Source organism: Paenibacillus gyeongsangnamensis (assembly GCF_027533625.1).
Classification (GTDB): Bacteria; Bacillota; Bacilli; order Paenibacillales; family NBRC-103111; genus Paenibacillus_G; species Paenibacillus_G gyeongsangnamensis.
In genome coordinates this window covers 173015-230685 of the sequence record NZ_JAQAGZ010000012.1, presented here as the reverse complement: position 1 = coordinate 230685, position 57671 = coordinate 173015, and the positions used below count along the sequence as shown (strand labels likewise).

The window sequence follows — 57671 nt, the reverse complement described above, 5'->3', positions numbered from 1 at the left end:
CGGAGCTCTTTTACGCTATGCTGGGTCGGCTTCGTCTTCACTTCGCCTGCGGCCTTCAAATAAGGGATCAGGGTGACATGAATGTACATCACGTTCTCGCGGCCGATATCGCTCTTGATCTGCCGAATCGCTTCAAGGAACGGCAGACTCTCGATATCTCCGACCGTACCTCCGATTTCCGTGATTACGACATCGGAATGCGCCTCGCGCCCCGCACGGAATACCCGCTCCTTAATTTCGTTCGTAATATGAGGAATAACCTGTACCGTTCCGCCCAAATATTCGCCGCGGCGCTCCTTGGCAATGACGGACGAATAAATTTTGCCGGTCGTGACGTTGCTGTTCTTGGACAGATTAATATCGATAAAACGCTCGTAGTGCCCGAGGTCCAAATCCGTCTCGGCACCGTCGTCGGTTACGAACACTTCCCCATGCTGATACGGGCTCATCGTTCCCGGATCCACGTTGATATAAGGGTCGAACTTCTGGATCGTGACCTTCAGTCCCCGGTTCTTCAGGAGCCTTCCCAGCGATGCGGCCGTGATCCCTTTGCCCAGCGAGGAAACGACGCCCCCGGTCACGAATATATACTTTGTCATTATGTAATACCTCCCAAGTTTGACTTGCCGTCCGAATGTACCGGGCCCCAACGCTCGTGAAGCGCAAGGCACCATGGTTTGTTAAACGATATAATCCCCATGTTCATCTGCACACTATCCGTACCTGCCGCTAAAAAAAGAAAAAGTCCCCCGCGGCAACGGGGCACTTTATCCGAAGGACCTCTTCGGTCCGTACGTTCGATTCCAAAGCCCAGAAAATAGTTTACTCTGAACGGTCTAGGCTGTCAAGAGAAGCTTCAACCCTTTATTTGTCATCCTCGTCTTCGTCGTCCGCGCCTTCTTCGTCTTCCTCGAGGTCCTCATCGAGCTCTCCGTCTTCATCAAGCCCCTCTTCGTTGATCTCCTCTTCTTCGATCTCTTCCTCCTCGAAGAATTCGGCCTCTTCCTCCACCTCTTCCTCCGCATCGAACTCGTCGCGCGGCGAATCGAAGGAATCGTAATCTTCCTCCTCGGCGAAGCTATCCTCTTCCTCGGCGAACAGTTCGTCGTCGTCCAGGTCGTCGTCCTCGTCGTTGATAATGCGCGGGCGCTTGCCGCTACCTACGGCGTCTTCGGATTTCTCCACCGGATACCAGCGCTTGAGGCCCCAGAGGTTGGTGCCTACGCAGGCAAACCGGCCGTCGATATTGATCTCCGTATATAGTTGAGCGATGACCTGCATGACTTCATCGTCCGTAAGACCTTTAATCTTAGCGATTTCACTCATTAAATCCCGGTAATAGAACGGCGTATTCGCCGCTTTGAGCAACTCGAACGCGAGGTCCACCATCGGTATTTCCTTGGCTTGCTCGTCGCTGATCTTCAGTGTGTACTGAGCACTCATTTGGGGGCACATCCCTTCCGACGTAAATGATACGTTACCACAACTACAATATCCATTATCTTCATTTAGTAAACCTTATTTCATGTAAAAAAGCAACTGTCTATCCATGGGAATGTACAACTCCGGAGCCCGTCAAACAACTTATTTCTTCCGGATGCGGGCCATGCGCTCATACGGAAGGACACGGCCTTTCATACGATACACAAAGGTACTTCACGAACATCCCAAGCGACCGTTTGCCGCCGAAAGACCGGGTGCCGTCTGCCAAGCTTCACCGGCGCCGCATTCGCATGAGGAAACCCGGATCGCGCACGATTTTTTCATGATGGGGGGGAATCGATTGTGGATCCATCGACATTCGTGGAATGGCTGCATGAGGCAATGCAAGGATCCGACCGCGCCGATCGCCGCCATATTATCCGTTTTGGCACCGAGCGAGATTTTGCCCTATTCACGAGGCTGCTCGGAAAGGGAGGCCCTGCAATATCCCGCTCGGGCTTTTACCCGGTTCAGCCGCTCCACAACATCCGGGCGATCTCCGTACCGCTGCGTTCGCCCGCCAAGCTGGCTTCCCTGCCTTTCGTTCATTCGATCGAGCCGGATATCCGGATTCGCGTTCATCACGCCCTCCCCCGCAAACGTTCGGTAACGCAGAATGCCGGCATCGTCAAACAAGCTCCCCGCATTCCGTGGGGGATCAAGCATATCCGGGCTCCGCTGGCCTGGCGCAAGTCGCAGGGAGACCGCATCCGCATCGGCGTCATCGATACCGGAGCGGATTATTCGCATCCGGATCTTCGGCACTGCCTGTCCAGAGGGGTCAACGTGCTGAACCGCCAGCTGCTGCCGATCGACGACAATGGGCACGGCACCCACATCGCGGGCACCATCGCCGCCTTCACGCTGCAGAAGGGCATTATCGGCGTTGCCCCCCAGGCGATCATCCATCCCGTCAAGGCGTTCGACCATCAAGGCGGGGCGTTCGTCTCCGATATTATCAGCGGCATCGATTGGTGCGTCCGCAACGGAGTGGACATCATCAACATGAGCTTCGGCATGAAAACCTACAGTAAGGCGCTTGAGGATGCCGTTTTAAACGCTTACCGGGAAGGCGTCATTATCGTAGCTTCCTCCGGCAACGAAGGCAAGCAAGCCGATGTAGACTATCCCGCCCGCTTCAAACAAGTCATTGCCGTCGGTGCGACCACCCGCAAGGGACGCATCGCCCCCTTCAGCAATTCCGGCAAAAAAATCGATATCTATGCGCCCGGCGAGAAAATCGTATCCACCTGGCTGCGGGGCCAGTACCATGAGCTCAGCGGCACGTCGATGGCCACCTCGCATGTCAGCGGAGTCATCGCGCTGATGCTGGCCCGGCGGCCGGACCTCCGCCCCCGGCAGGTCAAAACCATTCTCAGCCGCCACGCGCGCATGATCCTGAAGCCGGGCAAGCGGATGGGCGGCGCGAAAGAAATTCATGCCCTGAGAGCCGTCTCGGCCGTCATGGCCAAGTCTTAATAAGGACACTCCGCTTTCAGTATGTTGCGGAAGCGGCCGGCAGGTTGTCCACCCACCGTCAGCCGGTAGTTCCACCGCACCGTTAACGCCACCTTCTCCGCCGTCCAATCGCCGCTCACTTCCACGGATTCGGTCTGCGTTTCCAGCTCCAGCCGGCCCTGCGGAACATTCAAGTAACCGATATGCTTCCTGCCGGGATCGAAGGTCTGTTCCGTCTTCACATCCCCGTGCCTGACCACACGCAGCTGGCCGGGCTCCACCCGGATCGTGGTGATGGTCCTCCCCATCTTGGCGTCCTCCGGCTCCGCATAACGAAGATAATATTGCCGGCCCTTAGGGAACATCTCCCCTTCCGCCTGCTGTTTGACATAGCCGTTGTCTCCGTCGCTTTCAATCGTGACAAGCACTTTCCGGTTGCCTCCATCCAAGCCGCCGCTCTGCGTCATGCCGTTCCTCCTCCATGAAGTCCATCTTTCATATGGAAATCATTATAGCATATCGGCTGCATAACAAAATCGGCCCCATGCTCCATGAGGCCGATCGCCGTTTTCCTAGATTCGAATAATGGCTGCGCCGTTCGGCTCCAGCTTAAGCACGTCCTGCACCTTAACGCCGCGGATTAGCTCCGGGTGCTCGCCCGCGGGCAGACGAATCTCCGCCGTTTCCTGCAGATGGTTCAGCACAAAGACGTACCTATTGCCATCCTTCGCCCGGACCGTCACTTCGACGCCCGGCGGCGCCTGAAGCGGCGCTTTGAGTCCGACTTCTTCCGCAATCGAACCCAGAAGCCTTGCCGTGAACGCTTCCTCCGGCTGCGTTCCCACATAATAGGCGCAGCCTTGACCGAACCGGTGACGCGTAACGGCGGGCGATCCCGCGAAGAAGTCGCCGGTAAACGACGCCAGCGCTTCCGCCCCTTCCAGACGAATGACATCGGCCCACAGATCGCAGCGGTAGACGCCGCCCGCTCCGCTGTTCTCTGCTGCGGTTAGGCCGTTCGTTTGCCCGGGGAGCATCGGATCGAACTCCTCGACGGTCAGGCCTAGGAGAGAACGGAACGGCGCAGGGTAGCCGCCCAGGTGTATGCGGTCGTTCTCGTCCACGATGCCGCTGAAGAAGGTAAGCAGCAGGGTGCCGCCCTGACGTACATACGTTTCCAGATTGTCGGCTTCGCCGGGCTTCACCATATACAGCGCCGGCGCAATGACCAGCTTGTACTTGCTGAGATCGGCTGAAGGCGGTACAAAATCAACGCCGATATTCGCCTCGAACAGCGGTTTATAATACTGCTTCACTTGCTCGATGTAATGCACGTCACGGCTAGGCTTCGAGTCCAGCTCGAGCGCCCACCAGTTGTGCCAGTCGAAGACGATGGCCGCCTCCGCTTCCACCCGGGAATCCACGATGGCGTCCAGCCGCTTCAGCTCATTCCCGAGCTGCCGTACCTCGCGGTAAACCCGGCTGTTCTCGTCGCCCGTATGCGAGACCATGGCGCCATGGAATTTCTCTGCGCCGGCCCGCGATTGACGCCACTGGAAGAACATGACGCCGTCGCCTCCGCGCGCCACGGCCTGATAGCTCCAGAGCCGCATGATACCCGGACGCTTCACCGGATTCTGCAGGCGCCAGTTCACTTGGCTCGTCACCTGCTCCATAAGAATAAAAGGGTCTCCGCCCTTCAGGCTACGCATCAGGTCGTGCTGCATCGCGGCAAGCACCGGAATGCCCGCGGTCGGCTCCGGATAGCTGTCCCACGTGACGACGTCCATATGCTTCGCCCATTCAAATTCGTCAAGGGGCTTGAACGCTCCCATCAGGTTCGTCATGATCGGAAGGTTCGGCGTAATCTCCCTAAGAACACGGTACTCTCCAAGATAAGCATCCAGCAGGCTGTCCGACATGAAGCGCGAATAATCCAGCTGCTGGCCGGGGTTGGCGTAAGTCGGCGTCTTGCCCGGGAGCCCGATCTCGGACCAGTCGTAATATTTCTGGCTCCAGAAGTTCGTACCCCAGCGGCTGTTCAGCTCCTCAATGGTGCCGTACCGGCGCTGGAGCCATTCGCGGAATTTCTCCGTGCAGGCCTCACAGTAGCAGCGGGAAATATGGCAGCCATACTCATTGTTGATATGCCACATCGCAAGCGCGGGGTGGTCCTTGTAGCGCTCCGCGAGCTTGCGGACAAGCGCCTGGCCGTACTCGCGGAAGGCGGCGCTGTTCGGGCAGTAATGCTGCCGGGAGCCCTGCATGTAGCGGGCGCCGTTCTCATCGACCGGCAGCGACTCAGGGTGCAGCTTGGCCAGCCAAGCCGGCGGCGAAGCGGTTGCGGTCGCGAGGTCGGCATAAATGCCGTTCTCGGCGAGCAGGTCCATGAGACGGTCCATCCAGGCAAAATCATACGCTTCCGGACTCGGCTGCAGGAGCGACCAGCTGAAGATGCCGACGCTGACAATGTTTACACCCGCTTGCTTCATGAGGCGCATATCCTCGTGCCATACTTCCTCCGGCCACTGTTCGGGGTTATAGTCGCCTCCGTAGAACAGATGCGGCAGCTTGACGTTTTTGCTTACGGCCATTCGATACATCCTCCTCGATTTGCATGTTTCTAGGAGTAGGATAAGGGAAGGGTGCGTACATTTTCAATCCGAGCTTTTTCTTGTTAATATAAGAATATGAAGATCAAGCCGGAGGATCTGGCGATGAATAAGAACATCTTTAGGGTCATTACCGAGATGGACCGCCGACTCCCCGTTTATTTAACAAGTGCGGGAGGCTGGCTCAATCAGGAGCCGATGGACCGGGAAACGGGTTTTCCCGACTACCAGTGGATTCAAACCCTGGACGGGGCGGGCCGCCTGGAGGCCGGGGGGCGGGAATATACGATGGCCAGAGGCCAAGGCATGCTGCTTTACCCCGACGAGCGCCACCGGTACTACCCGGTCCAGGAGCCTTGGACGGTTCGCTGGGTCGCTTTTAACGGGACTCATGTAAGGGAATGGCTGCGTTCGATGCAGCTGGAGGGCTCCTCCTCCCTTTATTTGGCCAATCCGGATACCGTTCTGAACAAAATGCATGCTCTCCAATCGCTGTTGGACAGCAAAGATCCCGCCGGCGCGGTGGAATGCTCGTCCCTGCTGTACCAGCTTCTGCTCGACCTGTTCCTGTATGCGTCCCGGGCGGAGGTACGGTCGAAGCAGCAGCATTATGAGCAGCTCGCGCCGGTTTTCTCCTATATCGCCTCGCATTACGCCGGGCCCGTGTCGCTGCAGGATTTGGCCGGCCAGCTTCAGGTGACCCCGCAGCATACTTGCCTGTTATTCCAACAGACGGTGGGCATGCGCCCGATTGCTTATTTGACGAGATACCGGCTTCGCAAAGCGAAGGAGCTGCTGCTGGAGGACGCGGAGCTGGAGGTGCGGGACATTGCCCGCCGCGTAGGCTACGAGGACAGCAGCTATTTCATCAAGCTGTTCAAGCAGCAGGAGGGACTGACGCCGAGCAGCTTCCGAAAAATACACCGGTTGCGATAGATTCGGCTGCGGGCGGGACAGGAGCGGAGGTCAAGGAGCCATATGACATCAGGCAGAATCGAAACAAGCGAGGAGCTGACGCGGAGAGCTTTCCTCAAAAAGGCCGGGCTCGCGGCAGTTGCGGCTGCCGGCGCAGCCGCCGCGGGAGGCGGCTACGCTCGGTGGGTCGAGCCCCGCTGGCTGGAGCTGACGCAGGTCACCGTCCATATGGCGCGGCTCCCTCTGGCGATGGACGGCGCGAGGGTCGTGCAGTTCAGCGATCTGCATCTCGGCTTCCACTACGATGCGGCCGATTTGCTGAAGCTGACGCGGGTGATTAATTCGCTCCGGCCCGATGCGCTCTGCTTCACAGGCGATCTGGTGGATTACAGCGTGGGCCCGGACGGAACGGCCGCCGCGGAAGCGCTCGGGGCGATGCAGGCAAGGCTCGGTAAATTCGCTGTCCTCGGCAACCACGATTATTACGGGAAAGCCGGCGAGGTGGCGGAGCTGCTCGGGAAGGGCGGGTTCCGCGTGCTGCGCAACGAGTCCGCCCGTCTGGAATACGGCGGCAGCCGTGTCTGGCTGGCCGGCGTGGAGGACCAATGGGAGGGGAAGCCCGACCTGAAGCAGGCGCTTAAAGCGGTACCCCGGGAAGACTGCACGGTACTGCTGTCGCACTGCCCGGATTATGCCGACATCGCGGCGGAGCATTCCGTCGATCTGCAGCTGTCTGGCCACAGCCACGGCGGGCAGGTGAGAGTGCCGTTCTACGGCCACGTATTTACTCCGCTGTATGCCCGGAAGTATGTGATGGGCTTGTACGATCTCGGCGGCCGGCTGCAGCTGTACGTGAACCGGGGCATCGGCGTGTCCATACACCCGATCCGCTTCTGGTGCCGGCCGGAGCTGACCGTATTCACACTGAAGCGGAAGCGATAGAAGCCCGCTGCTTCATTGCCGGACTTCTAGGTCTGCGCGCCTCAAGACTCCGAAGTCTCTCCTTCACCGTTTTCCCGAACTCCCTTCTTGCCCCCTTTCAAACAAAAAAGCCGACCCTCCCCCGGAAATCGGGAACAGGATCGACTAATTTTCGTTCAGCTTACTTCACAAGGCCAAGAAGAATTTCGCGCATCAGCTTGCTGGCGACGATCTGCGTTTGCTCCGTCGGATCGTAAGCCGGGGCCACTTCCACGATATCGGCTCCGACGAAGTTCAGCTCGGATGCGGCCATCGCGTGAATGGCGGCCAACAGCTCCTTCGACGTGATGCCGCCCGCTTCCGCGGTGCCGGTACCCGGCGCGCAGGAAGGATCAAGCACGTCGATGTCGATCGTAAGGTAAACCGGACGTCCGGCAAGCTCCGGCAGCACCTTCTTCAAAGGCTCCAACACGTCGAACGGATAGAAATTGATGTTCTCGCGCCCGAATTGGAACTCCTCGCGGGAGCCCGAACGGATGCCGAACTGGTAAATGTTCTTGCCGCCCATCAGCGTCGCCGCCTTACGGACCGGCGTGGAATGGGAGAGCGGCTCCCCTTCGTACTGCTCACGCAGGTCGGCGTGCGCATCGATATGAATCAGCGCAAGATCAGGGTACTTCGCGTACACCTGCTGAATGACCGGCCAGGAGACGAGATGCTCGCCGCCGAGTCCGAACGGGAATTTGCCGTCGCCCAGCAGGCCCTTCACATACTCGCCGATCACCTCGAGGCTTCGTCCGGCATTGCCGAACGGCAGGAGCAGGTCGCCCGCGTCGAAGTAGGTGATGTCTTCCAGGCTTTTATCGAGATAAGGGCTGTACTCCTCCAGGCCGATCGACACTTCGCGAATCCGCGCAGGACCGAACCGGGAGCCCGGACGGAAGCTGACGGTATAGTCCATCGGCATGCCGTAAATGACGGCGCGCGACGCCGCGTAATCGTCGGAGCTCAGGATGAAGACGTTGCCGGAATATTTTTGATCGAGTTTCATGAAAGTTGGTCTCCTCGGGCCCGCTTACTTCGTCAGGTCTTCCACGAATTTCGGAAGCACGAATGCGGCTTTGTGCAGCCGCGGCGAGTAGTATTTGGTGTCGATCTCAGGGATCTTGGTCTCGTCGACCGCCAGCGGGTCATGCTTTTTGGAGCCCATGGTGAACGTCCACAGTCCGCTTGGATAAGTAGGAATGTTCGCGCAGTACACCCGTACGATCGGGAAAATCTCCTTCACGTCGCGGTTTACATTCTGGATCAGATCCGCCTTGAACCAAGGGTTGTCCGTTTGCGCCACGAAAATGCCGTCTTCCTTCAGCGCATCGTAGATGCCTTTATAGAAGCCTTGGGTAAACAGGTTCACCGCCGGGCCTACCGGCTCCGTGGAGTCGACCATAATGACGTCATATGTATTCTTATGGTCATGAATGTGCATGTAACCGTCGTTCACGATCACTTCCACGCGCGGGTTGTCGAGCTCGCCTGCGATGGAAGGCAGGAACTTCTTGGAGTATTCGATCACCTTGCCGTCGATATCGACGAGGACCGCCTTCTCCACTTCCGGATGCTTCATGACTTCGCGGATCACGCCGCCGTCGCCGCCGCCGACTACGAGCACATGCTTCGGATTCGGGTGCGTATACAGCGCCGGATGCGCCACCATTTCATGGTAAACGAACTCGTCCTTCACCGTCGTCATGACCATGCCGTCCAGAACGAGCATCGTGCCCCATTCCTCGGTCTCGATCATCGCCAGATCTTGAAAGTCCGTTTGCTCTCTTACATGCGTTTCGCGAATTTTCGCGGTAATCCCAAAGTTATCGGTTTGCTTCTCCGTATACCACAAGTCCATTGTATTTGATCACCTTTCTTCACGCGGGTTCCGGATGCTTATCCGGACGCGCTTATTTGGTACTTTCGGCCGCAGGTTTCGCGTCAAATTGTATTATAGTGTATCTCCCTGAAAATGCAAATAAAAACAGGCCGCGCCCTGCCGTTTTCAAAAAAAATTAACGTTTGGCGGGGGCCGGGGTGAATAGGGGCTTCTATCTTTTTCCATAATGGATAAGGAGAGCACTTTATTCTATTCATCCGGTCAAAAAAAGGGGGCGCAGCGCATGTCCGACGCACGGAAAAGATCGGCCGAAGAACCCGTCCATCCCGCGGTCCGCTGGGCCCGCCGGATCAAGAAAGGCTTCAGCTTCGCCTTCACCAGCCTGATTCTGCTGTCCGCCGTCACGATCGTAATGCTTCTCTTCATGCGTTCGCAGACGCTGCCGGTCTCCAAAATGACGGAGGCTTCCGAAATCTACGACATCCACGGCGACCTGATCGAGACGTACGGCAGCGTCAAAAACCGCCAGCCGGTCGCGCTGAAGGATATTTCCCCGATGCTGGTTGAAGCGACCTTGGCGGTAGAGGACCGTAACTTCTATAACCATTACGGCTTCGATCCCAAAGCGATCGCCCGGGCGGCCTGGGTGAATCTGCAGCATTTCTCCAAGGTGCAGGGCGGCGGCACGATTACGCAGCAGCTCGCGCGCAACCTGTATTTGTCCCATGACCGGACCTGGACGCGCAAGCTCCAGGAAACGTACTATGCCGTCGAGATGGAGCTGCAGCAAAGCAAGGATCAAATTCTGGAGCAATATTTGAACCAAATTTATTATGGCCACTCGACCTACGGGATCGAGGCGGCTTCCAAGCTGTTTTTCGGGAAAGACGCAAGCGACCTGACGCTGGCGGAAAGCGCCCTGCTCGCCGGCATCCCGAAGGGACCCCGCTTTTATTCGCCGTACTATGACATGAAGAATGCGCTTGCCCGTCAAAAGACCGTGCTTCAAACGATGGTCGACGCCGGCTACATCAAGCAGCAGCAGGCGGATGAGGCTGGTCGCGAGAAGCTGAACATTCTTCCGCTGGAGAGCAAGAAGGCCGCCCCGGCGCCGTACTTCCGCGATTACGTGCGGGGCAAAGCGATCGAGCTGCTCGGTATCGAGGAGGACCAGTTCGAGGAGAGCGGCCTGCGCATCTATACGACGCTTGACCTGAATGCGCAGAAGGTTGCGGAGGATACGATCAAGGAGCAGCTAAAGGATACGCCGGACATTCAGGCGGCGCTTGTGGCGATCGACCCGCGCAGCGGCTATGTCAAGGCGATGGTCGGCGGACGCGACTACTCGCAGAACCAGTACAACCGCGTATTCGCGACGACGCGCCAGCCGGGGTCCTCCTTCAAACCGATCGTTTATTTGACGGCGCTCAAGGAGAAGCAGTTCACCCCGCTCACCAAGTTCAAGAGCGAGCCGACGACCTTCACCTACGATAAAGGACGTCAAAGCTATACGCCGAGCAATTTCGGCAACATCTTCTACGACTGGATCGATATGCGGACGGCGATTTCCAAGTCGGACAATATCTACGCGGTGAATTCGATCATGGAAGTCGGACCGGAGCGCGTCATCGAGATGGCCCGCCATATGGGCATTACGAGCCCGATGCAGCCGGTGCCTTCCCTGGCGCTCGGTACGTTCCCGGTCAGCCCGTACGAGATGGCGTCCGCGTTCGGCACGATTGCCAATCAGGGTGTGCGCGTGGAGCCGACCTCCATCGTGCGGATCGAAGACCGCCGCGGCCGCATGCTGTACTCCGCTCAGCCGAGGACGGTGACTGTGATCGAGCCATCCTATACCTACGTGCTGACGCAGCTGATGGAGAGCGTCTTCGATCTGGGAGGCACGGGCAACCGCGTATCCGCCACGCTGAAGCGTCCGGTAGCCGGAAAGACGGGCACGACGGATACGGACGCCTGGCTCGTCGGGTATACGCCGGAGCTGTCGACCGCTGTGTGGGTCGGCTACGACAAGGGCCGTCAGGTCAATTCGGTGGAGTCCCACTTGGCCGCGCCGATCTTCGCCGAATTCACGGAGAAGACGCTGGAATCGGTCCCTCCGAAGCTGTTCCCGATTCCGGACGACGTCGTGAACGTGTATATCGACCCGGCTACCGGCAAGCTCGCGAACGACGGCTGCCCGAACTCGCGCATGGAAGCGTTCATTGCGGGGACTGAGCCGACCGAATACTGCACGCCGCAGCCGGCGAAGGAATCGGTCAAGCCGGGCAAAGGAAAGCCGAACGGCTCGTGGTTGGAGGATTTGAAGCGTTGGTGGAGCAGCTAGAATGAGGCTTTTCTTGAAGCGTCTTTCGACTTAAGACGAATAAACGCCGTGACGCGTACTGCGTTCACGGCGTTGTCATTTTTACCCCCCGGACATCCTGGGAAAGAAGCTCCTTATCAGCTTATATCGGGATAGTCTATTATGGGGCTGCTCTAACCTTTTACCATTTCATAGGGTGCTGAGATTTACAACTTCCTTGATATGCAGATGTCGTTCCCGGCTCAGGTCTACATAATCCGAGTCGATCTGCACCAATGCATTGGCGTCATCGTACGGGTGGATATAAACCACCTTTCCCTGTCTTCCATCCGTAAGGATCACTTCACTGCCCACCAGCTGGCGGGTCATATTGTTCATGAACAGGGATACGATGTTCGGATCGAATGCGCCGAAGGTGCCTCCCCGCATCTGGCTCATGATCTGGTGGAACGCTATCGGTTCACGATAAGGCCTGCTCGAGGACATCGCGTGAAAGGTATCGGCAACGGCTACAATCTTGCTGAGGAGATCGATCTTGTCGCTCTTCAGCTTCAGCGGATAGCCGCTCCCATCCTCGCGTTCATGATGCTGAAGCGCCACAAGTGCCACCCGGTGCTGAAGCCCCACTGTTTCCCTCAGCATTTCATAGCCGAGAATCGTATGCTTCTGCATCAGCTTGAACTCTTCTTCCGTCAGCTTGCCCGGCTTGTTCAGAATCTCATCCGGAACCTTGATCATCCCTATATCATGTAGCGTGGCCGCCAGCGTCAAGCAAGTCAGGTCGGCTTCGTTCAGCCCCATCCATTTGCCAATCAGCGTGGAAATGATTCCGACGCCGATATGATGCTGATGGATATAGTCGTCCTTCGCCTTTACGGCCTCGAGCAGCTCAAATAATTCCGAATGCTCGGCCGCCTGCTTTACTAGCGGAGTAATCTCCTGACGGATTTCCAGCAGCGGAATTTTACCGGTTTTGCGAATCGACTGGAACAGCTCCTTCGTATGTCCGACCGTCTTATCGACCAAATCGCTGCAGGCGGCCGTCTTGACAGGAGTCTCCTTGGAGACCGATATTGCAAACGGATTCACGCGATGGCGCAGCAAAAGCTCCAGATGCTCCTGCTCGATAACCGTTTCCGCCGGAACGATGACCAGCCCGGCATCGTTACTGACATCATATTTTACCTTCTGACCCAATAGTTCTTTCATCAGGGTTCCGCTCCCTCCACCGTTTACCATGTCGAAGTACCATTATGCAGGACCGTCGTCCGATCTGAGCACCGGACTTTCTGTCCTAAGGAGCATATCAATTCTATATTATAGGCCCAAAATAGGCCGTTAACGAATCACCCAAAAGAACTATTTCTTCCTTAATTTCATCAATTTTCTGTAAAATGGTCCACGGATTTCGGGATTGCCTCCAGAGTAGCTCAGATTTAGTATAATAGTAACCAGCAAAAGGAGGGGCTGCTCATCGCAACGCGCAAAGCTCCTTATGTCGGTTTGGTTTGCTATCCTATCGTGATCGTGCTCGATTCCTTCATAATCGTAAGCACCCCTTATACCTTCGTCAGGGTGCTCAACCTCATTGTGGTGATCGTCGTATCCACGATTTTGGGGGCTTTCCTGAGAGAGTTGAGCTTGCAAAGGGGAACAAGCAAGAAAAAGCCTTTATTCCGGGAGGAGGAATAAGACCATTGATTAGACTCGAACCTTTTACTGCAGCCGATTTCGACGAACTCATCGCCTGGTCGGGGGACGCCGCCTTCCTGCTTCAATGGGCCGGACCATCCTTCCGCCACCCGCTGACCGAGGACCAGCTGGCTCTTTATATGAAAGGATCAGGCGACCCGCAAACCTCGGATAGGCTGATTTATAAGGTTGTTCTGGAGAGGACCGGACGGTCTGTCGGGCATATCTCCCTAGGCTCCATCGACCGCGATAACCGTTCCGGGCGGGTCGGCAAGGTGCTGCTGGGAGACGCTTCCGTCCGCGGGCAGGGCATCGGCGAGCTGATGATGAGAGCGATTGTACGCATCGGCTTCGAGGAATTGAACCTCCACCGCATCAGCTTGGGCGTATTCGATTTCAACCGTTCGGCTATCGCCTGCTATGAGAAGGCGGGCTTCCGGCAGGAGGGCGTGCTGCGTGATGCCAGGCGGTTCGGAGACACCTTCTGGAATTTGGTGGAGATGAGCATACTGAAGCCGGAGTGGAGCGGCAAAGCCTCCGAGGGAACGGCGCAAGGCTGAGAAGACGCTATCATGCACAAAAGGGCAGACCCGGAGGTCTGCCCTTTTGCTGTCCTAGTATATGATGCATATACTGTCGTATAGTATACATGGTTCTATCAGGTCGTACAACGAAATTCACATAATGTACAAAATATTTCAGCCGAGCGCTTCCTTCAATTCATGCTCCGAACGCTCCCACATTCCCGCATCCGTATCGATCAGCAACCGTTTAAGCAGCGCTTTCTCGCGAGGCCCCAAATTATCCACCATGATTCGGCGTTTGAGCGCGTAATCCATCCGGTTCACGTGATCGGCAAGGATTTTCCAGCCTTTCTTCGCTTCCGGATCGACGAGCATCTCGCAGGAGGTGACGCCGGCGTAATATTTGCCCTCCTCCTTGAAATCGACCGCTACCCAAACGATCCAGCAAGTCCGGCCGTTCGGCACCTCGTCTTTATTCACGGAGAATTTGATTCCCTTCTCCACCCGGCTCTTCGCGTGCAGCGCCCCGAGGTCGAGATAGGCCTCGTCTCCATCCAGAATGATGCTGGACAGCTGGCTGAGGTCAATCGCTCCCTGGCCGAAGCCCTTATGCTTCGTTTCCTTCTTATTGACAATGCTGAACGTCGGAAGCTTCTTCCCTGCCGCGCCTTCCGCCGGTTGCTGCGGGGTTTGATCTTTTATATCCATAGGACACCATCCTGTTCTATTCGCTGTATAGCCGAAGTAATGGAAATAAGCATACTTCTTCTATTGTAGCGAAAAGTGCCGGGTCATTTCCAGTGGACCGATGAAATTTTTCGCAAGACGTTCACATCCAGATCCGAGAGCATAAGCGGGTCGGTATCCTATTTTGTATGAATATGGTATTATTGCATTTGGACTGTATGATGAATACACCGCCCGAAGCCGGCCTGGATTGCATTCATTCCCGAATAAGCGATCTGCAAAACGCACGAACAAAATTCGTATGGCGGCGGACGCAGCCTCATACCTGACTTATTAAGGAGTAGTTGACATTGACCGAGAAATGGGTAGAACGCATTGACGCCGTTTTTTTGCCGGTGCATGACCTGGAAGAATCGCTTGCGTGGTATATGGATATTTTCGGCTTCCCGCTTCGCTGGAGGAACAGCCGGATGGCGGGCTTGTCGATCGCGCCGAACTGCGGGTTTCATTTGGTAAAGGTGGAGGATTATGTGCCGCTGAAAGGGTACACTCCCCTGAACTTCGTCGTAAAGGATGTAGCCGCCGCACGGGAAAAGCTCCTAGAACGCCGAGTGACCGTATCGGAGATCCGGGAGGATGACACTCCTGTGCGGTTTGATTTCATCGATCCGAGCGGCAACGCGATCAGCGTCATTCGCGGGTAAGTTGAGGGACGTTTACACCCGTACCGCGCAGGCTGACCGACCGAACCCCTTCGGCCCCTATCCAGTCGTATATCCATTTGCCGCAGATGCGGAGCAGTGATCCGAAGTATGGAGTTGACGAACGACCGGATCAATTCGGCTCAGACCAGGATAAACGGCTACGCCGTGCTTATCTTACAAGGACCAGCGCGTTTACCAAGGTTGATGCGAAGCTATAAGCTACGAAAACTTATAAATTCTTATCAACCCAGGATAAACGGCTACGCCGTCCTCGTCTTACAAGGACCAGCGCGTTTACCAAGGTTGATGCGAAGCTATAGGCTAAGAAAACTTATAAATTCTTATCAACAGAAATAGCCCCGGGCTTACGCCCGGGGCTATTCGGCCGTTCGCGGGCGCCCGTCCAATTCTTTTTGTCCCGCCAGAAATATTCCTTGTAGGACAGACATATACATGCTGTAGATGCTTGTCAACGGGGTGAATAATTGGGATGAAAAAACGACTCAGCCAACGATCCATAGCCTGGGGATGCGTTCTGACCCTGCTGTGCGGCACCACACTGCTAACGAATACCCTGCTGGGAAGCGGTTTCCTTCCGGGCACCGCTTATGCGGGCTGGATGCTCCCTGCTTCCTCCGACGCCGCCTATCCGCGGCCCGGCGTGAGTGAGCCCGTGAGTCCGCTGCTGCTGAAGCCGGTAGGCTCCGCCACCGGACGGGAGGCCGTGGAGGCTCCAGGCTGGCCTTATGTCAAGGGAGCGGCCGACGGGTCATCGAAGGGCATCTTCCTGCCGGGCGATGGCGCCAGCCCGGTCATGGCCCGGCTGGACGAACCCTCCCCTCCGCCTCCCGCGCCGCCCAGCCTGCCGGCCAGGCCCATCGAGAAGCCCGCCCCTCAGCCGCTCAGCGTCCGCATCGTGGAATACCACCTGAACGCCGAGCTCGATACGGAAGGAAAGCTCATTCGCGCCACCTCCTCGCTAACCTGGAAAAACCCGGGGACCGTGCCGGTGCATGAGCTGTACTTCCACCTGTACCCGAATGCGTTCGAATCGAAGAAAACGACCTTCATGAAGGAGTCCGGCGGCAAGCTGAGAGAGGATGCGAGCAAGGATAACAACGTGGGGAGCATGCAGATCGGTACAATCAAGACGGAGGACGGCATCGACCTGACTTCCCGCATCGCCTACGTGCAGCCGGATGACGGCAATACCGACGATCATACGCTGCTCAAGGTGCCGCTCGCCAAGGCCGTCGGCCCCGGCGAGAAGGTTACGCTGAATACCGATTATACGGTGAAGCTGCCGCAGGTTTTTGCAAGGATGGGGTATGCGGGGGATTTCGTCATGGCCGGTCAATGGTTCCCGAAGGTGGCCGTATATGAAACGAAGGGTACCCGCGGACGCGCGGAGGAAGGCTGGAATTTGCATCAATACCATGGCAATTCCGAATTTTACGCCGATTTCGGCATATTCGACGTACGCATCAAGGTGCCTTCCAGCTATAAGGTCGCCGCAACGGGATTCCCAATCCGGCCGGCCCAGGATGACGGCAAGACGAAGACGTACGCCTTCTATGCCGATGACGTGCATGATTTTGCCTGGGCGGCCTCGCCGCACTTCATCTATTACGAGGAGCCTTACGCCACCCCTCAGCTGCCCGGCGTCCGCATCAAGCTGTACCTGGATCCGAAGCATGAGAAACTGAAGGCTCGCTACATTGCCGCCGCCAAAAAAGCGCTCGCCCGCTACTCGCAGTGGTACGGCAGCTATCCGTACTCCACCCTTTCCATCGTCGTGCCCCCGGCCGACGGCAACGGAGCGGGCGGAATGGAATATCCGACCCTGATTACGGCTTGGGGGGCCGGCGAGGACAATCCGAACCTGGAGCTCGAACGGGTCGTGGTCCATGAGATCGGACACCAGTTCTTCTACGGCATGGCCGCAAGCAACGAATTCGAGGAAGCCTGGCTGGATGAAGGCTTCACCTCCTACGCCGAGGACCGGCTGATGGAGACCGAATACGGCGTCCGTCCGAACCTGCTCGTCGAAGCCAGCTATATCACGGCTCCGGCCCCCCTGCGGCTGAACTCCTGGAGCTACAAGGACCATCATCATTACGCGGAGAACGTGTACACCCGGGCCAAGCTGGTGCTGAAGGAGATGGAACGGCGAGTGGGTGCAGATACGATGAACAAGATCATGCGCACCTATTTCCAGCGTTGGAAGTTCAAGCATCCGACGTCCGCCGACTTCCAGCAGGCGGTAGAAGACGTGACGAAGACGAGCTGGAAGGAGTTCTTCGACCAATACGTGTACAACGGAATGATGGTCGATTACGCGGTGACCACGATCCAGACGAACAGGATAACGGAGAACGGGCAGACGTTCTACGAAAACAAGGTGCAGATCCAACGACATGGCGGGACGTATCCGAATGTGCCGATCCGGTTCCACTTTGCCGACGGCACGCAGGTGGATAAGACCTGGGAGGGAGCGGACAGCGAAGTCATTATGAAGCTGAACCATTCCGCCCCGATCGATTGGGTGGCCTTGGACCCGCAGCACGCCATCGTGCTGGAGAACAAACGCATTAACAGCTTCATGAAAACGAATGTCGATCCGAAGCTGTCGGTACGACTGAATCTGGGCGCGGTCAAGCTGCTGGAAACGGTGCTCGGCTGGATCGCCTGGTAAGGGGGGAATGAGCATGTGGAATACGATCAAGCAAGGCTGGTCCCTGGCCTACCGGCAGCCGTTTGCCGTGTGCGCCCTGTTCGTCTATAACCTGGCTTGGGGCATGGTGATCTATAAGCTGCTGCAGTCGGTCATTCTCCCCCTGCTCCACCGCTATCCCGTCCAGGAGCTGGGCAAGGAGACGGCCCAGCTGTTCTGGGTCGAAGGACAGTTCCAGCTCCTCAAGACCGACCTGATCGTCCCGTATCTATGGTGGGCGGCCTGCCTGCTCGGGCTGCGGATGCTGCTTCACCCGATGCTGAACGCCGGGGTCTTCTACTCGCTTCACCATACGGAGCTGAACGCAGGCTACCGCTTCGTGGAGGGGATCCGCAAGCTCAGCCTCCCGTACTTCGGCATTTACGGGGCCCAGACGCTGCTATCCTTCGCTCCCTTGTATTGGCTTCTTCCTTTCGCCGTAGAGCAGTACGGAAAACAAGCCTCTTACCCAGGGCTCGCCAAAGCGCTTCTGCCGGCCCTCGGCGCCTATGCCGCGTTCTTGTTCCTGCTGCAGCTCGGCTTCCTGATCCTGCAGATCGGCAAGCTGGACGGCCGCTCCTTCCTGTACTCGCTGCTGTTCTTCCTGAGGCATCTGATCCCGATCGGCTTGACGGCGCTGGCCGTGCTGGCCATAGGGCTCACGCTGACGGCCGCCGTCCTTGCTTCGGCCTACGTCTGGGCGGGTTTCGCCGCCCTGGCCGGCATCCAGGCCTACCGGCTGGTGCAGATGTTCTGCAAGGTGTGGGCGATTGGCACGCAGTACGCCTATTGGACCGAGAAGGCGTAACGCCTCCCCCGGCCTAAGCAAACCCCGACTGGAGAAGACTCCGGTCGGTTTTTTTATGCCGTAAAGTGGAAGCTTCATCCTTACAGCCTGCTGACAGTACCGGCGCCATCATGCAAGAAGATATTTCTTGACAAGGGTCCGCCTAGTCCTTAAACTGTTTTGTTGATAATGATTATCATTACTAATATGAAACGATTCTGGCAGCCGGCTCTTGCTTCCATCTTCGTTTCTATTACATAGGAGGTTTATCATAGTGAATTTATTCTCTCGTTCGGACCATGCTTCAGTATCCTCTTCTCGCCCCGCTCGCACCCGGTGGATGGCCGCCGCGGTCGCCGGGCTGCTCTCGCTGACCGCGCTTCTGGCCGGCTGCGGCTCCCCCTCTCCGAGCGCCGCTCCGACCGCCAGCAAAGATACGGCCGGTGCGCAAGCTTACACGATCAAGCATGCCATGGGAGAGACGAAAATCGCCGGAACCCCTAAGCGGGTCGTCATTCTGACCAACGAGGGTACGGAAGCGCTGTTCGCCTTGGGCGTAAAACCGGTGGGCGCGGTCAAATCGTGGTCCGGCAATCCTTGGTACGAGCACCTCACCAAACGTATGGAAGGCGTGGAAATGGTCGGCGACGAGAACCAGCCTAACCTCGAGGCGATCGCCAAGCTGAAGCCGGATTTGATTCTCGGCAACAAGCTTCGCCAGGAGAAAGTGTACCCGCAGCTGTCTGCCATAGCTCCGACCGTATTCACCGAACGGCTGCAGTCCGATTGGCAAAAAAACTTCAAGGTCTACGCCGAGGCGCTCGGGCTGAAGGCCGAGGGCGACAAGCTGCTGGCGCAGTATGACCAGCGGATCGCCGATATGAAAGCGAAGGCGGGCGACAGCCTGAAGACGAAGGTATCGCTCGTGCGATTCATCCCCGGCAAAACCAGATTATATATGAAGGATACGTTCGCCGGCTTTGCCTTGGACCGCATCGGCTTCGCCCGGCCGGACGCCCAGAACCGCAACGAGTTCATGCAGGAGATCACGAAAGAACGCATTCCGGATATGGACGGAGACGTAATCTTTTATTTCACTTGGGATAATGACAAGAAGGAAGCGAGCGCGGCCGAGAAGGAATGGACAACGGACCCGCTATGGACGAATTTGAATGCGGTGAAAAAGGGCAAGGCGTTCCGCGTCAGCGACGACATCTGGAATTCGTCCGGAGGCATTATCGCCGCGAACCTGATGCTGGACGACGTGCAGAAGTATTTACTCAAGCCCTAATGGAATGGGTACGGGCTATTCGGGAGACGGAGACGGTTCATTCGGACCGGCTCCGTCTTTTTGCCTATAAGGAACGTCCATACGACACGTTTCGCCATTGATGCTCCGGGCAGCGCGGACGGAAGACCTACCCGTTATTTCAGCACAATCCAGCAACCACGCCATAGAAAACGGTTACACCAGACTAAGTCTTTAACCAAAAGGTTTCAGGATAAAACCGTTCAAATGTGACCATTTTGTGACAAAAGGAGGAAAACCTCGTTTTTACGCGAATATAGGTAACGTTCAAAAAAATATGAAAATATTGCCGAATTTCCGTTCGCGGAAAACGGGGGATCCAATTTTTGGGTGAATTGATCTCGCTTCAGAGTGATCATAGGGAACCTTCAACCGAACCCTTAAGCTAACCTCGTAGGCACCGGAAGGGGACGCACTTCTTTGAAAAAGCTGTTTGCAGGTTTTGCACTCTCCATGTCTTTGTTTTGCAGCATTTCGGTCGGCAGCGCCTTCGCGGAAACCCCACTTAGCTCAGCGGTAAACGCTGGTTTGGGCGCACCGTACAAGTATGCCGGTACGACGCTTAAAGGCTTCGATTGCTCGGGCTATACCGCCTGGGTGTTCAATAAGCTCGGCGTTGCACTGCCTCACACGTCCAAGGGCCAAGCCCACGAAGGCGTATGGGTTGACAAGGAGAATCTTCGCCCCGGCGATCTGGTGTTCTTCGACACCAGCGGCGGAGCCGGTATTTCCCACGTTGGCGTTTTTGTGGGAGATGGCAAATTCTATCATTCCGCAGATCAAGGTGTTACGATTTCAAAGCTTAGTGAGTCCTATTATGCGAAGCGGTATGTTACCGCGCGCCGCGTCCTGTCTGACGATCAATATGATCAGTTCATGACCGACACGAAGTAAGCGAAGTAAGACCGTCGCCCTGTCGTTGATTTCTATCCCTTTGAAAGCCCTCGCGCTTAGGCTGCCTCTACGGAGCGGTCAAGCCGCAGGGCTTTCTTTCATTACTCGGAGAGTTCGGAAGCAGCTGTCTGGAAGAGCACGGACTCATTGACAACCATTCCCTTCGCCCTTGAAGCAGGAGTCGGCGGCTTCATCCCGAATACAGGAGTATTCGGGCCCCCTTAAATTACGGTTATGAAAAGGAGCTGAACGATCCATGCAACCTTTGCGTTTTGTATATAAACGGCTTGGCCTGACCATGGTCAGCGCCTCCGCCCTCTTCCTGATGCTGCAAACGGCCCCTCTGACAGCAAGCGCCGACGCGGCCACCCAGGCGGCCCAGACCGCTCCTTCGCCTGTGGCGGTAACGATCAACGGTGCCGCGCAAAGCTTCGAGCAGCCGCCCGTTATCGTTAACGGCTCCACGCTGCTGCCGCTTCGTGCGATTTTCGAGAAGCTTGGAGGCTCGGTCGTATGGGACCCCTCCACTCGTACGGTATCCGGCTTCAAGGACAAGAAGCGGATCGTCCTGACGGTAGATCAACCGGAAGCTTCCGTGAACGGGAAGACGATCACTCTGGAGCAGCCGGCCCTGATTATGAACGGCAGCACGATGGTGCCTGCCCGGTTCGTGAGCGAATCGCTGGGCGCCCGGGTAGCCTGGGACGATGCGAGCCGGACGGTGTCCATTACGTTGGATTCTGTGTCCGTCGGGCAGCCCGGTCGGGCGGCCCTGGCCCCTGCCCTGGGCGCGGACTTTAACGCCAACCATACCTACCAAGCGCCGAACCCGATGCCGGCCATCACGAAGCCGGGTAGCGTGCCCTATAGCTTTAAAGAGGCGCATGATTGGAAAACGTTCACTACGCGCAATTTTCAAGTGTATTACTACTCGAATGAATCGGATGTGCTGCTGCTCTCCCCTGAGATCGATTTTATTTATGAATATTTGATCCAGCAGTTCGGTCTGGATTTCCCGGATACGAAAATCCCGATTTATTTCCTGGATGAGGCGTCATTTAGCAATAACATCAACCAGGATTGGAGCGAAGCGGTCTGGCGTCCTCAGGAGAAGGCGGTGTTCGTCAAGCTGAGGGCGAATAACAACATAGACCGGCTCCTTGGAACGCTGCAGCACGAAATGACGCACGCCATAACGCTCAGCCAGAAGGAGAGCCGGCTCAGCACGTCGACTTGGTTCGCCGAGGCCGTCGCCACCTATTATGAACTCAAGGGTCCTCACCCTAATTTCCTGGGTCAGAAAAACGTGTACAAGGCGCTGGATGCAGGGCAGCTGCTGCCGCTCCGGCAAATCCCAAACAGCAACGACAACTGGTCGAAGAATGACCTGCCGCTCATTTATTCGGAGGCGCAGTCCTTCTATGCCTACCTGACGTCCACCTACGGGGAGTCCAAGATCAACAACGTTTGGTATATGCAGGGCGATTATACTTCCGTACTGGAGCAGCTGACCGGCAAAACCTTCTCCCAGCTGGAAGACGGCTGGAGGAGTTATCTTACTGCTACCCGGGACCTGACTTACCGCGGCGTGGAGTATGACGATACCGGCGTCGTATATATCGGCGACATGAAGCGGGGGATGCGGTACGGAAACGGGCAAATCTTCAAAGACGGCCGCCTCATGTACGACGGGGGGTTCGTTCAGGACACCTATGAAGGCATCGGTACCTGGTACGCCAATTCCGGGGAGAAATACGTCGGTGAGCTGAAGAACAACGAGCAGAACGGCCAAGGCAAGCAGTACGATGCGAACGGCAAGCTCATCTATGAAGGCAGCTTCAAGTCCGGCAAATTCAATGGCCAAGGAATTTATTATTTCAAAAGCGGCAAAAAATATATCGGCGAGTTCACCGACGGAAATCCAAGCGGCCTTGGTACAGTGTATGATACCGACGGGTCCTCTTGGAAAGTGGTGAACGGCAAGGCGGTGCCGTAAGCCGCTCCGTCGGCCCGCAGCCGCTTACCGCTGCGGGCCGTTGCCTGTGCCGCCCCGGAGTCTCTCCCTAGGAGTCACAGGTAAACGGCGGCTACGCTCTATGCCGTTACCGGCGATAGAAACGGACTCTTTTGCAAGCCGGTCTGTACGGGACCCCAAAGAAAAGGTAAAATAAATATATGTTCTTTTACCCCCCCTTTCCTGTAAGCGCATTCAGAAAACATTCTGACAAACGGTTGAACCGGCTGTTGTGATGGGAGGAATCGTCCTTGAGTCTGGCGCGCATCGGAATCCACCGCAGAAGCATCATGCTGACCTGGCTTGTTTCCTATATAACCATTCTGCTCCTGCCCGTGCTTCTCAGCATTGTGGTCTATATAGAATCCAGCCGTACGCTGGAGAGCGAAATTCATCAGGCCAACAGCTCGCTCTTGAAGCAGGTCCGCGAAGTGATGGACAGTCATTTTCAGGCGATGGAACGTCTCAATATCGAGATGACCTGGAATTTCAAGGTACAGGATTTGCTCTACTCGAATAAATACCACGTCTACCCGAACGATTACAATTATGACGTTTATCAAATCTCCCAGGATTTGAAGCTGTATAAATCCGCTTATTCCCTCATCGATTATTTCTATATTTATTTGCCCGGGACCGATAAAGCGATCTTGCCGGGTCTCTACAGGGACGGTTCGTTCACTTACGATATACTGCATTCGGACCCCGGCTTTCCGTACGCGAAGTGGCGGTCCATCGTGAATCAAAGCGGCTTTAAAGGCTTCCTGCCGATGATCCGCATTGGAGATGACGGCAAGAAGCTGAAGACGGTTGCTTACGTCAGCTCTTATCCTTCCGATAAAGGCGCTCCCACCGCGACCAATGTGCTCATGATCGACCAATCCCGCATTCTCGGATCGATCGAGAACATGGAGCTGTTTAACGAGGGCGACGTCCTGATTCTGAATAAACAAAACGAGGTGCTCGTCTCCAATTCCGACAAGCCGATGCCGGCCGATTTCCCGTTCGAGCAGTTGAACGAGGATTCCAACCTGTTCTATTACAACAAGAACGGGGAGAACTATGAGGTTCTGCACATTCAGTCCGCCAGGTCGGGCCTGAAATACATTTCCATGATTCCGAGCCGTCTCTACTGGGTAAAGGCCGAGCATGTCCGCAATCTGACGTATACCAGCATTCTGGTGAGTCTCCTTGGCGGCGGGCTCCTAACCACCTTCTTCCTCCGCAGAAACTATAATCCCGTCCGGCGGCTGGTACAGGCGGTATCGGGCAAGGCCGCGCTGGATTTGCACCAAAGCGCCAATGAATTTCATTATATCGAGCAGGCGCTGGACCATACGTTAGCCGAGATGGACAACATCAGCTCGCAAATGAAGCAGCAGCACCACATCCTGCGTTCCAATTTCATCGTTCGGCTGCTCAAGGGAAGGCTGGACAGTCAGGTCTCGCTGAGCGAGGCGATGGCGGCCTTCAATATGAAATTTGGCTCTGACCAATTCGCCGTCATTCTGATGAATATCGAAGAGATCGGACCGTTCTATGAACGGATTCAAGGCATGGACCCCGGCGGCAAGCGCAAGCTGCTGCAGTTTATTTTGACCAATGTCATGGAAGAGATTGTGTCGCGGCGTAATCGGGGGTATGTCGTCGAAATCGATGAAGCCTTCGCATGTCTTATCAATTTCCAAGAGGAGGAAGAAGCCGAGCAAAGAAGCACCCTGCTGCAAATTGCCCGGGAGACGCAGGAATTCCTCAAACGGCATTATCTGATCCACTTAACGCTATCCATCTCCTCCGTTCACTGCAAGACGATCGGCATCTCGCAGTGCTATACCGAAGCGATGGATGCGATGGAGTACAAACTAGTCATGGGCAGCAAGGAAATTCTTTCCTACGAGGAAATCCGCAGGGAGGCGGGACGGGATACGGGCGCCGGCTACTATTACCCGCTACAAGCGGAACAGCAGCTGATCAACTGCGTGAAGATCGGCGATTTCGAGAAGGCGAAGCGAACGCTCGGCGACATCATTGACGGCAATCTGAAGCGTCCGGCCGGATCGGTGGCGCTCGCCCGCTGCCTGATGATGGACCTGGTGGGCACGATGATGAAGATTATCAGCGATATCGGCGACGTGCAGGAAAGCTTCCTCTTGCGGAATCCGAAACGGATCGAACGGCTCGCCTCGTGTGTAACGATCCAGGAGATGCAGCAGCAGATGACGGAGCTGCTCGAGCAGGTGTGCCAGTATACCGCCGAGAAACGGCAGATGTGCCTGCAGCAGTCGCGGCAGCGCGCGCTCACGGATCTGGTAGAACGGGTGGCGCACTTCATCGACGAGCATTACAGCGATCTGAACCTGAACATCTCGATGATCGGGCAGCATTTTGACATGAAGCCCACCTATCTGTCGAAGCTGTTCAAGGATCAGACCGGCGAAGGGCTGCTCGATGCCATCAACAAGACGCGCATTGAGCAAGCCAAGCTTCTGATGGAGGAAACCGACCGGACGATCGGTGACGTAGCAGCCTCGGTCGGCTTCAATGATGTGAATGCGTTCATCCGCGCCTTCAAGAAGTACGAAGCCGTCACACCCGGCAAATTTAAAGAAGCGCTCAAAGTATAGCCGCGCCCGCCGCGGCTTTTTTGGCCCTCCTGCGAACGGATTGGAGATTTTGGCGATGCATTTGGAGGTTTTGAAGATGCGTTTGGATATTTTCGCGGTTCCCAGAAATGTAAGCGCTGTCTTATACTATAGGCAGGAGCTCTTTCGCTCCGACGAAATCCGGTTTGCCGGTAATTCAGGAGGTCTTCTCTATGACAAAAAGAAGAAAGCACCTAGTCTCCGCATTGGTCATTACCACTATGATGAGCAGCTTGGCGGTCGCCTGTTCGTCCAACACGACGAAACCGGCTCCGAACGCCTCCGACAACAAGACCAACCCCGCGCCCGGTAAGGCGACCACTTATCCGATCCAAACGGATAAAACCCTGACCTATTGGGGAGAGCTTACGGGCAATATCGTTGGCGTCAAATCCGCCCATGCGGATGTCCCCTTCTTCCAGGACTGGCAGAAAAAAACCGGCGTCAAGCTGAAATTCACCGCCCCGCCGACCAACCAGGCGAAGGAAGCGCTGAACGTCATGCTCGCCTCCGGGGATCTTCCCGACATGATTGAATACGATTTTCTCGGGGCGTTCCCGGGCGGACCGGAAAAAGCCATTAAAGACGGTTATATTCTCAAGCTGAACGATATCATCGATAAGTATGCGCCCAACCTGAAGAAATATCTGAAGGACAATCCGAACATCGATAAAATGGTCAAAACCGATAACGGAAGCTACTACGCGTTTCCTTTTATCCGCGGCGACGCCGCCTTGCAGGTGTACCAAGGGCCGATTATCCGCAAGGACTGGCTGGATGAGCTCGGTCTTCCCGTTCCGGAAACCATCGACGACTGGTACACGACATTGAAAGCGTTTAAAGAGAAGAAAGGCGCCGCCGCCCCGTTTTCGGTCGTCAGTGTCCCGCGTCCGTTTAATGAATTTAACAACGGCCATTTCATGGAAGCCTACGGGGTCACCCGCGATTTCTACCTGGATAACGGTACCATCAAATTCGGTCCGGCCGAAAAAGGCTACAAAGATTTTCTGGCTCTGTTCCACAAATGGTACAGCGAAGGCTTGATCGATAAAAATATCGCCACCGTCGATACCAAAGCGATGGACGCGAACTTCGGGAGCGGCGCGACCGGCGCCACGATCGGCAACGCAGGCGGAGGGATCGGACGTTGGCAGCCGATCGTCGAAGCGAAAGACCCGAAGGCGAAATTGGTCGCCGCGCCGTATCCTGTGCTAAAGAAAGGCGATACGCCTTTCTACGGACAGAAGGACCATCCGTTCTCCTCGGGCGGCATGGTCACCATCACGGCGAACTCGAAGAACGCGGAACTGGCGGCCCGGCTGCTTGATTACGGCTACTCCGACGAAGGACATATGTTCTTCAACTTCGGAACCGAGGGCGTCAGCTACAAGATGGAGAACGGCTATCCGAAATATACGGACCAGCTCATGAAAAATCCGGATAAGCTCTCTCCTTCCCAAGCGATGTCGCTCTATATCCGCGCCAACTATAGCGGACCGTTCGTTCAAGATAAGCGCTACATCGAGCAATACCTGGCTCTGCCGACCCAGCGCGACGCCGTTGCCATTTGGCAAAAAACCGACGTCGACAAGCACAAGCTGCCGCCGATCACCCCTACGCCGGAGGAAAGCTCGGAAATGGCCAAGATCATGAACGACGTCAACACCCTTGTGGACGAAATGACGCTCAAAATCATTCTCGGCACCGAGCCGGTCGACAACTTCGATAAATACATGGAAAAAATGAAGACGCTGAAGCTGGACCGCGCGCTTCAAATCGAGAAGGCGGCGCTCGATCGTTACAACAAACGCTGATTGGATTTGTTGGGGACGGGGACCGGTTCGCCGGCTTCCCTTTCCCCTTACATTCAAATCGGAAGGAGGCGCAACTGATGGCCAAAACGATGACCATGGAAACTACGGCAAAGACGGAAGTCCGCAAGAACGCGTTCCTGCCGAGGTTCCGAAGGGATTTTGCGCTCAACAAATATTTGTACTTGATGATGGTTCCCGTAATTGCTTATTACGCGATCTTCCATTACACACCGATGTACGGAGCGATCATTGCGTTCAAAGACTATACGCCGATGAGAGGGATTCTCGGGAGCGAATGGGTAGGATTCGATAATTTCAATGCTTTCTTCAGCAGCTATTACTTTTGGCGCATTCTGAAAAACACGGTTATCATCAGCTTGTACTCCCTTTGCTTCGAATTCCCGGCACCGATCATCCTGGCCATTCTGATCAACGAAGTCCGGAATAAAGTATTCAAGCGATGGGCCCAGTCCATTACGTACATGCCTTATTTTATTTCGCTCGTGGTCATTTGCGGGATGATTAAGGACTTTACGAACGCCGGAGGCATTATCAACACCCTGCTCACCTACGTAGGCGGCGACGGTAAGGCGCTGCTGCAAAAGCCCGAGCTGTTCCGTACGGTCTACATTGTCTCCGAAATCTGGCAAAAAATCGGCTTCGAATCGATCATTTATATCGCCGCCCTGATGAGCATCGACCAGGAGCAGTACGAAGCCGCCCGCATGGACGGCGCCAACCGCTGGAAGCAGATATGGCACATCACCCTGCCCGGCATCCTGCCTACCATCGCCATCATGCTCATCCTTCGCATGGGAAGCCTGCTCAACGTCGGCTGGGAGAAGATCATCCTGCTGTACAACCCGTCGATTTACGATACTTCCGACGTGATTTCCTCCTTCGTCTACAGGAAGGGTCTGCTCGAGAACGGTTGGAGCTACAGCTCCGCCGTCGGCTTGTTCAACTCGGTCATCAATCTGATCCTGCTCATAACCGCCAACCGGATCAGCCGCAAGGTCAACGAAAGCAGCCTGTGGTGAGAAAGGAATGTGACCCCTGATGAAAAGAGACTACGGACTGGCGGATACCGCCTTCGATACGGTCGTTCACCTGGTGCTTATTGTCCTGATGATCGTAACCCTGTACCCGCTGCTCTATGTGGCGTTCGCTTCCGTCAGCGATGCAGGCCAGCTGATCACCTTCAAAGGGATTCTGCTGAAGCCGCTCGGCTTCAGCCTGGAGGCCTACAAGAGCGTGTTTGCCAACCCCGGCATTCTGATCGGCTATAGGAATACATTGTTCATCGTTATATTCGGCGTCCTGGTGAATCTGATCTTTACTTCGCTCGGCGCCTACGTGCTCTCCCGCAAGAACGTCATGTGGAACAACCTGTTCATCTTCATTATCGTGTTCACGATGTTTTTTCAAGGCGGCTTGATCCCGCTTTATCTCGTTGTCAAGAACGTCGGCCTGCTCAATTCGCTCTGGGCGACCATCTTTCCTTTTGCGGTCAACACGTTCTACCTAATCATCATGCGGACCGCCTTCATGTCCGTGCCCGACAGCCTGGAGGAATCGGCGAAGATGGACGGCGCCAATCACTTCGTCATCCTGTTCCGCATCATTCTGCCGCTGTCCATGCCGGTCATCGCCGTCATGATTCTGTACTACGCGGTCGAGAAGTGGAACGGCTGGTTCTACGCTTCGATCTTTCTGAAAGATCGAAGTCTCTATCCCCTGCAGTTAACGCTGCGCGAGATCCTGATCTCCAACTCGACCGACAGCATGTCGACCGGAGCGGACAACGCCGACCGCTTCCAGATCGGGGAGACGATCAAATACGCGACCATTATGGTAGCCACCGTGCCGATTCTGGCGGTGTACCCGTTCGTGCAGAAATATTTTGTCAAAGGCGTGATGGTCGGCGCATTGAAGGGCTGAGCGGCGCATGGAGTATGGATCGAGGACGACGATATCTTGAGCCGGTTTGTTGATAAACCGTTGGCCATAACGCAAAAGATCGCTTCCCTGCTCAGCCATCCTGGCTGAGTAGGGAAGCGATCTTCTTTACGTTCCGGCAATAGCGGTCATCTGCGTTACAACCTTCCACTTGGCGACCGAGCCGCCTGTAATGAATGCAGGTTCGATTGTAATGAACCTACGTTCGCTAGAACCCGACCGCCGGCCGTTTGGCGGGCTGTAGTGAACCGCCGTTCGTTTGTTATGAACCCTTGGGCTCATCATGTATCCGGTGGTTCACTACAGCCTTCCACTTGGCGGCAGATCCGATGGTAGTGAACGTATGTTCGATTGTAATGAACCTGCGTTCGCTAAAACCCAGCCACCGGCCGTTTAGCGGGCTGTAGTGAACCGCCGTTCGTTTGTTGTGAACCCATGGGCTCTACATGGACCCGGTGGTTCACTTTGCAGCCTTTCACTTGGCGGCCGATCCGATGGTAGTGAACGTAGGTTCGATTGTAATGAACCTGCATTCACTACAACCCGGCTATCGGACGTTTGGCAGGCTGTAGTGAACCGCCGTTCGCTTGTTGTGAACCCATGGGCTCTACATGGACCCGGTGGTTCACTTTGCAGCCTTTCACTTGGCGGCCGATCCGATGGTAGTGAACGTAGGTTCGATTGTAATGAACCTGCATTCACTACAACCCGGCTATCGGACGTTTGGCAGGCTGTAGTGAACCGCCGTTCGCTTGTTGTGAACCCATGGGCTCTACATGGATCCGGTGGTTCACTTTGCAGCCTTGCACTTGGCGGCAGATCCGATGGTAGTGAACGTATGTTCGATTGTAATGAACCTGCGTTCGCTCCAGGGTATGACGGACCGTAAGCTCAACCGATCTGCTTCTGCAATGTCGATTGGATATGCTGCTTCGGTTCGTACGCTACGATTTCCAAATTGTTCATGCAGAGACTAAGCTGCTTCAGCTTGCTCTCGGCTTTGTCGCGGTTCATCGGTTGGCCTAAGGTTTTGCCTTTGTAGCTGAGGATATAGTACACGTTCGTAACGACCTCCTGTTGAATGTGGGATAATTAAAGGGGAATCCTCTTCATACCGGCCAAAAACAGATTCCCGGCGTCCGGAAACCTGCTCCTGGACTTACATTCATCTTATGTGTGAGCAGAGAGGTAATGTTTTCTTTCCACGAAGGTTTGGCAGCGGGTGTCGGTAATCCCCCGGGCTTGATATCGCGGGTGACGGGAATCATAGCTTTCCCCGCCTCGGTGCCGGGGCTAGAGCTTCTCCGCATGAGCGTTCACTTCAATCGTAATGACTTCCGCGCTGCAGTTGTTGCTCTGCTCCCTTTATTCGCAGTTGGCAATGCTGCACTTCACCATGGGATTATCCACGATCATCATCTCACGAATCCATTAACCGCATCTCATGAACTTGAACCACAGCGTTGCCGGGAAAAATACCATATTGCCGCCCTTCGTACGTTCTAGACGGTGATAACGGCGAATAGGTTGCCGCATCCTATTAAAATAAGTTCGGCGGCGGCGCCCGTTATGAGTCCACCTTATTTGTAAACGTTCTATTGTCTAAAGAAAACTTTAGATTTTGGGTTCTCCTAAACATTGGTTCTCCGGCGGTCGAAATAAAATATGGAACATTCCTAATAGAAATAGACTACGGGATTCATCGGAGGCTTGGATATGAAACTTACTCTGTACAAAAAATTGCTTTGCAGCTTTGTCATCGTACTGCTGCTTTTGTCGGCGATCAGCGTAACGGCGATGACCGAGATGGGCAACATGGGCCAGAAATCGAAACTGACTACGGATAAGGGACTCCCCGGTTTGATCCTGCTGGGGAACTTGAATCATGACCTGATGGAGTTGGACGATTTGATGCTCCGCATCCAACTGGATATTCAGGAAAACAACAATTTGAACGCAGCAATGACCGGAAGCTCGGGCGATTCACCCGCCTCCCAATCGGATAAAGCCAAAGCCGTCTTCGATAATATCCAAAATAAGCTCAAGCATCTGGATCAGCTATCCGCGAACGAGAAGGATGCCAATCTCATTAGCCTGTTCCACCAGCGCTGGGACGCTTACGCTGCTGCATTTCCGGCCATTCTGGCAGCCGTGCAGCAGCACGGCCCGCAAGGACTCCAGCTCATTCAGGAAGCGAATGCGAATATCAGCAGCTGCGCGATCATTCTGGATATGTTGACCCGGAATGTGGCCGGCCATGCCCAGGACTGGGGTCAGGAGCTCACCGACTCTTACCGTTCCGGAGCGGCATGGGTTATCGGCTTAAGCATTACGGCTATTGTAGCGGGACTGGCCATCTCGTTCCTTATCGCCCGGCACGTATCGAAGCCGATCCGGCGGATAAGCTCGATTGCGCATCGCGTATCCGGCGGCGACCTGTCCGTCAAGGATTTGACGTTAAAGCGGCGGGATGAAATCGGAGATCTTAGCGCCGCGTTTGCTCTCATGACAAGCCACATGCGGTCAATGCTTCTGAAAATCAACGAACACGCAGGCCTCGTTACGGCGTCGGCAGATCAGCTGCGCGCCAGCTCCGGCGAGATGCAGTCCTCCTCGCGCCACATCGCGGAGACCGTTAAGGACGTGGCGGATGGTGCAGGCCAGCAGACGCTGAGCATGGAGGAAACCTCCCGTTCCATGGAGGAGGTCGGAAGCGGCATCGGGCGGCTTGCGGAGAGCGCCTCGACCATTGCCGAGACAGTGGAGTTGTCCAGGCAGCATGCCGAGCACGGAGGCGTCTCCGTTCAAAGCACGGCGGACCAAATGCAATCCATCGAGTCCTCGGTCATCGAGACGGATCATTCAATCGCGCTGCTGGAAGCGAAGTCGCAGCAAATCGGCAGCATTGTGGCCGCCATTCAGGATATCGCGCATCAAACGAATCTGCTGGCGCTGAACGCGGCGATCGAAGCCGCCAGAGCCGGGGAACAAGGCCGCGGCTTCGCCGTGGTGGCGTCCGAGGTCCGCAAGCTGGCCGAACAATCCGGCAGCTCGTCGGAGGAGATCGCTTCCCTGCTGAGCGAAATTGAAGCAGGGATTCGTCAATCCGGCGATGCCATGACCCAAGTGAAGCTGCAGGTGCAGACCGGGCTGGAGCGGGTGCGGGAGACGGAGCATCATTTTGACCAAATCCTGCATTCAACGAACGCCATCTCTTCCCAAGTGCAGGAAATGGCCGCGACTTCCGAGCAAATGTCAGCCGGTGCGCAGCAAATTACGGCATCCGTACAGCAGGTCGCCTCGATCGCCAGACAATCCGCCGCGGCATCGCAGCAGGTAGCCGCTTCCGTAGCGGGACAGCTGCAAACGACGGATGAGGTGCAGACCTCCGCACGCTCTCTCTCGCAAATGACCGAGGAGCTGCACCAGCTGCTGACCCAATTCAAAGTGTCCTAAAGGTTGTTCGGAGCGCTCAGGAAAAGAGAGATTAACGGGGATGAAGCAGGGGCAGCGGAATCATGCGGATGATTTGAGATGAAGTATGGAAATTTTTACCACCATTCGAGAGCCAACGGCAATACTCCGTTCGGTATCGTTCTTGTGGACTCTTCCGGAGCGGCCCGTGTTGGAGCAGGAAAATATCGAATTCACGGAACACGACTGCACCGGGCACGCGGAAGCGGCGGTGATGGCGGCCTCCTCCAGGCTCTTCTATAAAGCGTACTTGCGGGAATGCGCCTTGTACAGCACGGTAGTGCCGTGCGACATGTGCGCCGGGGTGGTCTATTGGGGCAATGTGGGGATGGCCGTCTATGCCGTGCCGGAGCGGAGACTGCTGAAGCTCACGGGAGACCACGAGTAGCGCCCGACGCCGTACCTGCCCTGCCGAGACCTATTCGGCGGCGGGCAGAGCCCGTCCGGGTACTGGGAACCTTCCCGAAGCTTGGGCTACTGGATACGTTGAAAAAAGCAGGGAAGACGCCGGCTCAGGGGCGGCGCTTCGCTGCTTTTTTTGCATGCGGCAATAAGGATTTACTTCGTCGTCAACGTTACGTTCGCAGCAGCCGCCCAATTTCCGACAGGCGTTACTTGATAGGCGGTGCCGGACGCCAGCTTGCCGTTATTGGCCAGGTCGAACGTACCGGCGGCGCCATTGCGGGACGTGAATCGATACGTCGCGGTAAGCGTCGTTCCGTCCGCCACCTTCAGCGTAACGCTCCGGCCGGCGAACAGCTCGTCCTTCGGATCCTGCGCCAGCGTCAGCTGCACGCTCGTTTCATTCAGCTGAGCTGCTGACTGGATAGTGAGCGCGGCGGCTTCCGCAGCCTTGAAGGAGTCCGAAGCGATCGTCGCCCAATCCGCCGTTACCTTATAGGTCGTTCCCGGCTTCAGCGATTCGCCGCTGGCGAGGCGGAACTTCGGCGCTTGGCGCCCGTCCGTCGCTTGCGTGAACGGCACATACGTTGCCGTAATCGCCGGTCCGTTATCCGGCTTCAGCTGTACTTGCTTGCCTCTCAGGGAGGAGATCACCTCGTAGTGCTTACCGCCGCTGCTGTAACTATCGTCCAGCGTCAGCTCCAGACCGTTCCGGCTGCCGATATCCGCTTCCACGATATCCTCGTAGTCTATGACCCCATTAGAACGAATCGAGTCAATCTCCACCGTATCGTAGGCGATTTGCCGGATCGAGGACAGCGCCAGCTTATTGCTCACGGCCTCGAACGTTCCGGCTGCGCTGCCCTTGTAGGTGAGCGCATATTTGGTGCCCAGCTTCTGCGTCGTGACCGGTACGATATAGGTCGTCCGGGTGCCCGACTTCAGCTGCGGCACATTAGAGAGCTCCATACCGTTATCGAATACAAAGTTCTTCTTCGCTTGATCCAGGTTCAGATCCGCGGTTGCAAGCGGCGCGGAAAATTTCACTTCCAGCGTGATCGGATTCAGCGCTTTGACCGCGGTGACCTGCGCATTCGCCAACGGCTTGTTCTGCAGCGCCTTCTGCAGCCAGGAGGCCGCCTCCGCACGGGTTACCGCTTGTCCTGCCACGTAGCCATTCGCCGCCCATCCTTGTACGACGATCAGTTTCTTGTTCACCAGCTTGGCAATGCTGTTCACGATATATTCCTGCGTAGCCGGAGCGTTCGGCAGAAACTCGCCATTCGCCGCCGTCACTGCGCCGCTGCCGACGAGGGCCTCGGCATATGAAAAGAACCACTCGGAGGCGGCCGCATCTTTCAACGCGGCGGCGCTTGCCGGAGCCGGCACCTCGAACGCCAGTACGAGCACTTTGGACCATTCCGCGCGCGTCATCGTCCGGTTCGGCCGGATCGTTCCATCCTCGTAACCGGAGAAGATGTCCCGGGTGATCAGCTCGCTAAGCGCGGCTTGGAAGCTCCCCGCTTGCGTCAGGTCGGCGAACGAAGCCGGGGCTGCTGCTTGAACTTGAACGACGTTGTAAGGCACGGCGATCGCTGCAGCCAAGGATGCGGTGATTATCGCTTGGGCTAATTTTTTGCTCATCAGTTTGAATCCTCCCTAAATGAATGTTCTCGTATACTGCTCTACGAATCCATCATAAGGGGCATTTCTAAACCGGAAACTAACAAATGTTTAACGATTTATTAACTGGCGAAATCATTTTAAACGGAGAGCCGGTACCCGGCGCCCCACACCGTCTCGATATACTGCGGGCTGGAAGGATCGTGCTCGATTTTCTCACGGATGCGGCGGATATGCACGGCGACGGTAGCCATGTCCGCCTCCGAGTCCAGGCCCCAGATGCGCTCGAAGATCTCATCCTTGCTGAATACCCTGTTCGGGTGAAGCGCGAAGAAAGCCAGCAAATCGAACTCCTTCGCCTTAAGCAGCACCTCACGATCGCCTAAGTACACCTTGCGCGAAGCGGTCTGAATGCGGAGATTGCGGATGCGGATATCGTTCTTGCGCGGATCGCCGGTCCCGATGAGGCGGGCGTAGCGGGCCAGATGCGCCTTAACCCGGGCGACAAGCTCGCTCGGACTGAAGGGCTTCGTGATGTAATCGTCCGCTCCGGCGCCGAAGCCGCGGATCTTGTCGATATCTTCCTTCTTCGCGGAAACGAGCAGGAGCGGCACCTCCTTGGCGCTTCGCACGCGGCGGCAGATGTCGAAGCCGTCCATGCCCGGCAGCATCAGATCCAGCACGATCAGATCGTAATCCTCGGACAGGGCGAGCGCCAGCCCTTCGTCACCGCGATGGCAGACATCGACTTCGAACCCGTTCAATTCAAAATAGTCCTTCTGCAGCTCGGCAATACTCGTTTCGTCTTCAATGATCAGAATGCGCTGCATGCGGTTCCCCTCCGGCTTTCATCTTAGGCAGGGCGAAGCGGATTCGGGTGCCTTCGCCGGGCTTGCTGGAAGCTCCGATCGTCCCTCCGTGACCTTCGACGATTTGTTTCGCAATCGCAAGGCCGAGACCGCTGCCTCCGGTTCGCGCATCTCTGGACGGCTCGGCCCGGTAGAAACGGTCGAAGATGTGCTCCAGCACGTCCTTCTCCATCCCCGGCCCGTTATCTTCGATTTCCACCGCCACCCGCTCCCGCTCCTCATAAAGCCGGATCCGAATGCGTTTATCCCGCTTGTCCATGTACTTGACGCAATTCCCGATCAAGTTGGCGATCGTCCGCCGCATCTTCTCGGGATCGATCCGCACGAGGACCGGCTGCCCCGGCTCGGGTAGCTCCACCCGGAAGCCCTGCTCCTCCAAATCGAACAGCAGCTCCTCCGTCACATCCTCCACAAACCGGCGCAAATCGAGCGTTTCAAAGTTGAACGGCACCTTGTTCAGATCCAGCTTGGAATACAGGAAGAGCTCGTCGATCAGGCGGTCCATATCCGCCGCCTTGCTGTAGATCGTATTGACGTATTTGTCCATTTTCTCCTTGGTAGCCGGCACGCCGTCGCGGATACCTTCGATATAGCCCTTGATCGTTGTAATCGGCGTTTTTAGGTCATGCGAAATGTTGGAGATCAGCTCTTTCCGGTTCTCCTCGTCCTTCAGCCGCAGCTGTACCGATGCCTTGAGCCTCAGCCGCATTTCCTCGAAGGCCGAGGAAAGCTGACCGATCTCGTTGCCGGACTCGGGCTTCACCTGGAAATCGAGGTCGCCCTCCTTGATCCGCAGGGCGGATTCCCGCAGGGCGTTCAGCGGACGCACGATGCTTCGGGTGACGTAGGCGAACAGCAGCACATTCGTCAGCAGCAGCAGCACGACCAGCACCGTGATGAGAATCGGCAGCAGCTTGCGGATCAGCTCGGAGTACGGGCTCACTTCCCTCACGACGAAGATGCTGCCCTTCGTTTGATCGGAGAAGGTAAAATCGTACTTGGCATAGCCGAAAAACCGGTCGCCGATATTGAACGTATTGCGGATGCTGATATTGGTCAAATCGTACGGCGGCAGCGTCCGCTCCAGGCCCGTATCTTTCATCTGCGGGGAGAGGAACGCGACGCCGTCGCCTTTACGAATCAAGAGCGACGCCTTGACGACCCGCAGATTGAAGTCGGTCTCCTTCCAGAGAGCGGGGTCGAGCAGCTGATCCGGATTTTTCTTCGCCATGAATTTCAAATCGGAAAACAACGTCTCCTGCTCGGGCGTCAGCGGCTGGAGCGTAAAATGAATTTTGTAAAACTGCTTGACGCTCTGCACATCCCCTGTCACGGCTACCGCAATGAAGTAGGCGGTCGCGAAAAAAACGAACACCGTAACAAGAAGCAGCCAGGTATACGAGAACAGCAGCTTGAGCCGAATCGACATCGCCGTATCGCCCCTTCGCTTGTCTTTGTCACTTTACGATACCACAGCGTGGCCAAATGAAAAAGAAGGGCCGTGCCAATGGCCCGGGCCGCCCTGCCGGCAGTATTCTTCAGAGCCGATGCCAACCGTCACCGGATTCGGCAGCATCCTCGGCCTGCCGACCCGGCCTTCGTATTCCCTCCGACATCTCTGTCCTCTCCGCCGGCACGTCTCACGCAATAATCCTCCGCCGACCGAACACAGCTTCGTTTGACATGCAACTAAATTATTGCATATAATAGGCGCATGGACATCATATTCAAAGCGCTGGCGGATGCCAGCCGCAGACAGCTGCTGGACCTGCTGCTTGCGAAGAACGGACAAACATTAAGCGAGCTTTGCACCCATCTGCCCATTTCCCGGCAAGCCGTGACGAAGCATCTCGAGCTGCTCGAAGCGGCCAACCTTGTCGCGGTCGTATGGCATGGGCGGGAGAAGCTGCACTACTTGAACCCCGTGCCGATCGGGGAAATTTACGACCGTTGGATCGGCAAATACGACCGGCAGAGGCTGCAAGCTCTTGCCGGGCTGAAGAAGCAGTTGGAGGAGGATCCGAAGCCATGAATCAAAGGCCATCTTTTGTCTATGTCACCTATATTGCCACTACGCCGGAGAAGCTCTGGGAAGCGATTACCCAAGGCGACTTCACGAAGCAGTATTTCTTCGGACGCTCCGTGCGCTCCGACTGGCGGGAAGGCTCCGCCGTCACTTATCTGCACCCGGACGGCGAGCTCGACGTCTTCGGCAAGGTTGTGCGCTGCGAGCCGCACCGCCTCTTGGTTTGCACCTGGGAAGTGCCCGGCGACGACACGCCCCGAGAGCGCCCGACTCGCGTTACCTTCAAGCTGCAGCCTTTGGATTCGGCCGTTAAGCTGACGCTGATGCACGAGGAGCTGCTCGATTCCGATTACAGCGACGAGACGGATACGTTCCGGGGGCTGAACAACGGCTGGCCTGCCATCCTCAGCAACCTCAAGAGCCTGCTGGAAACCGGCCGGACACTTCCTTTTCACGTAGAGTAACAAATAAGAAGCAGTCCGGAGACTCCGCTCCGGGCTGCTTATCTTATTTTATGGTATAAGAAACCTGCCAAAAGCACTCACCCATCGTGATCCGCAGTTCCGTTGCCAGCGGCCCGAAGAGCTCCTCCAGCTCCTGCTCAGTGAAATAATTTTTCAAGACCTCATGCTTGCTTCCGTCCGTCAGCTCTCTCTGCTTATAGGTATCGGCTTCGCCGGGCCTTACAATCAGCTCGCCGCCAATCCCGGGAATGAACATGTTGTCCGCTATAAACATGACCTCTCCGGGCCCGATTCTGCTATGCAATCCTTCGAGGAATATAGGGATCTGCGCCTTCGGCACATGAGAGAACCAGAACATCGCCAGCGCTGCGTCGAACGAACCCGGCACCTCCTGAAGACGGTAGGCGTCGCCCTCGAGAAACGTCACCTTGTCCGCGGGCATGGCCTTGGAGCGGGCTATAGCAATCGTCTCGGGCGTCACGTCGGTGGCTGTAACGCAGGCAGCTGTCCGGACGGCCTTCTGCGTCCAAAACCCCGTGCCGCAGGCGACCTCCAGCACACGTCTGTCCGCCAGCGTCCGGCACAGATCGGCCTCCATGGCGGCAAGCTCCGTCTGGCGGATCGGATCGTCCCGGTAATAGATGCGTTCGTAGTGCTCCGCACGCTGGGCATAGTAAGCCTTCATGCCCGCATCCTCGCCGTCTGCCGCGGGCGGCGCGTCCTGCTCCAGCGCTTGGTAGAGTCCGATGCGGCGCTCCAGCTGCCGCAAGCTCATCTGCAGCTCCTCGATATGAAGACGCACCTCTTCCCGGTGCTGCTCCAGCACCTGCCTCCGGTCTGCCAGCGTCCCGCTTCCTTCGGTCCTCCACCGCGCCAGTTGCTGCAGCCGGCTGATCGGCATATTCGTCTTCCGCAGCTGGGCGAGCAACTGCACCCATGCGAGATCCCGCTCCTGATATACCCGATAACCGCTGCCCGATCGCCCGATGCCGTCAAGCAGCCCCGCTTTCTCGTAATACCGGAGCGTATGCGTGCTGAGACCGCTCAGCTTCGATAGCTGCAGGATCGAATATTTGTTGTCCATCCGAGCCCCTCCTTTCAGTTCAAGGCTTATTGTACACATTAGAGCTCACTCTAAGGCAAGCGTCCTAACGGCAAAAAAGAGGACGGCATCCGACCGGCGCATTGCCGGCTGGATACCCTCCTCTTGAACAAGTTTATGCTTCGTCCGCCCACTGTACGAACTCGGCCGGCCGATTCTGAATGTACCCCGCGATCCGGCGGATCGTAAACGGCGCAATCTCTTGAAGCCTATCATACAGGGAACCGAACATGGCGGCCAGTTCCTTATCCTTCTGCAGGTCCCCAGCGGAAACGTCGAACGGCTCCAAGCTTCTGGGGTGACCCCGAACGATCAGCTGCTGTTCGACCTCTTCCAATAGAGACACCGCGGCTGTATCCTTTAAAACCCCCAACCTGATCTTTAACGCCGACCATCTTCCAGGATGAGCCAGAAAATAAGCGCTCCACCAATACAGGTTATCGGCGGACTTACTGACATGATTATAATACGCCTGGAACGAAAACGCTTGCTGCCCGCCCGTCAGCTCCCGGTAAAACCTGCTTTCATCACCTTCGCGTATCCGTATTTCCTTGAATTCGCGAAGCAAAGGTTCGAAACAAGCCGACAAGAGAGACGGATCATCCAATGCATGGAACGCTTGACGCTTCATGGGCACTAGCAACAGTCAGAGTACTCCTTCCCCAGCATTTTACCATAGCGCGGAAGGAAGTGGAGAATTTTAAAGCAGCTTATTTCTTTACGCCGGTATAAATATGGATGGCATCCCTCAGAAACTCCGCCGTCCCCGGCTGGTCCGCGTCATAGTGCGCCCTGAAGCGCTCGTCATCCACATACATTTGGGCGAGACCCGCATGCGCTTCTTTGCTGTATTCGCTCCAGAAATACGTCAGCCACCGCTTGTGCAAATCCGCCGCCCGCTGCGCGAGCTCCCCGGCCGGGTCCCCGCTCTTGAAGGCCTCGGCCAGCGTGTCCTTCAGCTCGCTTGCCAGCCGGGTCACTTCCTCGTGCTGCTCTTGCGTCATGCCTCTCAGCTTGTCGTTCGACTTGTTCACGGCCTCGTCGCCATATTTTTCGCGGATCTCTTGCCCGTATTTGGCTTCATTGTCGTCGATCAGCTTCTGCTTGAAGCCCTCGAATTTCTCTTTGTCGGTCATTGTGATTCTCCCTTCGGATAAAGCTATCGTTTTCTCCACATTCGCGATGAGCAAATCCAGCTGCTTTCGTTTGTCGAGGAGCTGTTCGCGGTGGTCCCTCAAAGCTTGGGCGCCGTTGAAGGCAGGATCGGTTACGATCTCTTTGATGCGCTCCAGACCGAGCCCCAGCTCCCGGTAAAACAGGATTTGCTGCAGCCGGTCGACCTCCGCCTGTCCGTAGATCCGGTATCCTGACGAATTGATTCTCACCGGCTTGAGAAGATCGATCTCATCATAATACCGGAGCGTCCGGGTGCTGATGCCCGCTAGCCGCCCCAGCTTTTGTACGGTATATTCCATCGGTTTCCCTCCTGACACATCTAACGGTACACCTTGACGGAGCGTCAATGTCAATCCCTATTATTAGTAAAAAACTCCGGCCCATCCGGAGCAGGCCCTGCCGTCTTCTTGCGATAGGCCACGCCGCGGCTTCTCTATTAGAAATCAGCCTATTTTTCTATCGTTTATGATACACTGGAGAAAGCAAATGATATACGAACGCAAGGAGAAAACGACGATGAAACTGGTATCCTGGAATGTCAACGGATTAAGGGCTTGCGTAAACAAAGGGTTCACCGACTATTTCAAAACCGTCGATGCGGATATTTTCTGCGTTCAGGAGACGAAGCTGCAGGAAGGGCAAATCAGCATGGACCACGGCGAGGAATACAGCTCGTACTGGAATTACGCGGAGAAGAAAGGCTACTCCGGCACGGCCGTCTTCACTAAGCTGAAGCCGCTTTCGGTCCGCTACGGCTTGGAGGAGGACACGGAGCCCGAGGGACGGATCATTACGCTGGAGTTCGGCAGCTTCCAGCTCGTCACGGTGTACACGCCCAATGCGAAGCGGGACTTATCGCGGCTCGAGTACCGATTGGAATGGGAGGACCGGTTCCGAAGCTACCTGCAGCAATTGGACGCGGTCAAGCCGGTCATTGTTTGCGGTGATTTGAATGTGGCGCATCAGGAGATCGATATTAAGAACGCGAAGGGGAACCGGGGCAACTCGGGCTTTACCGAGGAGGAGCGCGAGAAGATGACGCGGCTGCTGGACGCGGGCTTTATCGATACGTTCCGCCATCTCTATCCCGAGCGTACCGACGCTTATACGTGGTGGTCGAATATGCCGAAGGTGCGGGAGCGGAACGTAGGCTGGCGGATCGATTATTTCCTCGCCTCTTCGAGACTTCAGCCCTTCGTCCAGGACGCGCGAATCGATGCCGAAATTCTCGGGAGCGATCATTGTCCTGTAGTTCTAGAGATTGGGGATATTGAAGATTAGCAGCGAATAGGTCCAAAAAGCCGTAACGGATAACCCCCAGGGGTGACCCGTTACGGCTTTTTTGATAACATCCTACTCTCTTCCCTTCGCCACCGGATTGTCCGGGTACGAGCACCAGTCGCTCCAGCTGCCCGCATAGAGCTTCACGTTCTTCAGCCCCGCCTCGTTCATCGCCAGCACGTTCGGGCAGGCGGTAACGCCGGAGCCGCAGTAGACGATTACCTCTTCGGCGTCCGCTAAGCCCCCGAACCGCTCCCGCTGCGCTGCGGCATCCTTCCAGCCGCCGTCCTCCTTCAGACTCTGCTTCCAGAAATGCTGCTTCGCCCCGGGGATGTGCCCCGCAACTGGATCGATCGTCTCCTCGAGCCCCTCGTAACGACGGTCTTCGCGGGAGTCGATCACCACCGTGCCCGGACGCAATAGCGCTTCCTTCACCTGGTCGATATGGACGACCATCTCCCCGCGCACCTTCGGAACGAAATGGCCCGGCTGCTCGGCCGGAGGCTCGTTGGTCACCGGGAGCCCCGCTTCCTTCCACCGGCTGTATCCGCCGTCCAGCACGCTGACCCGGTCGTGCCCCAGAAACCTCAGCAGCCACCAGAACCGCGAGGCCATCGCTCCGCCCTGATCATCGTAGGCTACGACATGGGAATGCCCGTTAATGCCCGCTTTGCCCAGCTTCTCCGCGAGCTCGGCCACGTCCGGAAGCGGATGTCTGCCGCCGTGCGGCCCTTTCGGGGAAGATAAATCCTGTTCCAAGTCGAAATAAACTGCCCCCGGAATATGGTCGGCCAGATAAGCCTCCCTGCCGGAAGCCGGTTGGCCCAAGGCGAACCGGCAATCTACGATCACAACGCCTTCATCGGTTCCATGTTCGAACAGCCATTGCTGCGAGACGATATGCTTCAACACGATCTCTTCCTTTCCTGGGATATTCTGCAGTATAGTTATCAGTATACAACGGTCCTGCCGGGAAACGAAAGTCAAAACTGCAGCAAGCGGTCAACAGGACAAGGGGAACGAAAGGAGAGCGCAATGAACCGTCGTCAGGAACCATTGTTCCGTCTGGAGCAGCTGAGCGAAGAACAAGCCCGAAGCATTTGTTCGTGGTCATATCCCGAGCCTTATGCGACTTATAACTGGAAACCGTGGGAGGAGCTGCTAGCGGATCAGGCGGAATTCGCCGACCCGCACATCCGCGAGACGCAGTACCTGGCGGTGCTCCGTCCGGACGGGGAGCTGTGCGGCTTCGCGCAGCTGTTCCCGATCGTCGGCACGACCCGGCTCGGGCTCGGACTCCGTCCCGACCTGTGCGGACAAGGGCTCGGGGAGAGCTTTATCCGGGCGATCGCCGAGGAAACGAGGAGGCTGAAGCCGAAGAACGAGATCGATCTCGAGGTGCTGACCTGGAATACGAGGGCCATGCGCGTATATGAACGAGCGGGGTTTCGCAGGATGGATACGTACGAGCGGATAACCCCTGCGGGGATGGGAGAGTTCCATTGCATGGTGTGGCAGGACAAGCCGGCAGGCAGGCTCCGTGCCTCGCTTCATACGCCGCTCAAGCGGATCGCGGACACCCTGAATCGCCACGGCGTCGATTGGGGTCTCGGAGGCTCCGCCCTGTTGGCGCTGCACGGCCTGGCGGACGCGCCGCCGGCCGACCTGGACCTGCTGGTCGATGCCGCCCATGCTGAGCGGGCGCAAGAGCTGCTCGCCGAACTGGGCGAGTACCGGGAGCTGGCACCGAAGGCGCCCTTTTACACACGCTATTTCTCCCGTTATGAGGTGGAGGGCGCCGGCGTCGACCTGATGGGCTTGTTCAGCATCCGGCATGCAGAGGGCACCTACCGTTGGGATTGGAAAGCCCGGCACCAAGCAGGGAGCACGTCCATCCAGGGCGTCCGTGTGCCGCTCGCCTCGCTGGAGGATTGGTACGCGGCGTACAGCCTCATTCCCGGCAAACAGCACAAAGCCGCCCGTATCGAGCGGCATTGGTGCGAGACGGGTGGCTGTTCGAAGGAGCTATGGAATGAGATCTTGCAGCGCGAGCTGCCCCGTGCTTTGCGGGCCCGCATCGAAGCGCTGCTGGAAGAGCTGGCTTAACGGGCGGCGAAAGCCTCGTCCGCCCGCTGCGCACCGGCGACGTCAAGCTCCGTCAGCCCGGCAGCGCTCCACGTGGTGAAGCGCAGCGTGACGACGCGGAAGTCTATGGCGATCATTGGATGATGGTCCATCGCCTCCGCAATCCGCGCCACCTCGTTCACGAAGGCGACGGCGGAGAGGAACGAGGGGAAGCGGTATTTTTTCACCAGCCACTTCCCGTCCTCCAGGCTCCATCCCGGCAACGAATGCAAACGTCCTTCCATCTCCTCCGCGGGTATTCGTTCCATCCGTTCCGCCATACGCTTCTCCTCCTCGGGCCGTACCGGCCTTCTCTCAAATCAAATGAATGACCCGCGTCAGCCCTTCGCCGTGATCGATCCGGATCAAATGCCGCTTCGCGTCATGCGTAACCGTACACTCCCCGATCGTCATCGGCGACTCTGTCCCGAGTCCGTAGAACAAATCGTCGGCAAGCGTCTTGATGCATTCCGTCTGCTCGCTTACGTCCATGCCGCCCCACTCGTCCTCGGTCATCTCAAGGAACTCGTAGCAGCCGTCAATACCTTGCAGCGCATCCGTGAAATCGCTAATGATATCGCTGTACTCCCGTCCGAACTTAATCCCCATGCCGATCCGTCACCTCCCCTGCTGCCGCGGCTTTGCCGCAAAGCGGAACGCCGCTCACCGGACAGCTTCTGGAATTTGGAAAATCCTTTTGCCTCATTGTACTCGACCAGCCTGCCGCCCGCAACAATCCGGAAAGCGCTTCTAAAAATTTCGTTTCGTCCCGAACTCCCCTGCGCATTTGCATGCAAAATCTGGTACACTATAAGGATAGACCTAAGTACGGAGGCTTAAAACATGCTGAAGGTGCAGATTCCGAAAAATCGAATGAACGTGCTTATCGGGCATCTGCGCGACGATGTGAGCCTGCCACGGCTGGAGAAGGGCTGGGAGTATTTCCACAAAGGCCGGGTTGCAGGCATCGAGCTCCGCCACGGCGTGGAGATTCGCGCACTCGTCCGCGGGGCGAAGCCGCATGAGGTTCAGATCGATCTGGACGAATTCGGCAAAAGCGAGTGCAGCTGTCCGGCAGACGAGCCGTGCGAGCATATGGCGGCCGTCATCTTCTCGCTCTATACCCCGTTCGCCCGTCCGGAGCTCCTGCTGCAGCAGCTGAAGCAGGCGAAGCTCGTGAAGAACCGCCAGCAGCAGGCCCGCCAGACCGGCGGCCGACAGGAGAAGCGCCAGGAACGCCTGGAAGCCCCCGTGCCGAAGCAGCTGCCCTCGGTGTGGCAGCGGTATTTCGATCAGCAGTTCTACGGCTTCGCGCTGTCGCAGCAGCATTCCATCGAGCTGTTCTACAGCGCGGCGAAGGAGAAGCTGACCCCGCTGTCGGACGGCTGGCCGTCACCGCTGCAGGAGCTGTACCGGCTGCATCTGCTGCTGTTCGTCATGCGGAAAATCGAGCAATTTTATCAGGAAACGAAGACATCGTACATATCCTACTATATTGAAACCGGCTGCCGCACCGTCGGGCACCAGTGCATGGAGGAGCTGCAGAAGCTCTTGCCGTCGCTGGATGTGAAGGCGCTGCTCGCCGAATGCCCTGCCCACTGGAAAGAAACGATCGCCGCCATATCGGAGACCGCCTTGTCCGGCAAGGAATCCCCGCTGTCCTGGCTGACGGTGTACCGCAGCATCTGGTGGCGGATGGCGGACAAGACCGATTGGACCGCCGACGAACGGAAGCGATTGAAGCGGCTGCTCGGCTCGAAGGAGCTGATGCCCCGGCGGCGCGACGCGCTGGTGATGGCGGATGCGCATTTCTCGGTGATGGAAGGCAAGGATGAGGAAGCCCGGGAACGGATGGAGCAGCTCGGCAAGCGCGAGGCGCGCGATTTCTTCATGTACCTGCACCGGTTCTATGAGAAGAGCGCCTGGGAGCGGATGCTGGCGTGGCTGCGATGGCTTCTCCCTGCCCTTCAGCGGGCTCAGGCGGAGGAGCTGCGGCAGTTCTCCCAATACTGGATGGAAGCGGTGCAGCAGCAGGAGGACGACGCCGAATGGGTGGACGTGATGGTCAGCCTGCTGCCACGCACATATCAGTTCTATACGGCTTACCTGCTTAAGGCCGGGAGGCTCAAGGCTTGGGTTGATCTGCAGCTGGCGAACCGCGTCTCGCCGGTCAACCTGTATTCGCTCGACCTGCAAACGCTGGAGAAGCAGGATCCGGCGCTCCTGCTGCCGCTCTTCCATCAGGCCGTGGACCGCTGCATTGCGGAGAAAAACCGGACGGCATACGCAACCGCGACCAAGCTTCTAAAGAAGCTGCATTCAATCTATAAGAAGCTGGACCGGGAGAAGGTGTGGGAGGATTACATTTACCGGTTCGCCGCGAAATATTCGCGTCTGCGCGCATTGCAGGAGGAGCTGAGAAAAGGGAAGTGGATTCCATGACCGACACGAGCGTAGTGACCGTGAACGTGCGCTGGGCCCCGAAGGGCGGCTTCTTCCTGTGGGGAACCCGCTATAACGGCGGCGTCAGCGACGCTTATGATCTGCGGGACTGGCTGTTCGCTTGGCATGCACCGTCCTTCTACGGTACGTTCATCGAGGTGGGCGAATCGCTTAACGTAGAAGGGCTGCTCTTGCCTTCTTTGGAAGCGCTGGACTATTTGGCGCAGCCGGCCGCCGTGCAGCACCAGAAGCTCGAATTCAGCCGCGAGCTGAAGGATTTGACAAAGCTCGCGCCGCATGTGAAGGAAGCGCTGACGCAGGGCCGCTTCATGCCTGACTTCGCCAAGTGGAAGACCGGCGTGCTCGGCTGGAAGCTGCAGCTGCCCGAGCAGGCCGCCGCCTGGGCGGCAGGCGCGGCGGCGCAGCAGTGGATGGACGAGCTGATCCCTGCGTGGACGCGCGAGGACGGCGTCATGCGGCAGAGCCTGGAGCAGCTGGAGCGGTCGTTTCCGCTCCTCCTGCGAGGCAAGGCAGCCTCCGATGTGTGGATGGACGAGGAGGATTGGCTCGTCTCGATCGGCTGGCAGTCGGACGGCACCCCGTTCCGCACGTGCCTGCGGCTTGAGGAGCCCGCGACCGCCGGAGGCGCATGGCCGCTTCGTCTTGTGCTGCAGGACCGCGGCGACAAGGACGTGCTGTACGAGGTCTCGCCCGAGGCGCTTCGCTCGTGGACGGCGGCTGGCGAGGCTGCGGACAGTAGCGCGGGCGAGCGCCCGGGCGGAGACGAGCTGCCGGGTGCAGAGGCGATGCCCGCCGCGTGGCGCCTACACCTCGGCCGCGCCGCGCGGGACGCCGCCAAGTGGCGGCGCATGCTGCCGTGGCTGGCCGCGCCCGAAGGCGACGCGCTGCGCAGCGAGCTCAGCGCGGACGAGGCGTGGGAGCTGCTCACGAAGGGCAGCCTGCGGCTGATGGAGGCGGGTTATTCCGTCTTTCTCCCCGCCTGGTGGGAACGTATCCGCAAGTGGCGTCCACGCCTGAAGGCCAAGATGAAATCGTCGGTCGGCGGTGCGGCGCAGTCCGTCTTCGGTTTAAGCCAGCTGATGCAGTTCGATTGGAAAATCGCGCTCGGCGACATCGAGCTCACCGAAGCGGAGTTCCGCGAGCTGCTCGAGCAGAACCGGCGGCTCGTGCAAATCCGCGGCGAATGGGTACAGCTCGATCCGGTCCACCTGGCCGAGCTGCAGCACGTGATGAAGCAGGTTGAGAAAAAGAAGGGCCTCTCCCTCCGGGACGTGCTGGAGCTGCATCTGCTCGGCTCGTCGGAGGGCGAGGAAGAGCAGGACTTCCACCGCACGCTGAAGATGGAGGTCGAGCTGGACGAACAGCTGGAGGAGCTCGTCGAATTGCTCAATCATGCGAAGCAGCCGCCGCTCCTGCCGCCCCCTGACAGCTTCCGCGGTACGCTGCGCGCTTATCAGATCGAGGGGATCTCATGGCTCGTCTTCCTGCGCCAATGCGGCTTCGGCGGCTGTCTTGCCGACGACATGGGCCTCGGCAAGACGATCCAAATGATCACCTACCTGCTCCATCTTCGGGAACAGCGGCTAACCGGCGCGCTTCCAGGTCCGGAAGGGCGGGAAGCGGACAACTTGGACGGTCCCCCGCAAGTTACGGCTTCACTCCTCATTTGCCCGACCTCCGTGCTCGGCAACTGGCAGAAGGAGCTGCAGCGCTTCGCGCCCGATCTGCGCATTCATCTGCACTACGGGCCGACGCGGATGAAGGGGCCGGCCTTCGCCGAGACATGCCGGGGCTACGATCTGGTGCTGACGACGTACACGCTGTCGCATCTGGACGAAACCGAGCTCTCCTCCGTCGAATGGGAATCCGTCTGTCTCGACGAGGCGCAGAACATTAAGAACGCCTATACGAAGCAGGCCTCCTCGATCCGCAAGCTATCGGCGCGCCACCGGATCGCGCTGACCGGGACGCCGATCGAGAACCGTCTGACGGAGCTGTGGTCGATCTTCGATTTCCTCAACCCCGGCTACCTCGGCTCGCTGCGGGATTTCACCCAGCGGTACGTGGGCGCGATCGAGCGGACGCAGGATCCGGAGCTCATCGCCAAGGTGCAGCGGCTCATCCGGCCATTCCTCCTGCGACGGGTGAAGAAGGACCCGTCCATTCAGCTCGATCTGCCGGATAAATACGAATACAAAACCTATGTTTCGCTCACGACCGAGCAGGCTACCTTATATGAGAATTATATTCGCGAGCTGTTCGACCGGCTTGACCGGATGACGGTAATGGAACGGCGCGGGATGATCCTCGCGGCGCTGACGAAGCTGAAGCAAATCTGCAACCATCCGGCGCTCCTGACGAAGGATGCGGTCCGATCGCCTTGGCAGCAGCGTTCGAACAAGGTCGAGCGGCTGCTGGAGATGGTTCAGGAGCTTCGCCAGGAAGGTGACAAATGCCTGATCTTCACCCAATTCGTGGAGACGGGCCACCTGCTCCAGCGCATTCTGCAGGAGGAGTTCGGTGCCAAGGTGCCCTTCCTGCACGGCGGCGCCACCCGGAGCGAACGGGATCGCATGATCGAAACGTTCCAGGACGACTCGCTCCCGCCGGAGCAGCAGCCGGGCATCTTCCTGCTGTCGCTGAAGGCCGGCGGCACGGGACTTAACCTGACGGCGGCGAATCATGTGTTTCACTTCGATCGCTGGTGGAATCCGGCAGTGGAGAACCAGGCGACGGACCGGGCCTTCCGGATCGGGCAAACCCGTCTCGTGCAGGTGCACAAGTTCGTAACGCTGGGTACGCTGGAGGAGCGGATTGACGAGATGATTGACAAGAAGCTGGGGCTGAGCCAGCAGATCGTCGGCAGCGGGGAACAATGGATTACCGAGCTGTCCACGGACGATTTGAAGGATCTGTTTGCTCTGCGGAGCGAATGGGTGGAGCGTTAAAACGGACGCGGGTTTGCGCTGCGTTCGTTTGCAGGTAATGCGAAGCTTGGCCGGGCGGGCATCCGCCCGGCCTTTTTTGGCCTGCCTGCGCTAAACCATCAAATCGAGGAATCAGGTGACCGACGGATGCAATGCTTTTTGCCGAATGTTTTGGAATAATTTACCTATAATTTACCGCCGTATAAAAGGATTTCGACATTTGTTGTCGAATCCATAACTTAGCATTTTTATTATCAAACGACTAGGGTGAACCTTCATGATCATGACCCGATCCAGAATGTCTATTATTTACGTAATCGTCATTATTTCGCTGCTGGCCATGGTCAGTATATCCAGCTTTATGTCCTCGCTGAACACCGAGCGGCAGCTGAACATCGTCGTGAGCGAAGCGATCCCTTTGGCCAACACGGCGGATTCGATTCTGACCGACGTCATCAACCAGGAATCCGGTGTCCGGGGCTTCCTAAACACTTCGGACGAGAAATATTTGGAGCCTTACGATTCAGGCAAGCTCCAGCTTCAGCAGGATCTTGATGCGATGGCCGTGTTCCAAAAGAAATACCCGCGGCTGCGCAGTATCATGGAAGGCGACATGCTTCCTCAAATTCAACGGCTGCAGGATTATTACGCGAGTGAAATTACGCTCGTTCGCACCGACAAGAAGGATGAGGCGCTCAGCCGCACCAACAACGGCAAGGCGCTGATGGACCGGTTCCGTCAGCTTCATTCCAAGCTCACGGCGGAAATCGATGTCATCGCCAATACCGCTTACGTGGATGCCCAGAATGCGGAGCGCTCGGCGCGCGTGATCATTACGATCGGCGGCCTGATCGCCATAGTCATCGGGGGCATATCGCTGTTCATCTTCAACCGCGCCAACCGGGCGGAAGCCGCTCTCCGGAAGAGCGAGGAAACGTACCGGTACATGGCGGAGAGCCTTGAGGCGCAGAACGAAGAAATCATTGCCCAGCAGGAAGAGCAGGAGCTGACGCTCGAGAAGCTGTCCCAGCGGGAGATGGAGCTTGAAGCGATTACCGGCTATCAGGAGAAGCTGACCGGCGCGATGGAAATGAAGTCATTCCTGGAGGCTTCCGTTCCGGCTCTGCTGGAATCGGTTCAGCTTGATGCGGCAGTGCTGGTCGTTCGCAATTCCGAACCGGACGGCCCCAGCTACAAGGTGCTTTATTCGGTCGGCTACCCTACCGAGATGCCTAAGGAAATTTATGGGCAGCTGCTCGGGCCGGCAAGGCGCGTGCTGGAGGAGAAACGCATCATCGAAAGCAAGCGGGACGTCTCGGAGCTGGAACGGGGCGTACATTACGGCGTTACAAGTGCGGTCGACCGCTACTATCCGATCTTCGACGACCAGCAGGAAGCGGCGGGGTTTCTGCTGCTGACCGGCTACCTGACTACCGAGGACGAACAGAAATCGCGGCTGGCCAAGGGGCTGATCCGCCAATTCGGCCTCGCCTTCCTGGCTCAGCAGATGAATGAGGAGCGGCTGGCTCAATCGGTGCGGCTCGAGCAGCTGAACGAGCAGCTTCAGCAGGAGAAAGAGTTAATCGGTGAACATCGTGACGTCATCGAGAACATTCTGGAATCAACGCACGAAGGCATGATGATGTGCGATGCGCAGGGCTTCATCCGGTTTGCGAATCGGCGCATGAAGGATTACTTCGGTAACGATGAATTCAAAGGCGCTTACCTGACGGACATTTGCTCGAAGCTTCAGAAGACGGTGCCGACGTTCTCGGGCGTGCTCCAAACCATCGACGGACTGCTGCGGGGCGAGCTGGACAAGCTGACCGAGCGTTTCGCGCTGACCTTGCCGGAAGTTCAACAGCCGCGTTATGTGGAGCTGTACGCAACCAAGGTTGGAGAGAAGAGCGGCCAGGAGCAAGGCTTCCTCTTCGTATTCCGCGACCGGACGGAAGAGGAGAAGGTCGATGAGATGAAGAACGAATTCATCAGCATCGTATCCCACGAGCTTCGTACGCCGCTTGCCAGCGTGCTCGGCTTCATTGAAATTTTGCTGCACCGCCAGCTTCCTGCCGAGAAGCAGCACCGCTATCTCCAGACGATCTATAACGAGGCCAACCGCCTCTCTACATTGATCAACGATTTTCTTGACCTGCAGCGGATGGAGGCCGGAAAGCAAACGTACCATTTCACGGCCGTCGAGCTTGGCTCTCTTGTTCAAGAAATCGCCGAGCAGTGGAAGGGCCGGCAAGGCCATCAGATCGAGCTCCATCTTCCAAGCGGGGAAGCTTGGGTGCGGGCCGATGCGGATCGCTTCAAGCAGGTCGCTCACAACCTGCTCAGCAACGCGATCAAATATTCGCCCCAGGCCGATAAAGTCGAAATCACCCTGAATCTCGATCAGGATCATGTCGATCTTGAAATTCAGGATTACGGGCTCGGCATACCGGAGGAAGCGAAGGAGAAGCTGTTCTCCAAGTTTTACCGCGTAGATAATTCTGACCGCCGTCAAATCGGGGGAACGGGCCTTGGCCTTTCCATCGTAAAGGAAATCGTCGAAGCCCATCAGGGCGAGATCACCTTCCATTCCGAGATGGGGAAAGGAACGACCTTCCGCGTGCGGCTGAACGCCTACCGGCTTCCGCCTGCCGATAACGCCATCATGATCCTGGAGGATGACGACAACCTTTCGAAGCTGATCGAGATCACGCTCGGCAAGCTGCAAATCCCGGTTATGAAGGCTCGATCGGCAGAGGATGGCATTCTGGCCTTGCATCGGATTGCCGGTAACGGTCCGCGTCTTTGTATCGTCGATATTCACCTGGAAGGAGCGAAGAGCGGCTGGGACTTCATCGGAGAGCTGTACCGCCATCCGAAGTTTTACCGGACGCCCGTCATCGTCTCCACCGCCCTCGAGCCGCCGACGAACTACCATGAGAAAGATATCGAGAAATATTTGCGCAAGCCGTTTACGATGGAGAAGCTTCTGGCCGTCTCCGAGCAGCTGCTCCTGAATACGGAGAACCAACCGGCGTATATTTTCCCGCGGCAGGACGAGAGCATCATCGCCTCTACGCTGGCCAAGAACGGCATCGAGGTTGAAGAAATCAAATCGAAGCCGGACCTGATCGAGGTCGAGCTGAAGCCGAAGAGCAGCGGAGCTTCGGAAACGTAGTTATAGCGGCTGCCGCCGCTTGCCTCTTGAGTATCACGTGCTGAACCCGCCCTGCCCGCTGAACGGCAAGCTGCGAATTCCGAAGGGCTGTCCCTTACGCCATCAACGGCGGGGACAGCCCTTGTTTTTATAGCAATAAAAACCATCCGCAAATGATTCAGTCCGGTCGGCTGCCTCCAGCGCTTAGCGCCTTCGGGTTTCCGTAAGCCGAAATTGATTCACCAGCTGCTGCAGGAAGCCGGTGATGGCCTCCACATGATTGGAGGTATGTCTTACCTCGACGATGTCGGACAGCAGATCCTGCACCTCTCCTTCGACTTCCTTGGAGATTTGCCGGTTTTCTTTGCTGACGGCGGCGATTTTCTCCATCAAGCCAACCACCTCGTCCACTACCTGCGTCTTGAGCGAATCCTCGGCGCTCGCGCCGCTTAGAATATCGGAGGCGGCGGCTGCGATTTGGGTGCCTTCCTGCACGACCTGCGTGCCCTCCTCCATCGAGGCGAAGGCGGTTTGAGCCTGATCGTAAATTTGCTGAACGGTTTCGTGGATTTCCTCAGTCGATTTGCGTGTGATATCGGCCAGCTTGCGAATCTCGCCCGCAACGACCGCAAATCCGCGTCCGTGCTCGCCGACCCGCGCCGCTTCAATGGAAGCATTCAGCGCCAGCAGGTTCGTCTGCGAGGAAATTTCCTCAATAACGCCCAGCACGTTCTTGATCTGTTGTGTAGTCCGCATGAAGGTCAGAATCGTCTCGTTCGTTTCCGCCACCTTCAATGAGATCTGGCGCATCTTCTCGCCGATCCGCTCCACTTCGCCCTGAGCGACGGCGATTTGTCCGGAGGCCTTCTCCTCCAGCACGCGAAGCGTGCCGCGCATCTCCCCCACGACGTCCTTTGCGACATCGATATCCTTCAGCTGGCTTCGCATGCTGCGGATCATCTCGTTTATTCGGCCATTCATTTCCTCCGTCGAGCTGACTGTTGTGCCCGTCGATTCATTCAGCAAGCGCTGGCTCGTCAGCACGTCGCTCGCCGCCTGCTTCACCTGCAGCATGATCCCTTCGAGGGAATCGATCATATTATTGATCCACTTCGCCAGCTCACGCGTCTCATCATTGCCGAACTCATCCGGCTTCAGACGCTGCGTGAGATCTCCCTTCCCTTCCGCATTGATCCGGATGAACCGGTTAATGCTGCGCAGCCGTTCCGCCATGGGCTCGGTTCCTTTGCGCTGCAGCATCCTTGCCGCCGCAAGGCCGCACATCACGTTGAACGCCGCCGCCAGTGCCGCCGTGAGCGGCTGCCCCGCCCCCGCAGCTTGGAGCCAATATACGAGCAGACCCGTTATAACCGCGAACAGACCGATGAACGGCAATTGCAGGCGGAACAGCTTCCAGCTCATTCCCCTGACCCGGTATACCTCCTCCAGATCGCCCTCGCACATCATGCCCCAGAGGTCCGGACAATGCGGAAGCTGAAAGGTGAGCCCCTTCCCGATGACGGGGATATGCCGGTAGTCGGAATAGCCGGGAAACTCGACGAATAGGTTGCTGCCGCTGCGAATCGTATTTGCCACGCCCGGATGAAGCTCCCCGGTAGCCGGGTCGGTAAAAACCAGCTCGAGCTCGGTATGCTCCTTCACCGAGACGGTACCCCAGTCCGTCGTTACGCCGTCCTTCAGGTTCTCGCCGTGCGTGAACGTACGGTCCTCGAAACGGCTGCGCGACAGAGCCGTCCCGGGAGCGATATGCCGGTTCAATGCCGGCTGCGCCATGAAGATGTAATTGTCGCCGGAATCGGGGTAGACATGACCCGATTCGCGCTGGATCAAATCGCCGATGACATCGTTCGGCACCCGGCCGCACAGCGCCCCCTGAAACCCGCCCTGGTCGAACACGGGGACGATGAACAAGAGCGTCATTTTATCATGAAAGGAAGAAGTGCTGGGACCGATCTCAAGCGTCAGTGAATCGGCGTAAGGCCCGAACAGACACTTGCAGCCCCCCTGATCTTTGCCGGCGTAAGCCAGTCCCTGATGGATCGGACTCGCTGCGTCATACCGGGTTCCCTGATGCTTGGAATAGGTCGAGTAAAGCACCGTATGGGAAGCATCCAGCAGGAAGATTTCGGAGAAATCCGGCGCCCGCTTGTGCGCTGCAGCGAACAGCCGCTGCCAAACCGGCAGGTTACGGTCGTCGCCCGAGGCCGTTCCTTGAACCGATTCCATTTGCCCGAGCAATCGGTCGAGGTGGTCCCAATACTCCTGGGCCCATCCCTTCAAGAGCTCCATCCGCGTGTGGGCAAAGCCCTCGAAGATGTTCTCCACGTCCTCCTTCAACTTGCGATTCAAGCGGCAGGACCACCAGAGCGGCAGTCCTTTCCTCCAGCCCAGCCATCCGAACATCGCAATCCCCTCCTGAAATTAGAACTTCTATACCTTTATGTGTTTACAAATATAACATATATTTAGGCCATTCGGTTCATTTTTCGTTAAAAAACAGCAAAATTGTCCCGGATTCTTGTCGATCCAGCTAAGAAACTTTAAATGACCAGAATTTTAGAGGGGTTAATGTCATTTATCCTGCCACAAGTCAGACCGCCAGCAGGAAATCATTATAGTTTTTTTCTTTTTGCCCATGCGTTCCGGCATGTTATGGTAGCTTTATGAAACAACCGTCAGGAGGATCGAACATGGCAGATATCGGCAAGATCGATAAAGGGATCGACGAGCCGGCGCTTCCCGGCATCATCAGGGTCCTTCAGGAACAAGGCGTGCTGGATCACGCCGCTCCAGTCATTCACGAGTTGAAAGGAACGACGGACGGGCGGGTCTACACGCTGGCATCGCACGATGAGCCGCAAATGGTTTTGAAGCTGGACCGCCCCGAATCCATCCGGTTGACGGAGCATTGGCTGAACACCTACCGCCATGTCGCACTGCTCCCCAAACTCCTCTATACGGATCCCACCAGGAAGTATATAGTGTATTCTTATCTTCCGGGCACCACGCACCGGCAGCGCGGCTCCAAGAAGGAGTGGCTGATGCGGCTTGTCCGGGAGTTGTTCAACTACTACGTGATCTGCGACGAACCGATGGAGAAGTGGGGCTGGATGGAGAGCCCCTCGTCCACTTGGCGCGAATTTATCGACCAAGGGGTGGAGGGCGCCCGGGCCAACATCGGAAGCTTGCTGACCGAAGACGATTATCGGCATGTCAAAGCCTTGGCGGAATTCGCATCGAGGATCAGCCCGCAAACCAAATTGTTTATGCACGGGGATACCGGAGTCCATAATTTCGTCTTTCACTGCGGCACCCTGACCGGAGTCATCGATCCTTCGCCTGTCGCCGGTCCGGCACGGTACGATATGATGTACGCCTTCTGCTCCTCTCCGGATGAGCTGACGCTGGAAACGTTCCTGACAGCCTACGCCTGCCTGCAGCAGGAGAAGGCGGAAACGAATGTCCTTATCGCCGAAATCACAATTCAGCTGTACTGCCGTATCGGCATCTGCCTCAAGTACCATTCCTACGACTTGGAGGAATATTTGCAAGCTTGGGACTACTGGAAGGCATTGTCCCTGAGCGGCCGCTGACCCGAACCGGATGAAGGATCGCCCGGGGGATCATTTATCCGAATGCAAAAAAGGCGGTTCCCTCAGGAACCGCCTTCGTCTATCCGGCCTTATTCAAAACCGAGCTGCCGCAGGAACGCCCGGAAGCCACTGCGGCCCCGCTCATCGCGCTTGTACACGCCCGCGTCGCGGAGCACGTCCGAGAATTTGCGGCCGACCTCCTCCCGCAGCAGCCGCTCCGCCGCCTCCGGCGACAGCTCCCCGCCGCTGCGTTCCAGCATACCGCGGATCCATTCCGCATGCTTGTGCAGCGGATGCTCCGGCGCTTCGGTGATCCTCGCGTCCAGTTTCTCTTCGCCCGTCAACAGCCGGGCGATATGCTCCAGCTCGCCCTTCAGGCGGCCGGGCAGCACGGCCAGCCCCATCACCTCAATCAGGCCGATATTCTCCTTCTTGATGTGATGCAGCTCCCGGTGCGGGTGAAAGATCCCGTCCGGATGCTCGGCGCTGGTCCGGTTGTTGCGCAGCACGAGATCCATCTCGTACTCGCCGGCCGCATTCGTGCGCGCAATCGGCGTTATCGTATTATGCGGCGTACGGACGCCGTCCGTTTCCGAATACGCCCGGATCTCGTTCTCCAAATCACTATAGCTCTTCCACCGCTCCAGAATATTCGCCGCTAGCTTGAGCAGCTGGGCCCGGCTGTGGCTGGATACACGAATGACCGACATCGGCCACTTAACGATGCCGAGCTTGAGTCCCGGATAATCCGGATGGGTGAAGCTTTCCTCCACCGGCGCCTTCTCCATCGGGAAGGTATGCTTCCCGCCCTGGAAATGGTCGTGATTCAGAATCGAGCCGCCCACAATCGGCAGGTCCGCATTGGAGCCGACGAAATAGTGCGGGAACTGATCGATGAAATCAAGCAGTCGTCCGAACGAATGCTTGGATACCTTCATTAGCCGGTGCTCACGGTCGAAAATGATGCTGTGCTCATTATAATAAACATATGGAGAATACTGGAAAAACCATGGCTCGCCTCCGAGCTCCACCGGAATGACCCGGAGGTTCTGCCGCGCCGGGTGATTGAGGCGCCCCGCGTAGCCTACGTTCTCGATGCACAGCAAGCATTTCGGATAATGGCTCTGCGGTGCGCTGCGCAGCATAGCGATCTCCTTCGGGTCCTTCTCGGGCTTCGAGAGGTTCACCGTGATCTCCAGCTCGCCGTATTCCGTCGGCGCCAGCCACATCAGGTTTCTGCGGATGCGCGCCATCGGAATATAGTTGGAATCGATGCACAGCTTGTAGAACTCGTCCGTCGCCCGCTCCACGCCTTCCGTCTTGGCGGTATTCCAGAAGCGGCGCGCGAGCTCCGATTCCCGGGGCATCAGCAGACCCATGATGCGGGCTTCGAGCAGGTCCCGCAGCGTCGTCGTGTTCTCCTCCAGCAGCCCCGTCTCCGCGGCGTAATCCAGCAGCGGCTCCAGCACAGCAGCCGCTTCTTCCTGCGCAGGTCCGTCCGTCCCGCCAGCCGGCTCCGCCAGCCCGAACAGATCGAGCAGCCCGTTGCGCGCCGCGTATACATCCAGCGGTTCGATCAGCTTCTTCCGCAGCCCGTATTGCAGCAGCCTCTCCACCTGAAGCGCCGCATTCCGCGA

General features: G+C 57.1%; 44 protein-coding genes, 1 pseudogene and 1 riboswitch (2 of these 46 running past the window's edge). Of the genes and pseudogenes, 25 read left to right on the top strand and 20 right to left on the bottom strand.

The features are described 5' to 3' along the window. Positions 1-599, bottom strand: partial view of a CTP synthase gene (locus O9H85_RS19625; RefSeq protein ID WP_269883109.1) — the 5' end (the start) only. It extends 1003 nt beyond the left edge of the window; 599 of the gene's 1602 nt are visible here — the first part of the coding sequence; the start codon lies at positions 597-599; the stop codon falls past the left edge of the window. A gap of 265 nt (positions 600-864) precedes the next feature. Beyond that, a complete protein-coding gene (rpoE, locus tag O9H85_RS19620) occupies positions 865-1443 on the bottom strand; it encodes a DNA-directed RNA polymerase subunit delta (RefSeq protein ID WP_269883108.1) in 579 nt (192 codons plus the stop codon). 342 nt (positions 1444-1785) lie between these two features. Here rpoE and O9H85_RS19615 point away from each other — a divergent pair, with 342 nt between their 5' ends. Then, a complete protein-coding gene (locus O9H85_RS19615; RefSeq protein WP_409348170.1) occupies positions 1786-2961 on the top strand; it encodes a S8 family peptidase in 1176 nt (391 codons plus the stop codon). Here O9H85_RS19615 and O9H85_RS19610 read toward each other — a convergent pair. Further along, positions 2958-3407, bottom strand: a complete 450-nt coding sequence (locus tag O9H85_RS19610) for a YwiB family protein (protein WP_269883107.1) — start codon at positions 3405-3407, stop codon at positions 2958-2960. The genes O9H85_RS19615 and O9H85_RS19610 overlap by 4 nt on opposite strands. 105 nt (positions 3408-3512) lie before the next feature. Further along, positions 3513-5534: a beta-galactosidase gene (locus tag O9H85_RS19605; protein WP_269883106.1), complete on the bottom strand. Its 2022-nt coding sequence runs from the start codon at positions 5532-5534 to the stop codon at positions 3513-3515. A gap of 123 nt (positions 5535-5657) precedes the next feature. Here O9H85_RS19605 and O9H85_RS19600 point away from each other — a divergent pair, with 123 nt between their 5' ends. Then, positions 5658-6488: an AraC family transcriptional regulator gene (locus O9H85_RS19600; RefSeq protein ID WP_269883105.1), complete on the top strand. Its 831-nt coding sequence runs from the start codon at positions 5658-5660 to the stop codon at positions 6486-6488. A gap of 42 nt (positions 6489-6530) precedes the next feature. Further along, on the top strand, positions 6531-7409 hold the full coding sequence (locus O9H85_RS19595; protein WP_269883104.1) for a metallophosphoesterase: 879 nt from the start codon (positions 6531-6533) through the stop codon (positions 7407-7409). Positions 7410-7569: 160 nt separating this feature from the next. Here O9H85_RS19595 and speB read toward each other — a convergent pair whose 3' ends face one another. After that, positions 7570-8439, bottom strand: a complete 870-nt coding sequence (gene speB / locus O9H85_RS19590; protein ID WP_269883103.1) for an agmatinase — start codon at positions 8437-8439, stop codon at positions 7570-7572. Between the two features lie 24 nt (positions 8440-8463). After that, entirely contained in the window at positions 8464-9291 is an 828-nt protein-coding gene (gene speE, locus O9H85_RS19585; RefSeq protein WP_269883102.1) for a polyamine aminopropyltransferase, read from the bottom strand. 265 nt (positions 9292-9556) lie between these two features. Here speE and O9H85_RS19580 point away from each other — a divergent pair, with 265 nt between their 5' ends. Then, positions 9557-11617, top strand: a complete 2061-nt coding sequence (locus O9H85_RS19580) for a transglycosylase domain-containing protein (protein ID WP_269883101.1) — start codon at positions 9557-9559, stop codon at positions 11615-11617. Positions 11618-11785: 168 nt separating this feature from the next. Here the strand turns inward: O9H85_RS19580 and O9H85_RS19575 are convergent, their stop codons facing one another. Next, positions 11786-12805, bottom strand: a complete 1020-nt coding sequence (locus O9H85_RS19575) for an HD-GYP domain-containing protein (protein WP_269883100.1) — start codon at positions 12803-12805, stop codon at positions 11786-11788. A 488-nt stretch (positions 12806-13293) separates the two neighbouring features. Here O9H85_RS19575 and O9H85_RS19570 point away from each other — a divergent pair, with 488 nt between their 5' ends. Next, on the top strand, positions 13294-13848 hold the full coding sequence (locus O9H85_RS19570; protein WP_269883099.1) for a GNAT family N-acetyltransferase: 555 nt from the start codon (positions 13294-13296) through the stop codon (positions 13846-13848). Positions 13849-13986: 138 nt separating this feature from the next. On the opposite strand, the gene O9H85_RS19565 is transcribed toward O9H85_RS19570, so the two are convergent. After that, entirely contained in the window at positions 13987-14520 is a 534-nt protein-coding gene (locus tag O9H85_RS19565) for a YwhD family protein (protein ID WP_269883098.1), read from the bottom strand. A 329-nt stretch (positions 14521-14849) separates the two neighbouring features. Between O9H85_RS19565 and O9H85_RS19560 the strand changes: the two genes are divergently transcribed. From O9H85_RS19560 to O9H85_RS19515, 10 genes are all read left to right on the top strand, one after another. After that, complete coding sequence (locus O9H85_RS19560) at positions 14850-15203, top strand: VOC family protein (protein WP_269883097.1); 354 nt, start codon at positions 14850-14852, stop codon at positions 15201-15203. Positions 15204-15693: 490 nt separating this feature from the next. Further along, positions 15694-17898 carry a M1 family metallopeptidase gene (locus O9H85_RS19555; protein WP_269883096.1) on the top strand — a complete coding sequence of 735 codons (2205 nt, stop codon included), beginning with the start codon at positions 15694-15696 and terminating at the stop codon, positions 17896-17898. A 13-nt stretch (positions 17899-17911) separates the two neighbouring features. Continuing rightward, entirely contained in the window at positions 17912-18724 is an 813-nt protein-coding gene (locus O9H85_RS19550) for a hypothetical protein (protein WP_269883095.1), read from the top strand. A gap of 319 nt (positions 18725-19043) precedes the next feature. After that, positions 19044-19994: an ABC transporter substrate-binding protein gene (locus O9H85_RS19545; RefSeq protein WP_269883132.1), complete on the top strand. Its 951-nt coding sequence runs from the start codon at positions 19044-19046 to the stop codon at positions 19992-19994. A gap of 295 nt (positions 19995-20289) precedes the next feature. Further along, a riboswitch (cyclic di-AMP (ydaO/yuaA leader) is annotated at positions 20290-20427 on the top strand. A 5-nt stretch (positions 20428-20432) separates the two neighbouring features. Then, the gene (locus O9H85_RS19540) at positions 20433-20906 is read left to right on the top strand and encodes a C40 family peptidase (RefSeq protein WP_269883094.1); all 474 of its coding nucleotides are present in this window, start codon (positions 20433-20435) and stop codon (positions 20904-20906) included. A 256-nt stretch (positions 20907-21162) separates the two neighbouring features. Further along, on the top strand, positions 21163-22902 hold the full coding sequence (locus tag O9H85_RS19535; protein ID WP_269883093.1) for a stalk domain-containing protein: 1740 nt from the start codon (positions 21163-21165) through the stop codon (positions 22900-22902). Between the two features lie 269 nt (positions 22903-23171). Next, on the top strand, positions 23172-25544 hold the full coding sequence (locus O9H85_RS19530) for an AraC family transcriptional regulator (protein ID WP_269883092.1): 2373 nt from the start codon (positions 23172-23174) through the stop codon (positions 25542-25544). 191 nt (positions 25545-25735) lie between these two features. Next, positions 25736-27376, top strand: a complete 1641-nt coding sequence (locus tag O9H85_RS19525; RefSeq protein WP_269883091.1) for an extracellular solute-binding protein — start codon at positions 25736-25738, stop codon at positions 27374-27376. A gap of 77 nt (positions 27377-27453) precedes the next feature. Beyond that, positions 27454-28416 carry an ABC transporter permease gene (locus tag O9H85_RS19520; protein WP_409348169.1) on the top strand — a complete coding sequence of 321 codons (963 nt, stop codon included), beginning with the start codon at positions 27454-27456 and terminating at the stop codon, positions 28414-28416. Between the two features lie 19 nt (positions 28417-28435). Further along, positions 28436-29317, top strand: coding sequence for a carbohydrate ABC transporter permease (locus O9H85_RS19515; RefSeq protein WP_269883090.1), 882 nt, complete (start codon positions 28436-28438; stop codon positions 29315-29317). Between the two features lie 909 nt (positions 29318-30226). Here O9H85_RS19515 and O9H85_RS19510 read toward each other — a convergent pair. Beyond that, on the bottom strand, positions 30227-30394 hold the full coding sequence (locus O9H85_RS19510; RefSeq protein ID WP_269883089.1) for a hypothetical protein: 168 nt from the start codon (positions 30392-30394) through the stop codon (positions 30227-30229). Positions 30395-31051: 657 nt separating this feature from the next. Between O9H85_RS19510 and O9H85_RS19505 the strand changes: the two genes are divergently transcribed. Both O9H85_RS19505 and O9H85_RS19500 read left to right on the top strand, forming a co-directional pair. After that, positions 31052-32791 carry a methyl-accepting chemotaxis protein gene (locus O9H85_RS19505; protein ID WP_269883088.1) on the top strand — a complete coding sequence of 580 codons (1740 nt, stop codon included), beginning with the start codon at positions 31052-31054 and terminating at the stop codon, positions 32789-32791. A gap of 169 nt (positions 32792-32960) precedes the next feature. Next, on the top strand, positions 32961-33197 hold the full coding sequence (locus O9H85_RS19500) for a deaminase (RefSeq protein ID WP_269883087.1): 237 nt from the start codon (positions 32961-32963) through the stop codon (positions 33195-33197). A gap of 170 nt (positions 33198-33367) precedes the next feature. Here O9H85_RS19500 and O9H85_RS19495 read toward each other — a convergent pair whose 3' ends face one another. The 3 genes from O9H85_RS19495 to O9H85_RS19485 all read right to left on the bottom strand — a co-directional run bounded on the left by O9H85_RS19495 (position 33368) and on the right by O9H85_RS19485 (position 37132). Continuing rightward, entirely contained in the window at positions 33368-34855 is a 1488-nt protein-coding gene (locus tag O9H85_RS19495; RefSeq protein ID WP_269883086.1) for an S-layer homology domain-containing protein, read from the bottom strand. A 119-nt stretch (positions 34856-34974) separates the two neighbouring features. After that, on the bottom strand, positions 34975-35664 hold the full coding sequence (locus tag O9H85_RS19490) for a response regulator transcription factor (RefSeq protein ID WP_269883085.1): 690 nt from the start codon (positions 35662-35664) through the stop codon (positions 34975-34977). Further along, entirely contained in the window at positions 35642-37132 is a 1491-nt protein-coding gene (locus O9H85_RS19485; protein WP_269883084.1) for a sensor histidine kinase, read from the bottom strand. Before O9H85_RS19485 ends, O9H85_RS19490 begins: the two co-directional genes overlap by 23 nt. Positions 37133-37417: 285 nt before the next feature. On the opposite strand from O9H85_RS19485, the gene O9H85_RS19480 reads away from it, so the two are divergent. Together O9H85_RS19480 and O9H85_RS19475 are read left to right on the top strand one after the other, a co-directional pair. Continuing rightward, on the top strand, positions 37418-37735 hold the full coding sequence (locus tag O9H85_RS19480; RefSeq protein ID WP_269883083.1) for an ArsR/SmtB family transcription factor: 318 nt from the start codon (positions 37418-37420) through the stop codon (positions 37733-37735). Next, a complete protein-coding gene (locus O9H85_RS19475) occupies positions 37732-38193 on the top strand; it encodes an SRPBCC family protein (RefSeq protein WP_269883082.1) in 462 nt (153 codons plus the stop codon). Before O9H85_RS19480 ends, O9H85_RS19475 begins: the two co-directional genes overlap by 4 nt. 43 nt (positions 38194-38236) lie before the next feature. On the opposite strand, the gene O9H85_RS19470 is transcribed toward O9H85_RS19475, so the two are convergent. The 3 genes from O9H85_RS19470 to O9H85_RS19460 all read right to left on the bottom strand — a co-directional run bounded on the left by O9H85_RS19470 (position 38237) and on the right by O9H85_RS19460 (position 40770). Continuing rightward, complete coding sequence (locus O9H85_RS19470; RefSeq protein ID WP_269883081.1) at positions 38237-39277, bottom strand: methyltransferase domain-containing protein; 1041 nt, start codon at positions 39275-39277, stop codon at positions 38237-38239. Between the two features lie 133 nt (positions 39278-39410). Beyond that, complete coding sequence (locus O9H85_RS19465; protein WP_269883080.1) at positions 39411-39938, bottom strand: hypothetical protein; 528 nt, start codon at positions 39936-39938, stop codon at positions 39411-39413. Positions 39939-40005: 67 nt separating this feature from the next. Then, a complete protein-coding gene (locus O9H85_RS19460) occupies positions 40006-40770 on the bottom strand; it encodes a MerR family transcriptional regulator (RefSeq protein WP_269883079.1) in 765 nt (254 codons plus the stop codon). Between the two features lie 217 nt (positions 40771-40987). Here O9H85_RS19460 and O9H85_RS19455 point away from each other — a divergent pair, with 217 nt between their 5' ends. Continuing rightward, positions 40988-41752 carry an exodeoxyribonuclease III gene (locus O9H85_RS19455; protein WP_269883078.1) on the top strand — a complete coding sequence of 255 codons (765 nt, stop codon included), beginning with the start codon at positions 40988-40990 and terminating at the stop codon, positions 41750-41752. A gap of 72 nt (positions 41753-41824) precedes the next feature. On the opposite strand, the gene O9H85_RS19450 is transcribed toward O9H85_RS19455, so the two are convergent. Continuing rightward, positions 41825-42661, bottom strand: a complete 837-nt coding sequence (locus O9H85_RS19450) for a sulfurtransferase (RefSeq protein WP_269883077.1) — start codon at positions 42659-42661, stop codon at positions 41825-41827. Positions 42662-42787: 126 nt separating this feature from the next. On the opposite strand from O9H85_RS19450, the pseudogene O9H85_RS19445 reads away from it, so the two are divergent. Continuing rightward, positions 42788-43285 (top strand): annotated as a pseudogene (locus tag O9H85_RS19445) (GNAT family N-acetyltransferase); the annotation flags it as partial. Positions 43286-43854: 569 nt separating this feature from the next. Here O9H85_RS19445 and O9H85_RS19440 read toward each other — a convergent pair. Next, positions 43855-44145: a 4a-hydroxytetrahydrobiopterin dehydratase gene (locus tag O9H85_RS19440; RefSeq protein WP_269883076.1), complete on the bottom strand. Its 291-nt coding sequence runs from the start codon at positions 44143-44145 to the stop codon at positions 43855-43857. A 46-nt stretch (positions 44146-44191) separates the two neighbouring features. Continuing rightward, the gene (locus O9H85_RS19435) at positions 44192-44485 is read right to left on the bottom strand and encodes a hypothetical protein (protein ID WP_269883075.1); all 294 of its coding nucleotides are present in this window, start codon (positions 44483-44485) and stop codon (positions 44192-44194) included. A 234-nt stretch (positions 44486-44719) separates the two neighbouring features. On the opposite strand from O9H85_RS19435, the gene O9H85_RS19430 reads away from it, so the two are divergent. The 3 genes from O9H85_RS19430 to O9H85_RS19420 all read left to right on the top strand — a co-directional run bounded on the left by O9H85_RS19430 (position 44720) and on the right by O9H85_RS19420 (position 52441). After that, positions 44720-46318 (top strand): SWIM zinc finger family protein, encoded by a 1599-nt coding sequence (locus O9H85_RS19430; protein WP_269883074.1) that lies wholly within the window; start codon positions 44720-44722, stop codon positions 46316-46318. Next, entirely contained in the window at positions 46315-49287 is a 2973-nt protein-coding gene (locus O9H85_RS19425) for a DEAD/DEAH box helicase (RefSeq protein WP_269883073.1), read from the top strand. The genes O9H85_RS19430 and O9H85_RS19425 overlap by 4 nt, the downstream gene beginning before the upstream one ends. 256 nt (positions 49288-49543) lie before the next feature. Then, positions 49544-52441 (top strand): ATP-binding protein, encoded by a 2898-nt coding sequence (locus O9H85_RS19420; RefSeq protein ID WP_269883072.1) that lies wholly within the window; start codon positions 49544-49546, stop codon positions 52439-52441. A gap of 183 nt (positions 52442-52624) precedes the next feature. Here the strand turns inward: O9H85_RS19420 and O9H85_RS19415 are convergent, their stop codons facing one another. Continuing rightward, the gene (locus O9H85_RS19415; protein ID WP_269883071.1) at positions 52625-54844 is read right to left on the bottom strand and encodes a methyl-accepting chemotaxis protein; all 2220 of its coding nucleotides are present in this window, start codon (positions 54842-54844) and stop codon (positions 52625-52627) included. A 287-nt stretch (positions 54845-55131) separates the two neighbouring features. On the opposite strand from O9H85_RS19415, the gene O9H85_RS19410 reads away from it, so the two are divergent. Further along, a complete protein-coding gene (locus O9H85_RS19410; protein ID WP_269883070.1) occupies positions 55132-56034 on the top strand; it encodes a phosphotransferase in 903 nt (300 codons plus the stop codon). Between the two features lie 89 nt (positions 56035-56123). On the opposite strand, the gene O9H85_RS19405 is transcribed toward O9H85_RS19410, so the two are convergent. Then, a protein-coding gene (locus tag O9H85_RS19405) for a UDP-glucose--hexose-1-phosphate uridylyltransferase (protein WP_269883069.1) crosses the window boundary here: on the bottom strand, positions 56124-57671 show its 3' portion. Its footprint extends 39 nt past the window's final position; the window shows 1548 of its 1587 coding nt (coding positions 40-1587); the start codon falls outside the window, past its right edge; the stop codon is at positions 56124-56126.

Excerpts from the sequence above, each read along its gene's own strand:
- rpoE (WP_269883108.1), bottom strand. The coding sequence starts at position 1,443 with ATGAGTGCTCAGTACACACTGAAGATCAGCGACGAGCAAGCCAAGGAA.
- O9H85_RS19610 (WP_269883107.1), bottom strand. The coding sequence starts at position 3,407 with ATGACGCAGAGCGGCGGCTTGGATGGAGGCAACCGGAAAGTGCTTGTC.
- O9H85_RS19605 (WP_269883106.1), bottom strand. The coding sequence starts at position 5,534 with ATGGCCGTAAGCAAAAACGTCAAGCTGCCGCATCTGTTCTACGGAGGC.
- O9H85_RS19600 (WP_269883105.1), top strand. The coding sequence starts at position 5,658 with ATGAATAAGAACATCTTTAGGGTCATTACCGAGATGGACCGCCGACTC.
- O9H85_RS19595 (WP_269883104.1), top strand. The coding sequence starts at position 6,531 with ATGACATCAGGCAGAATCGAAACAAGCGAGGAGCTGACGCGGAGAGCT.
- speB (WP_269883103.1), bottom strand. The coding sequence starts at position 8,439 with ATGAAACTCGATCAAAAATATTCCGGCAACGTCTTCATCCTGAGCTCC.
- speE (WP_269883102.1), bottom strand. The coding sequence starts at position 9,291 with ATGGACTTGTGGTATACGGAGAAGCAAACCGATAACTTTGGGATTACC.
- O9H85_RS19580 (WP_269883101.1), top strand. The coding sequence starts at position 9,557 with ATGTCCGACGCACGGAAAAGATCGGCCGAAGAACCCGTCCATCCCGCG.
- O9H85_RS19575 (WP_269883100.1), bottom strand. The coding sequence starts at position 12,805 with ATGAAAGAACTATTGGGTCAGAAGGTAAAATATGATGTCAGTAACGAT.
- O9H85_RS19565 (WP_269883098.1), bottom strand. The coding sequence starts at position 14,520 with ATGGATATAAAAGATCAAACCCCGCAGCAACCGGCGGAAGGCGCGGCA.
- O9H85_RS19555 (WP_269883096.1), top strand. The coding sequence starts at position 15,694 with ATGAAAAAACGACTCAGCCAACGATCCATAGCCTGGGGATGCGTTCTG.
- O9H85_RS19550 (WP_269883095.1), top strand. The coding sequence starts at position 17,912 with ATGTGGAATACGATCAAGCAAGGCTGGTCCCTGGCCTACCGGCAGCCG.
- O9H85_RS19545 (WP_269883132.1), top strand. The coding sequence starts at position 19,044 with ATGGCCGCCGCGGTCGCCGGGCTGCTCTCGCTGACCGCGCTTCTGGCC.
- O9H85_RS19535 (WP_269883093.1), top strand. The coding sequence starts at position 21,163 with ATGCAACCTTTGCGTTTTGTATATAAACGGCTTGGCCTGACCATGGTC.
- O9H85_RS19525 (WP_269883091.1), top strand. The coding sequence starts at position 25,736 with ATGACAAAAAGAAGAAAGCACCTAGTCTCCGCATTGGTCATTACCACT.
- O9H85_RS19520 (WP_409348169.1), top strand. The coding sequence starts at position 27,454 with ATGGCCAAAACGATGACCATGGAAACTACGGCAAAGACGGAAGTCCGC.
- O9H85_RS19515 (WP_269883090.1), top strand. The coding sequence starts at position 28,436 with ATGAAAAGAGACTACGGACTGGCGGATACCGCCTTCGATACGGTCGTT.
- O9H85_RS19505 (WP_269883088.1), top strand. The coding sequence starts at position 31,052 with ATGAAACTTACTCTGTACAAAAAATTGCTTTGCAGCTTTGTCATCGTA.
- O9H85_RS19495 (WP_269883086.1), bottom strand. The coding sequence starts at position 34,855 with ATGAGCAAAAAATTAGCCCAAGCGATAATCACCGCATCCTTGGCTGCA.
- O9H85_RS19490 (WP_269883085.1), bottom strand. The coding sequence starts at position 35,664 with ATGCAGCGCATTCTGATCATTGAAGACGAAACGAGTATTGCCGAGCTG.
- O9H85_RS19485 (WP_269883084.1), bottom strand. The coding sequence starts at position 37,132 with ATGTCGATTCGGCTCAAGCTGCTGTTCTCGTATACCTGGCTGCTTCTT.
- O9H85_RS19480 (WP_269883083.1), top strand. The coding sequence starts at position 37,418 with ATGGACATCATATTCAAAGCGCTGGCGGATGCCAGCCGCAGACAGCTG.
- O9H85_RS19475 (WP_269883082.1), top strand. The coding sequence starts at position 37,732 with ATGAATCAAAGGCCATCTTTTGTCTATGTCACCTATATTGCCACTACG.
- O9H85_RS19470 (WP_269883081.1), bottom strand. The coding sequence starts at position 39,277 with ATGGACAACAAATATTCGATCCTGCAGCTATCGAAGCTGAGCGGTCTC.
- O9H85_RS19460 (WP_269883079.1), bottom strand. The coding sequence starts at position 40,770 with ATGGAATATACCGTACAAAAGCTGGGGCGGCTAGCGGGCATCAGCACC.
- O9H85_RS19455 (WP_269883078.1), top strand. The coding sequence starts at position 40,988 with ATGAAACTGGTATCCTGGAATGTCAACGGATTAAGGGCTTGCGTAAAC.
- O9H85_RS19440 (WP_269883076.1), bottom strand. The coding sequence starts at position 44,145 with ATGGAACGAATACCCGCGGAGGAGATGGAAGGACGTTTGCATTCGTTG.
- O9H85_RS19435 (WP_269883075.1), bottom strand. The coding sequence starts at position 44,485 with ATGGGGATTAAGTTCGGACGGGAGTACAGCGATATCATTAGCGATTTC.
- O9H85_RS19430 (WP_269883074.1), top strand. The coding sequence starts at position 44,720 with ATGCTGAAGGTGCAGATTCCGAAAAATCGAATGAACGTGCTTATCGGG.
- O9H85_RS19425 (WP_269883073.1), top strand. The coding sequence starts at position 46,315 with ATGACCGACACGAGCGTAGTGACCGTGAACGTGCGCTGGGCCCCGAAG.
- O9H85_RS19420 (WP_269883072.1), top strand. The coding sequence starts at position 49,544 with ATGATCATGACCCGATCCAGAATGTCTATTATTTACGTAATCGTCATT.
- O9H85_RS19415 (WP_269883071.1), bottom strand. The coding sequence starts at position 54,844 with ATGTTCGGATGGCTGGGCTGGAGGAAAGGACTGCCGCTCTGGTGGTCC.
- O9H85_RS19410 (WP_269883070.1), top strand. The coding sequence starts at position 55,132 with ATGGCAGATATCGGCAAGATCGATAAAGGGATCGACGAGCCGGCGCTT.